Annotated in this window: 58 protein-coding genes and 1 tRNA gene (2 of these 59 cut by a window edge); 19 read left to right on the top strand and 40 right to left on the bottom strand. The window is 59.3% G+C overall.

Going from position 1 to position 54,979, the window contains the following annotated elements; translation table 11 throughout:
* A protein-coding gene (locus ACKLNA_RS21925; protein ID WP_085712060.1) for a type II secretion system F family protein crosses the window boundary here: on the top strand, window positions 1–938 show its 3' portion. The gene continues 250 nt to the left of window position 1, outside the view; the window shows 938 of its 1,188 coding nt (coding positions 251–1,188); its start codon lies off the left edge, out of view; it ends in the stop codon at window positions 936–938.
* A gap of 77 nt (window positions 939–1,015) precedes the next feature.
* On the top strand, window positions 1,016–1,603 hold the full coding sequence (locus tag ACKLNA_RS21920; RefSeq protein ID WP_408987071.1) for a hypothetical protein: 588 nt from the start codon (window positions 1,016–1,018) through the stop codon (window positions 1,601–1,603).
* Between the two features lie 125 nt (window positions 1,604–1,728).
* On the opposite strand, the gene ACKLNA_RS21915 is transcribed toward ACKLNA_RS21920, so the two are convergent.
* Window positions 1,729–2,628, bottom strand: coding sequence for a LysR family transcriptional regulator (locus tag ACKLNA_RS21915; RefSeq protein ID WP_408987070.1), 900 nt, complete (start codon window positions 2,626–2,628; stop codon window positions 1,729–1,731).
* Window positions 2,629–2,789: 161 nt separating this feature from the next.
* Between ACKLNA_RS21915 and ACKLNA_RS21910 the strand changes: the two genes are divergently transcribed.
* Both ACKLNA_RS21910 and ACKLNA_RS21905 read left to right on the top strand, forming a co-directional pair.
* Entirely contained in the window at window positions 2,790–3,806 is a 1,017-nt protein-coding gene (locus ACKLNA_RS21910) for an alpha/beta hydrolase (protein WP_408987069.1), read from the top strand.
* A gap of 63 nt (window positions 3,807–3,869) precedes the next feature.
* Window positions 3,870–5,297 (top strand): mechanosensitive ion channel domain-containing protein, encoded by a 1,428-nt coding sequence (locus ACKLNA_RS21905; RefSeq protein ID WP_408987068.1) that lies wholly within the window; start codon window positions 3,870–3,872, stop codon window positions 5,295–5,297.
* Window positions 5,298–5,355: 58 nt separating this feature from the next.
* Here the strand turns inward: ACKLNA_RS21905 and ycaC are convergent, their stop codons facing one another.
* From ycaC to ACKLNA_RS21875, 6 genes are all read right to left on the bottom strand, one after another.
* Window positions 5,356–5,982 carry an isochorismate family cysteine hydrolase YcaC gene (gene ycaC, locus ACKLNA_RS21900; RefSeq protein ID WP_408987067.1) on the bottom strand — a complete coding sequence of 209 codons (627 nt, stop codon included), beginning with the start codon at window positions 5,980–5,982 and terminating at the stop codon, window positions 5,356–5,358.
* A gap of 66 nt (window positions 5,983–6,048) precedes the next feature.
* Entirely contained in the window at window positions 6,049–7,887 is a 1,839-nt protein-coding gene (locus ACKLNA_RS21895) for an amidohydrolase (RefSeq protein WP_085747770.1), read from the bottom strand.
* Window positions 7,888–7,932: 45 nt separating this feature from the next.
* Window positions 7,933–8,559 (bottom strand): antibiotic biosynthesis monooxygenase, encoded by a 627-nt coding sequence (locus ACKLNA_RS21890; protein WP_408987066.1) that lies wholly within the window; start codon window positions 8,557–8,559, stop codon window positions 7,933–7,935.
* Entirely contained in the window at window positions 8,552–8,968 is a 417-nt protein-coding gene (locus tag ACKLNA_RS21885; protein WP_408987065.1) for a DoxX family protein, read from the bottom strand. Before ACKLNA_RS21885 ends, ACKLNA_RS21890 begins: the two co-directional genes overlap by 8 nt.
* A gap of 191 nt (window positions 8,969–9,159) precedes the next feature.
* Window positions 9,160–10,893, bottom strand: a complete 1,734-nt coding sequence (locus tag ACKLNA_RS21880) for a hypothetical protein (RefSeq protein ID WP_408987064.1) — start codon at window positions 10,891–10,893, stop codon at window positions 9,160–9,162.
* A gap of 115 nt (window positions 10,894–11,008) precedes the next feature.
* Complete coding sequence (locus ACKLNA_RS21875; RefSeq protein WP_408987063.1) at window positions 11,009–11,932, bottom strand: LysR substrate-binding domain-containing protein; 924 nt, start codon at window positions 11,930–11,932, stop codon at window positions 11,009–11,011.
* Between the two features lie 210 nt (window positions 11,933–12,142).
* Between ACKLNA_RS21875 and ACKLNA_RS21870 the strand changes: the two genes are divergently transcribed.
* A complete protein-coding gene (locus ACKLNA_RS21870) occupies window positions 12,143–12,544 on the top strand; it encodes a helix-turn-helix domain-containing protein (RefSeq protein ID WP_408987062.1) in 402 nt (133 codons plus the stop codon).
* 7 nt (window positions 12,545–12,551) lie between these two features.
* On the opposite strand, the gene ACKLNA_RS21865 is transcribed toward ACKLNA_RS21870, so the two are convergent.
* Window positions 12,552–13,121, bottom strand: a complete 570-nt coding sequence (locus ACKLNA_RS21865) for a flavodoxin family protein (protein ID WP_408987061.1) — start codon at window positions 13,119–13,121, stop codon at window positions 12,552–12,554.
* 332 nt (window positions 13,122–13,453) lie between these two features.
* On the opposite strand from ACKLNA_RS21865, the gene ACKLNA_RS21860 reads away from it, so the two are divergent.
* On the top strand, window positions 13,454–16,240 hold the full coding sequence (locus tag ACKLNA_RS21860) for an ATP-binding protein (protein ID WP_408987060.1): 2,787 nt from the start codon (window positions 13,454–13,456) through the stop codon (window positions 16,238–16,240).
* Here the strand turns inward: ACKLNA_RS21860 and ACKLNA_RS21855 are convergent.
* Together ACKLNA_RS21855 and ACKLNA_RS21850 are read right to left on the bottom strand one after the other, a co-directional pair.
* A complete protein-coding gene (locus ACKLNA_RS21855) occupies window positions 16,202–17,674 on the bottom strand; it encodes an ATP-binding protein (protein ID WP_408987059.1) in 1,473 nt (490 codons plus the stop codon). The two genes, ACKLNA_RS21860 and ACKLNA_RS21855, sit on opposite strands and share 39 nt — an antisense overlap.
* Window positions 17,675–17,764: 90 nt before the next feature.
* Window positions 17,765–18,715 (bottom strand): GlxA family transcriptional regulator, encoded by a 951-nt coding sequence (locus ACKLNA_RS21850; RefSeq protein ID WP_408987058.1) that lies wholly within the window; start codon window positions 18,713–18,715, stop codon window positions 17,765–17,767.
* 213 nt (window positions 18,716–18,928) lie between these two features.
* On the opposite strand from ACKLNA_RS21850, the gene ACKLNA_RS21845 reads away from it, so the two are divergent.
* Entirely contained in the window at window positions 18,929–19,651 is a 723-nt protein-coding gene (locus ACKLNA_RS21845) for a pirin family protein (protein ID WP_408987057.1), read from the top strand.
* 52 nt (window positions 19,652–19,703) lie between these two features.
* Here ACKLNA_RS21845 and ACKLNA_RS21840 read toward each other — a convergent pair whose 3' ends face one another.
* Complete coding sequence (locus ACKLNA_RS21840; RefSeq protein WP_408987056.1) at window positions 19,704–20,456, bottom strand: hypothetical protein; 753 nt, start codon at window positions 20,454–20,456, stop codon at window positions 19,704–19,706.
* 249 nt (window positions 20,457–20,705) lie between these two features.
* Window positions 20,706–21,581 carry a LysR family transcriptional regulator gene (locus ACKLNA_RS21835; protein WP_408987055.1) on the bottom strand — a complete coding sequence of 292 codons (876 nt, stop codon included), beginning with the start codon at window positions 21,579–21,581 and terminating at the stop codon, window positions 20,706–20,708.
* 134 nt (window positions 21,582–21,715) lie between these two features.
* On the opposite strand from ACKLNA_RS21835, the gene ACKLNA_RS21830 reads away from it, so the two are divergent.
* From ACKLNA_RS21830 to ACKLNA_RS21820, 3 genes are all read left to right on the top strand, one after another.
* A complete protein-coding gene (locus tag ACKLNA_RS21830) occupies window positions 21,716–22,714 on the top strand; it encodes an NAD(P)H-quinone oxidoreductase (RefSeq protein ID WP_408987054.1) in 999 nt (332 codons plus the stop codon).
* A gap of 112 nt (window positions 22,715–22,826) precedes the next feature.
* Window positions 22,827–23,771: an alpha/beta hydrolase gene (locus tag ACKLNA_RS21825; RefSeq protein ID WP_085712041.1), complete on the top strand. Its 945-nt coding sequence runs from the start codon at window positions 22,827–22,829 to the stop codon at window positions 23,769–23,771.
* Window positions 23,772–23,922: 151 nt separating this feature from the next.
* Window positions 23,923–24,336 carry a VOC family protein gene (locus ACKLNA_RS21820; RefSeq protein WP_408987053.1) on the top strand — a complete coding sequence of 138 codons (414 nt, stop codon included), beginning with the start codon at window positions 23,923–23,925 and terminating at the stop codon, window positions 24,334–24,336.
* Window positions 24,337–24,392: 56 nt separating this feature from the next.
* On the opposite strand, the gene ACKLNA_RS21815 is transcribed toward ACKLNA_RS21820, so the two are convergent.
* From ACKLNA_RS21815 to ACKLNA_RS21795, 5 genes are all read right to left on the bottom strand, one after another.
* On the bottom strand, window positions 24,393–24,722 hold the full coding sequence (locus ACKLNA_RS21815) for a hypothetical protein (RefSeq protein ID WP_085712039.1): 330 nt from the start codon (window positions 24,720–24,722) through the stop codon (window positions 24,393–24,395).
* A gap of 74 nt (window positions 24,723–24,796) precedes the next feature.
* Complete coding sequence (gene rtcA, locus ACKLNA_RS21810) at window positions 24,797–25,828, bottom strand: RNA 3'-terminal phosphate cyclase (RefSeq protein ID WP_408987052.1); 1,032 nt, start codon at window positions 25,826–25,828, stop codon at window positions 24,797–24,799.
* A gap of 8 nt (window positions 25,829–25,836) precedes the next feature.
* The gene (locus tag ACKLNA_RS21805; protein WP_408987051.1) at window positions 25,837–26,625 is read right to left on the bottom strand and encodes a nucleotidyltransferase domain-containing protein; all 789 of its coding nucleotides are present in this window, start codon (window positions 26,623–26,625) and stop codon (window positions 25,837–25,839) included.
* A 37-nt stretch (window positions 26,626–26,662) separates the two neighbouring features.
* Complete coding sequence (locus tag ACKLNA_RS21800; RefSeq protein ID WP_408987050.1) at window positions 26,663–27,889, bottom strand: RtcB family protein; 1,227 nt, start codon at window positions 27,887–27,889, stop codon at window positions 26,663–26,665.
* 357 nt (window positions 27,890–28,246) lie between these two features.
* The gene (locus ACKLNA_RS21795) at window positions 28,247–29,794 is read right to left on the bottom strand and encodes a vWA domain-containing protein (RefSeq protein ID WP_408987049.1); all 1,548 of its coding nucleotides are present in this window, start codon (window positions 29,792–29,794) and stop codon (window positions 28,247–28,249) included.
* Between the two features lie 205 nt (window positions 29,795–29,999).
* Between ACKLNA_RS21795 and rtcR the strand changes: the two genes are divergently transcribed.
* Both rtcR and ACKLNA_RS21785 read left to right on the top strand, forming a co-directional pair.
* Window positions 30,000–31,619: an RNA repair transcriptional activator RtcR gene (gene rtcR / locus ACKLNA_RS21790; protein ID WP_408987048.1), complete on the top strand. Its 1,620-nt coding sequence runs from the start codon at window positions 30,000–30,002 to the stop codon at window positions 31,617–31,619.
* Window positions 31,594–31,803 (top strand): hypothetical protein, encoded by a 210-nt coding sequence (locus ACKLNA_RS21785; protein ID WP_408987047.1) that lies wholly within the window; start codon window positions 31,594–31,596, stop codon window positions 31,801–31,803. Before rtcR ends, ACKLNA_RS21785 begins: the two co-directional genes overlap by 26 nt.
* A gap of 111 nt (window positions 31,804–31,914) precedes the next feature.
* Here the strand turns inward: ACKLNA_RS21785 and ACKLNA_RS21780 are convergent.
* The 9 genes from ACKLNA_RS21780 to thrS all read right to left on the bottom strand — a co-directional run bounded on the left by ACKLNA_RS21780 (window position 31,915) and on the right by thrS (window position 39,370).
* Window positions 31,915–31,991, bottom strand: a tRNA-Pro gene (locus ACKLNA_RS21780).
* 89 nt (window positions 31,992–32,080) lie between these two features.
* Window positions 32,081–32,437 (bottom strand): MerR family transcriptional regulator, encoded by a 357-nt coding sequence (locus ACKLNA_RS21775; protein ID WP_003179985.1) that lies wholly within the window; start codon window positions 32,435–32,437, stop codon window positions 32,081–32,083.
* Entirely contained in the window at window positions 32,418–32,720 is a 303-nt protein-coding gene (ihfA, locus tag ACKLNA_RS21770) for an integration host factor subunit alpha (RefSeq protein ID WP_002553164.1), read from the bottom strand. The genes ACKLNA_RS21775 and ihfA overlap by 20 nt, the downstream gene beginning before the upstream one ends.
* A 3-nt stretch (window positions 32,721–32,723) precedes the next feature.
* The gene (pheT, locus tag ACKLNA_RS21765; RefSeq protein WP_408987046.1) at window positions 32,724–35,102 is read right to left on the bottom strand and encodes a phenylalanine--tRNA ligase subunit beta; all 2,379 of its coding nucleotides are present in this window, start codon (window positions 35,100–35,102) and stop codon (window positions 32,724–32,726) included.
* A gap of 26 nt (window positions 35,103–35,128) precedes the next feature.
* Window positions 35,129–36,145, bottom strand: coding sequence for a phenylalanine--tRNA ligase subunit alpha (gene pheS, locus ACKLNA_RS21760; protein WP_085732504.1), 1,017 nt, complete (start codon window positions 36,143–36,145; stop codon window positions 35,129–35,131).
* Window positions 36,146–36,254: 109 nt separating this feature from the next.
* A complete protein-coding gene (rplT, locus tag ACKLNA_RS21755; RefSeq protein ID WP_007913489.1) occupies window positions 36,255–36,611 on the bottom strand; it encodes a 50S ribosomal protein L20 in 357 nt (118 codons plus the stop codon).
* A 30-nt stretch (window positions 36,612–36,641) separates the two neighbouring features.
* On the bottom strand, window positions 36,642–36,836 hold the full coding sequence (gene rpmI / locus ACKLNA_RS21750) for a 50S ribosomal protein L35 (protein ID WP_002553160.1): 195 nt from the start codon (window positions 36,834–36,836) through the stop codon (window positions 36,642–36,644).
* Between the two features lie 60 nt (window positions 36,837–36,896).
* On the bottom strand, window positions 36,897–37,448 hold the full coding sequence (gene infC, locus ACKLNA_RS21745) for a translation initiation factor IF-3 (protein ID WP_170929631.1): 552 nt from the start codon (window positions 37,446–37,448) through the stop codon (window positions 36,897–36,899).
* Window positions 37,448–39,370, bottom strand: coding sequence for a threonine--tRNA ligase (thrS, locus tag ACKLNA_RS21740; protein WP_039771550.1), 1,923 nt, complete (start codon window positions 39,368–39,370; stop codon window positions 37,448–37,450). The genes infC and thrS overlap by 1 nt, the downstream gene beginning before the upstream one ends.
* Window positions 39,371–39,741: 371 nt before the next feature.
* Here thrS and ACKLNA_RS21735 point away from each other — a divergent pair, with 371 nt between their 5' ends.
* Complete coding sequence (locus ACKLNA_RS21735; RefSeq protein ID WP_085712030.1) at window positions 39,742–40,041, top strand: hypothetical protein; 300 nt, start codon at window positions 39,742–39,744, stop codon at window positions 40,039–40,041.
* A 292-nt stretch (window positions 40,042–40,333) separates the two neighbouring features.
* Window positions 40,334–40,546, top strand: coding sequence for a cold-shock protein (locus tag ACKLNA_RS21730; RefSeq protein WP_003179963.1), 213 nt, complete (start codon window positions 40,334–40,336; stop codon window positions 40,544–40,546).
* 72 nt (window positions 40,547–40,618) lie between these two features.
* Here the strand turns inward: ACKLNA_RS21730 and ACKLNA_RS21725 are convergent, their stop codons facing one another.
* Complete coding sequence (locus ACKLNA_RS21725; RefSeq protein ID WP_134826099.1) at window positions 40,619–40,936, bottom strand: I78 family peptidase inhibitor; 318 nt, start codon at window positions 40,934–40,936, stop codon at window positions 40,619–40,621.
* A gap of 166 nt (window positions 40,937–41,102) precedes the next feature.
* On the bottom strand, window positions 41,103–41,408 hold the full coding sequence (locus tag ACKLNA_RS21720) for a hypothetical protein (RefSeq protein WP_408987045.1): 306 nt from the start codon (window positions 41,406–41,408) through the stop codon (window positions 41,103–41,105).
* A 132-nt stretch (window positions 41,409–41,540) separates the two neighbouring features.
* On the opposite strand from ACKLNA_RS21720, the gene ACKLNA_RS21715 reads away from it, so the two are divergent.
* A complete protein-coding gene (locus ACKLNA_RS21715; protein WP_085712027.1) occupies window positions 41,541–41,753 on the top strand; it encodes a hypothetical protein in 213 nt (70 codons plus the stop codon).
* A gap of 36 nt (window positions 41,754–41,789) precedes the next feature.
* Here the strand turns inward: ACKLNA_RS21715 and ACKLNA_RS21710 are convergent, their stop codons facing one another.
* The 8 genes from ACKLNA_RS21710 to ACKLNA_RS21675 form a co-directional block, all read right to left on the bottom strand.
* Window positions 41,790–42,818, bottom strand: coding sequence for a nucleoside hydrolase (locus ACKLNA_RS21710; RefSeq protein WP_408987044.1), 1,029 nt, complete (start codon window positions 42,816–42,818; stop codon window positions 41,790–41,792).
* 46 nt (window positions 42,819–42,864) lie between these two features.
* Window positions 42,865–43,269: a D-ribose pyranase gene (rbsD, locus tag ACKLNA_RS21705; RefSeq protein ID WP_408987043.1), complete on the bottom strand. Its 405-nt coding sequence runs from the start codon at window positions 43,267–43,269 to the stop codon at window positions 42,865–42,867.
* Window positions 43,266–44,183 (bottom strand): ribokinase, encoded by a 918-nt coding sequence (rbsK, locus tag ACKLNA_RS21700; RefSeq protein ID WP_408987042.1) that lies wholly within the window; start codon window positions 44,181–44,183, stop codon window positions 43,266–43,268. The genes rbsD and rbsK overlap by 4 nt, the downstream gene beginning before the upstream one ends.
* 24 nt (window positions 44,184–44,207) lie before the next feature.
* Complete coding sequence (locus tag ACKLNA_RS21695) at window positions 44,208–45,227, bottom strand: LacI family DNA-binding transcriptional regulator (RefSeq protein ID WP_408987041.1); 1,020 nt, start codon at window positions 45,225–45,227, stop codon at window positions 44,208–44,210.
* A 3-nt stretch (window positions 45,228–45,230) separates the two neighbouring features.
* Window positions 45,231–46,208, bottom strand: coding sequence for an ABC transporter permease (locus ACKLNA_RS21690; RefSeq protein ID WP_102621547.1), 978 nt, complete (start codon window positions 46,206–46,208; stop codon window positions 45,231–45,233).
* Window positions 46,205–47,758, bottom strand: coding sequence for a sugar ABC transporter ATP-binding protein (locus ACKLNA_RS21685; RefSeq protein WP_085732496.1), 1,554 nt, complete (start codon window positions 47,756–47,758; stop codon window positions 46,205–46,207). Before ACKLNA_RS21685 ends, ACKLNA_RS21690 begins: the two co-directional genes overlap by 4 nt.
* A 56-nt stretch (window positions 47,759–47,814) precedes the next feature.
* Complete coding sequence (locus ACKLNA_RS21680) at window positions 47,815–48,774, bottom strand: sugar ABC transporter substrate-binding protein (protein WP_085712021.1); 960 nt, start codon at window positions 48,772–48,774, stop codon at window positions 47,815–47,817.
* A 201-nt stretch (window positions 48,775–48,975) separates the two neighbouring features.
* Window positions 48,976–49,425: a hypothetical protein gene (locus ACKLNA_RS21675; RefSeq protein WP_085712020.1), complete on the bottom strand. Its 450-nt coding sequence runs from the start codon at window positions 49,423–49,425 to the stop codon at window positions 48,976–48,978.
* Window positions 49,426–49,763: 338 nt separating this feature from the next.
* Here ACKLNA_RS21675 and ACKLNA_RS21670 point away from each other — a divergent pair, with 338 nt between their 5' ends.
* The 3 genes from ACKLNA_RS21670 to ACKLNA_RS21660 all read left to right on the top strand — a co-directional run bounded on the left by ACKLNA_RS21670 (window position 49,764) and on the right by ACKLNA_RS21660 (window position 52,016).
* Complete coding sequence (locus ACKLNA_RS21670; protein ID WP_408987040.1) at window positions 49,764–50,852, top strand: asparaginase; 1,089 nt, start codon at window positions 49,764–49,766, stop codon at window positions 50,850–50,852.
* A gap of 179 nt (window positions 50,853–51,031) precedes the next feature.
* Window positions 51,032–51,322, top strand: coding sequence for a DUF1654 domain-containing protein (locus ACKLNA_RS21665; RefSeq protein WP_119427440.1), 291 nt, complete (start codon window positions 51,032–51,034; stop codon window positions 51,320–51,322).
* Window positions 51,323–51,326: 4 nt separating this feature from the next.
* A complete protein-coding gene (locus ACKLNA_RS21660; protein ID WP_085712017.1) occupies window positions 51,327–52,016 on the top strand; it encodes an endonuclease in 690 nt (229 codons plus the stop codon).
* Between the two features lie 54 nt (window positions 52,017–52,070).
* Here the strand turns inward: ACKLNA_RS21660 and ACKLNA_RS21655 are convergent, their stop codons facing one another.
* Together ACKLNA_RS21655 and ACKLNA_RS21650 are read right to left on the bottom strand one after the other, a co-directional pair.
* Window positions 52,071–52,982 carry a siderophore-interacting protein gene (locus tag ACKLNA_RS21655; RefSeq protein ID WP_408987039.1) on the bottom strand — a complete coding sequence of 304 codons (912 nt, stop codon included), beginning with the start codon at window positions 52,980–52,982 and terminating at the stop codon, window positions 52,071–52,073.
* A gap of 87 nt (window positions 52,983–53,069) precedes the next feature.
* On the bottom strand, window positions 53,070–53,438 hold the full coding sequence (locus tag ACKLNA_RS21650; protein ID WP_408987038.1) for an SPOR domain-containing protein: 369 nt from the start codon (window positions 53,436–53,438) through the stop codon (window positions 53,070–53,072).
* Window positions 53,439–53,688: 250 nt separating this feature from the next.
* Between ACKLNA_RS21650 and csrA the strand changes: the two genes are divergently transcribed.
* Window positions 53,689–53,883, top strand: a complete 195-nt coding sequence (csrA, locus tag ACKLNA_RS21645; RefSeq protein WP_003179932.1) for a carbon storage regulator CsrA — start codon at window positions 53,689–53,691, stop codon at window positions 53,881–53,883.
* Between the two features lie 214 nt (window positions 53,884–54,097).
* Here the strand turns inward: csrA and ACKLNA_RS21640 are convergent, their stop codons facing one another.
* Together ACKLNA_RS21640 and ACKLNA_RS21635 are read right to left on the bottom strand one after the other, a co-directional pair.
* The gene (locus tag ACKLNA_RS21640; protein ID WP_408987037.1) at window positions 54,098–54,553 is read right to left on the bottom strand and encodes a DUF2214 family protein; all 456 of its coding nucleotides are present in this window, start codon (window positions 54,551–54,553) and stop codon (window positions 54,098–54,100) included.
* Between the two features lie 350 nt (window positions 54,554–54,903).
* Window positions 54,904–54,979: the 3' portion of a GNAT family N-acetyltransferase gene (locus ACKLNA_RS21635; protein WP_408987036.1), read on the bottom strand. Its footprint extends 392 nt past the window's final position; only the last 76 of its 468 coding nucleotides appear in the window; the start codon falls outside the window, past its right edge — the gene reads right to left on this strand; the stop codon is at window positions 54,904–54,906.

The following is a 54,979-nucleotide window of genomic DNA, read 5'->3' as shown; positions in this document are numbered from 1 at the left end:
CGGAAAAGGAAACCGCCCCCGCTGCCCGCAAAACCCTGAGCGAACTGGTACGGCTGCTGTACGAGGGCAAGTCGTTCTCCCAGGCACTGGCCCAGTTGTCGGCGGTTTTCCCGCCGCTGTACGTGGCGCTGGTACAGTCCAGCGAGAAAACCGGCGCGGTCGGCGATGCGCTGGGGCGTTATGTCAGCTATCGCCAGCGCATGGACGAGGTGCGGCAGAAGATCGTCAGCGCCTCGATCTACCCGTTGCTGTTGCTGGTGGTCGGTGGCGGCGTGGTGCTGTTTCTGATGGGTTACGTGGTGCCGCGCTTCAGTCTGGTGTTCGAAGGGCTGGGTTCGAACCTGCCGTGGCTGTCGCAGATGCTGATGAGCAGCGGGATGTTTTTGCACGCCCATCAGGGTGAGTTTTTCGGGATTCTGGCGGCGATCATCACCGCCCTCGCCGTGTTGCAGAAACAACCGGCGTTCCGCCGTGGGCTGGACCGGCTGGTGGAAAAACTGCCGGCCGTGCACCAGCGGATTTTCATGTATGAGCTGGCGCGGTTTTACCGATCACTGGGGATTCTGCTGCAGGGCGGGATTCCGCTGGTGACCGCCATGGGCATGGTGCGCGGCCTGCTCACCGTGGCGTCCCGGGCCCGGCTCGACCAGGCCTGCGAACGGGTGCGCGAAGGACAGTCATTGTCCACCGCGCTGGAGCTCAATCGGCTGGTGACGCCCGTGTCCCTGCGCCTGCTGCGCGCCGGCGAGCAGTCCGGCAATCTCGGGCAAATGATGGAACGCAGCGCCGACTTCTACGACGAGGAAATCAGCCGCTGGATCGAGTGGTTCGTGCGGCTGTTCGAACCGCTGCTCATGACTTTCATCGGCCTGTTGATCGGCGTCATCGTGATCCTGATGTACATCCCGATCTTCGAACTCGCATCGAGTATCCACTGACCTGGGGAACGGGTCGGATCACACGCAAACAAGGCACATCCACGTTCCCAACCAAGACAACAAAGACGGAGAACGATATGCACATTCAAAAGCTCATGCTCGCAATGGCCATCGGCGCAGTCCTGTCGGCGTCTACCGTATTGATCCCGGACAACCTGTCCGGGGTGTCCAGCGTTCAGGCCAAGGAAGGTGGCAGTGGAGGTGGAGGAAGCGGTGGGGGCGGCGGCGGAGGTAGTGGCGGTGGTGGCGGTGGCAATGGAGGGGGCGGTAGTGGCGGAGGGGGCGGCGGCAACGGTGGAAGTGGCGGTGGCGGAAGCGGCAATGGCGGTGGCCATGGCGGCAGTGGTGGCAACAGTGGCAGCGGCGGCGGTGGAAACAGTGGCCACAGCGGCAGCGACCATGGTTCGGGCCACTCCGGCGACAGCGCCTCATCAGGACGCAACGGCACCCACGCCGAAGCTGGCGACGATCATGGCGTCCATCGGGCCGGAGAAATCGGCGATGACCATGGAGTCCATCGTGCCGGCGAGGTCGGTGATGACCACGGAGTCCATCGTGCAGGTGAAGTCGGTGACGATCATGGCGTACACCGCGCTGGCGAAATCGGTGATAACCGTGGCGTACATGTTGGCGGCGAGCCAGGCGATGACAAGCGCGCCAACTAAATCACCTTGAAACGCAACACCTGTGGGAGCGAGCTTGCTCGCGAAGGCGCCAGTACGCACAACCTCTTCGCTGGCAGACAGAAAGCTTTCGCGAGCAAGCTCGCTCCCACACTGTTTTTCAGCGACTACAAAATCGCTTGTGTCTTATCCAGCCGCTCACGCAAAAACTCGATCAACGCCTGCACCGGCCGCGATGCCTGGCGATGCTGCGGGTACACCGCCGACAGAACCAGCGGCTCCGGACGCAAATCATCCAGCACCGGCACCAGCCGTCCGTCCTTCAATGCCGCGCCGACAATGAATGTCGGCAGGTAAGTAATCCCCATCCCCGCCACCGCCGCATCCCGCAGCAACTCACCGTTGTTGACCCGCATCCGCCCGGTGACATTCACCAGTTGCGGCTTGCCCTGCCCTGCATTGAACCGCCACTGCACCGAACGCCCGTGACCGTAAGGCAGGCAGTCATGGCTGAGCAGATCTTCCGGTTTGACCGGTGTGCCACGCTCGGCCAGATACGCCGGACTGGCGCAGTACACCCGCTCGATGGCCGCGATGCGTCGGGCGATCAGGGTCGAGTCTTCCAGTACGCCGATGCGCAGCGCCAGGTCATAGCCTTCGCCGAGCAAGTCCACCGGCCGGTCACTCAGATCGACCTCCACCGTCACCTCGCGATAACGCTGCAGGAACAGCGGCAGCAGACAGCCCAGATGCGCCACCGCAAACGACAGCGGCGCGCTCACGCGAATCGTCCCGCGCGGCTCGGCGGTCTGCCCGGCGATGCCCTGCTCCACCTGTTCGACTTCGCTTAACAGCCGCAGCGCCGATTCGTAATAGCTCTGGCCCAGCGGTGTCACGTCCAGGCGCCGGGTCGAACGGTTGAGCAAGCGCACGCCGAGGCGCTCCTCCAGTTGCATCAATCGACGGCTGACGAACTGCTTGGACAGGCCCAACTGATCGGCCGCCGCCGTGAAGCTGCCGGAGTCCATCACCTGGCAAAAAATACGCATGTCTTCGAACGGGTTCATTGTCACTCTCTGGTTGACAGTTAAACGCTTTATAGCCGCTTTTTCACTTTCCGGCACCTCATTAATCTGTGCTCACGGTGTTGCTGAGGCCTGAAGCCCAGCGCCACAGCAGCCCGATACCAAGGCCTACAAAAACTCAAACGACTTAAAAGGAATTGCACATGAACATCAAGAAAACCCTCGCCGCTTCCCTCCTCGCCCTGTCCATCGGCAACGCCTTCGCCGCCGAAGGCACTGGCGTCGAACACAACACCCAGGCCTTCCTCGATGCCCTCGCTGCCGGCGGTGGCAAACCGCTGGAGCAATTGAGCCCGAAAGACGCCCGTGCGGTGCTGACCGGCGCCCAGGCTTCGGTGAAGGTTGATCTGTCCGGTGTTGAAGTCAGCGACAAGGCGATCAAGGTCGATGGCCAGACGATCAACCTGAAAGTGGTGCGCCCGGCCAAGGTCAAGGGCGAGTTGCCGGTGTTCATGTTCTTCCACGGTGGCGGCTGGGTACTGGGCGACTTCCCGACGCACCAACGCCTGATTCGTGATCTGGTGGTGGGTTCTGGCGCGGTCGCGGTGTACGTCGACTACACGCCGTCGCCGGAAGCGCAGTACCCGACCGCGATCAATCAGGCTTACGCCGCGACGAAGTGGGTGGCGGAACACGGCAAGGACATCGGTGTAGACGGCAAGCGTCTTGCGGTGGCCGGCAACAGCGTCGGCGGCAACATGGCAGCGGTCGTGGCGCTGATGGCCAAGGAACAGAAAACTCCGGCCCTGCGCTTCCAGTTGCTGATGTGGCCGGTGACCAATGCAGGGTTCGATAACGGCTCTTACCAGCAGTTCGCCGAGGGCCACTTCCTGACCAAGGGCATGATGCAGTGGTTCTGGGACAACTACACCACCAACCCGGCCGAGCGTGCGCAGATCCACGCCTCGCCACTCAACGCCAGCGCCGAACAGCTCAAGGGCCTGCCCGCCGCACTGGTGCAGACGGCCGAGTTCGACGTGCTGCGCGACGAAGGCGAAGGCTACGCCCGCCACCTCGACGACGCCGGTGTACCGGTGACCTCGGTGCGCTACAACGGGATGATTCACGACTTCGGCCTGCTCAACCCGCTGAACGGGATTCCAGAAGTGAAGGCCGCCGTGCGCCAGGCCGCGGCAGAACTGAAGACCCATCTGAACTGAGTGCAACCCCTCGCCACACCTTCGGGTGTGGCGTTTTCTTTTGTGCCCGCCGGAGTGCATCCCATGAGCCTTTTTTCTGCCCACCTGCTGTCCTGGAGTGCCCTGCTGCTGGTGCTCGACGCCCTGCTCTGGCATCTCGTCCCGTTCAAGCATCGCGCACAACGGGTCGGTGTGCGGCTGGTGCTGTTCCTGGCCTTCAGCGCGCTGATCATCAATGCCGGCGTCAGCCCGTTGCAGGCGCCGTTGTTCGCCGATGATCAGGTAGCGCAACTGGGGGCGACGGCGCTGGGGATTTTCTGGTGGCTGTACGCTGCGCGGGCGCTGACCGAAGTGATCGGTCTGATTCTGATGCGGCGCATCGGCCACAGCGGCCGGTTGTTGCAGGACGTGATCGGTGCGCTGGTGTTTCTGGCGGCCATCGTCGCGGCGGCCGGTTACGTGCTGGAGCTGCCGGTCAAAGGCCTGCTCGCCACCTCCGGGGTATTCGCCATCGTCGTCGGTCTGGCGCTGCAAAGCACCTTGGCCGACGTGTTCTCGGGCATCGTGCTCAACACCACCAAGCCGTATCAGGTGGACGATTTCGTGGTGATCGACGGCGTCGAAGGCAAGGTGCTCGACATCGACTGGCGCGCCACGCACCTGCTGACCAGCGCCGGGACCCTGGCCGTGGTGCCGAACTCGGTGGCAGCCAAGGCCAAGATCGTCAACCTCAGCCGCCCGAACAACCTGCACGGCGTGTCGATCAGCATCAAGGTGCCGAACCACATTCGCCCGCGCCGGGTGCTCGACGCCCTCGACCGCACCTTGCAAGGCAGCAGCAGTCTGCTGCTGTCGCCTGCGCCGAAAGCGCTGCTGAAAGAGGCCGGCGAAGAAATGACGGAATACGTGGCCAGCGGCTTCATCGCTGAACTGGGCAAGAAAGGCGAAGTGCGCAATCAACTGTTCGACCTCGCCCACCGCCATCTCGAAGCGGCCGGCATTTCGCGGCATCCGGACGGCGTGATAGAGCCTTCGACCCGCGCCCGTGCCTTGCTCGATGAAGTGAAAATCTTCCGCTCGCTGAGCCATGAAGAACGCGATCGCCTCGCTGAATCGATGGTCGCGCAGCAGTACAGCGCCGGGCAGGTGGTGCTCGGTCTGGAGGAAGTCCCCGACAGCCTGTTCGTGATCGCCACCGGCGTGGTCAGCGCCAGCGTGCCGGACGGCAATGGCTTCACCGAGGCCGGGCGCATGGGCCCGAGCGAAGTCATGGGCGAGCAGAGCATTCTGGCGGATACACCGTCGCAGGCGACGTTCACGGCGCTGACGTCTTCGATCATTTATCGCCTCGACAAGAACCTCACCCGCCAGTGCATGGAACAGCGCAGCGAAGTCGGCCAGGCGTTGAACAAATTGCAGGCGGTACGGCAGCAGAACAGTCGGCTGGCGTTGACGGCCAAGCCTGTGCCGGTTCGTAAGGGCGGGTTTCTGGGGTGGTTGCAAAAGCGTTGAGCCCTTTTCGGCAGACAAAAAAATGCCCGCTCTTCAGCGGGCATTTTTCTTCTACCAATTACTTGGCAGTGAACTTGGTGTAGCTGTGGATCAGGTTGCGATAGTTCGGCAGGCGTTCCGACAGCAGATTCGCCAGGCCTTCCATGTCGTTGCGCCAGTCAACCTGCAGCTCGCACGCCACAGCGAACCAGTTCAGCAGGTGCGCACCGGCCGCCGACATACGCGCCCAGGCAGCTTGCTGCACGGTGGTGTTGAAGGTGCCGGAAGCGTCAGTCACCACGAACACTTCAAAACCTTCAGCGATAGCCGACAGGGTCGGGAACGCCACGCACACGTCAGTCACCACACCGGCGATGATCAGTTGCTTGCGGCCGGTGGCCTTGATCGCCTTGACGAAGTCTTCGTTGTCCCAGGCATTGATCTGGCCAGGGCGGGCAATGAACGGCGCGTCCGGGAACTGCGCTTTCAGCTCAGGCACGATCGGGCCGTTCGGGCCGCTGTCGAAGCTGGTGGTGAGGATGGTTGGCAGCTTGAAGAACTTGGCGATGTCGCCCAGGGCCAGCACGTTGTTCTTGAACTCGTTCGGCGAGAAATCCTGCACCAGCGAGATCAGACCGGTCTGGTGGTCGACCAGCAGCACCACGGCGTCGTCTTTGTTCAGGCGTTTGTAAGGAACGTTGCTCATGTGAAACTCCTCGGGGATGGGTGATACGGCAAGCGCCGGCCACGAAGACCGGCGCCGTTTACGGGATCAGAAAGCGAAACAGGAACAACCGAACGCGCCCCAGAAACCGGCGAAGTCGCTGACCGGCGCATTCGACATCCGGGCTTTTTCATGGCTGTGGGTATGCACCGCGCACGGGCCGCTGCACTGGTGCACCTGGGCCTGCAATGGCGAATTCGGGCGCCAGTGGCCAGGGACCTTGACCACCGGCGACCAGTCCGGCAGTACCGGCAAGGCACGCGGGCCGAGGTCTTCGAAGTCGCCGGCGGAATAAACGATCTTGCCGCCGACCACGGTCAGTACCGACTCGATCCACTTGATCGCTTCTTCTTCGACATGGAAGAAGTCCGCGCTCAGCGCTGCCAGATCCGCCAGTTGTCCGACCTTGATCTGGCCCTTCTTGCCCTGCTCGGACGAGAACCAGGCGCTGCCGTGGGTGAACAGTTCCAGCGCGGTGGTGCGTGGCAAACCCTCTTCGTACAGCGCCAGACCGCCAACAGTGCGACCGCTGACCATCCAGTACAGCGAAGTCCAAGGGTTGTAGCTCGATACCCGCGTGGCATCGGTGCCCGCGCCGACCGGCACGCCTTCGGCGAGCATGCGTTTGATCGGTGGGGTGGCTTCGGCGGCCTGTTTGCCGTAGCGGTCGACGAAGTATTCGCCCTGGAACGCCATGCGATCCTGGATCGCAATACCGCCGCCCAGCGCTTTCACTCGCTCGATGTTCTGCGGGGTGATGGTTTCCGCGTGGTCGAAGAACCATGGCAAACCGTTGAACGGAATGTCGCGGTTGACCTTCTCGAACACGTCGAGCATGCGGCTGATCGATTCGTTATAGGTGGCGTGCAGACGGAACGGCCAGCGCTGCTCGACCAGGTGGCGCACCACCGGCTCCAGTTCCTGCTCCATGGTTTGCGGCAGGTCCGGGCGCGGTTCGAGGAAGTCTTCGAAGTCCGCCGCCGAGAACACCAGCATTTCCCCGGCGCCGTTGTGGCGCAGGAAGTCATCGCCCTGATGTAACTTGACGCTGCCGGTCCAGTTCTGGAAATCGGTCAGTTCTTCTTTGGGCTTCTGGGTGAACAGGTTGTAGGCGATGCGCACGGTCAACTGGTCGTCTTTGGCCAGTTGTTCGATCACCTGATAATCGTCCGGGTAGTTCTGGAAACCACCGCCGGCATCGATGGCGCTGGTCAAACCGAGGCGATTGAGCTCGCGCATGAACTGACGGGTCGAGTTGACCTGATATTCCAGCGGCAGCTTCGGCCCCTTGGCCAGCGTCGAGTACAGAATCATTGCGTTCGGCCGCGCCACCAGCATGCCGGTCGGATTGCCGTTGGCATCGCGCACGATTTCGCCACCCGGCGGGTTCGGCGTGTCGCGGGTGTAACCGGCAACGCGCAACGCAGCGCGGTTGAGCAACGCACGGTCATACAGGTGCAGGATGAACACCGGGGTGTCCGGCGCTGCCTGGTTGATTTCTTCGAGGGTCGGCATGCGTTTTTCGGCGAACTGGAATTCGTTCCAGCCACCCACCACGCGCACCCATTGCGGGGTCGGCGTGCGGTCGGCCTGATCCTTGAGCATGCGCAGCGCATCGGCCAGGGACGGCACACCTTCCCAGCGCAGTTCGAGGTTGTAGTTCAGGCCGCCACGGATCAGGTGCAGGTGCGAGTCGTTGAGGCCGGGAATCACGCAGCGGCCCTTGAGATCGACCACCTGGGTACCGGCACCGCGCAGGGCCATGGCCTGCGTATCGTTGCCGACGACGACAAAGCGTCCGTCCTTGATCGCCACGGCACTGGCGAGCGGTTTTTCGCGGTCTACCGTATGAAATTGGCCATTGAACAGAATCAGATCGGCGTTCATCGCAGTTCCTTCGAGATAAGTGAAACGAAGCCCATACCCGCCGGCTCAGCGCGGCGGGTTGGCATTGGATTCCAGGTGTTCATGGGACTGACTGGCCGCCAGCCATGGTGCGAACAGACGAGTCGCGGCCGGCATGCACACGTAGACCACCGACACCACGATGGTCAGCGTGATCAGGAACGTGGCGACCACATAGTTGGAGAGAAACCCGTTGAGTTTGAGCAACGGCCCCCAGATCAACGGCACCAGCAAGGTGTGTGGCAGGATCACGAAAAGTGAGACCACCGCCTGCTTCCAGCGTGGCGGCGGCGTGGCGGCGTCGACCAGCGGGGTGAACCAGAATTCGTTGGCCGCATTGACCTCGGTCTGGTCGCCGTCGGCGAGCATCGGCGCCGCTTCTTCGATCAGCTTCTGACGCTGCGGCGAATCGAGCCAGCGCTGCATCGCTTCGGTCGAGCAATAACGCAGCACGCAGGTGAACAGCGCGAGGCCGCCCTGTTTGCTGCGCATCACGTCCACGCCCAGGTGCCCTTCTTCACGCCCCGCCACGCTGACAATGTTGCGCAGCCAGGCTTCGTAGGGCTGCTCGAAACCGGCCTTGACCCGGTGCTTGACGATCAGCGTCACGGTTTCTTCGGTTCCCGGTTTTCTCAGGGACGGGGTATCAGGCATAGCGAAGCACTCCGGGCAAACGGGCATTGAGCGCCAGCCGTCCGGGCCCGGCGATCAGAACAGTGGTGAAGAGGATCAACAGCAACCAGCCGAACTGCCCTTCGGCCACACTCCATTGCGGATGCACGAGCAGCAGCGCCACCAGCAGCACAAACAGAATAGGCAAGCACGCCAATCTCACCAGTAACCCGGCGACGATCAGCAGCGGACAGAGGACTTCGGCGAAAATCGCCAGAATCAACGTGAGGTGGGCACCGAGGTGGAACGGGTCTTCAATCAGCCGCAGCTGTGCAGTGAAATCCAGCAGCTTGGGCAAGCCGTGGACGAACAGCAGAAACAACCCGCCGGAGACCCGCAGGAACAGCAGGCCGAGGTTTTGCGCCTGGTCATTGCGTTGTACAGCGCTCATGGGTCCACCCTTGATCAATCATTGCAGGCCATGGTGCAACGATTGGTCGGGGGGAAATTGGATGGGTGTGCTCTCTTTACTCTTGAACGATTGTTCCCGCTTAGATCGTTCCCACGCTCTGCGTAGGAATGCAGCCCGGGACGCTCCGCGTCCCACCCGTCCAAAGCCGAAGACCTTATTCCCTCCTCCGGTCACCGCGTATCCACGATGGTGTACCGACGCGGCTCGAAAACCGTGACTGCCGTCGAGTTCACCACTTGGTCTGTTCTCACTGAGAACATGATGCTCAACAATGTCCCGACCCCGAGCGACAGCAGATAGTCGGCCGGGAGTCTGAAGGTGTAGCCCAGATTCGTGACCCAGGCCTGATGAACCGAATTGCGATCAGGTGTCCAGATACTTCGATTGTTCTCGGCACCATTGGCCGTGAAGCCCATCAGGGTGAGTTCCAGCCGTTGAGCTCTCGCCATGTGTATCCAGCCGCCAAACGTCAGATTCGCTCCGGCCACGATGTCTCTTTTATCCAGTTCGAGGGTGCCTTTGGCCTCGTCGATCACTGGGGATATGAGCAAGTCGCTCGGGATCGGCAGCACGGATAGCGCCAAGGGCTGTAATTGCACCGCGGGTGCACCGCCGCGTATGTAGGAGGCGGTGGCTTCAACGGTTTTGCCGATGCTGAAGGCCACCAGAGAGACAGGCGCCGATATTTCTCTGGGCGTGGCACCCACAGCAACCGGCGGCGAGGTATACGAACCCGCCGCTGGCGTACCCGGCGCCGCGGTCCAGCTTACGCTGACCTGATCGGCAGGCTGGCTCGGATAATCGAGGACAAATGTCAGCGCTGCAGTCGCAGCAGCCGGATTCAAATTGGTGTTGCCGGTTGATTCCTTGATCCGTACTTCGCGGTTTTCCAGAACGTTGATCGCCCAAGTATTGGATACGCCGCCACCGGCGTATTGACCTGTAAAGACGTGGCGGCCCTGGGTCAATCCGGTAACCGGAAATTGCCATTCGCCCGCAATGGCCGGCGCCCTGCCCAGAGGCGCTTGCCCATCAAACACGCTGACCTCTTCTGTCGCGGTGCCGTGCAATGTGGCGCTGGTGAAAGGCGTGTCGCCACCTTGGGCGATCTCCCGATCGAGCGGATCAGTGATCCGTTCGATCCCTGGTGCGCTCACGGGGTCCGTCAGGACGATGTAGTTACGATGTGCAAATGCCTGGGCCTTGGATAAATCCGGACTGTTCTGCAGCCCGGCCCAGAATCTCATCGTCAGCACGCTGCCGTTTTTCAGACCTTGCAGTGGTGCAGCAGGGACCCTTTCTTCGTAATATCCCAGACTGAATCGATTGCCGACGACATTCTCCGGTGGTTGCCAATACCAGGCCTCCCAGACACTACCGTCGGCCTTCACACCTGTGAGCAGGAGCCAGAAAAACTGCTCGCGTCTGCTCAGCAGCCATGACCGGATACGCAAAGTAACCTGAGTCAGATCGCCCACATCCAGGTGAGTGCCCTCACCTTCGTCGCTTGCCTCTTTGATCACCGGCCGGGGCAGATCAAGTGGATTAATGGGCGGTATGTAAAGCGGCAAAAGTTGTGATTCCACGGGCAGTTCAGTGACACGGTAAAGCGTGTAAAAGACTCTGACGGTCTGCCCGAGATTGAAAGCCACCAGTATGTTGTCAATGTGGGTCGTAAAAGGGGGTTTAAATCCACTGATCGGTATGCGCGGCGACGTATAGGAACCGGAACCTGAAGTTCCGGCCCACGTGATAGTTATTGAGTCTCCTGGCAACCAAGGGAAGTCGATTATTACCATCAGGCTGTACCGAGCGGCTGCAGGCACCAGGACGCCGTTGATACTTTCTTTGATTTCCAGTGGCGGCAGATCGTCACGGGTGAGCGCAGGAATCCGCGTGTCCATATTCACTTCCCTCAAGGGCTGGCCGACTCGGCATTGGCCCATGAAACACGGGAAGGCGAACACGCGCCACTGTCAGAACTAACAGGGTAAACACGGTTTTAGACGAGCGGCGCCCTTACACCACTGGAATATCCAGCGACACCGACATGAACTGACTGATCCGCGAGCGCAGCCATTTCTCTGCCGGATCGTTGTCATGCACCCCGCTCCACGCCATCGACAGTTGTGCCGCATCAATCGGGAACGGTGGATCTTCAGCCCGCAACGCACAGCCTTCGACCAACGCACACGCGGCGTAATCCGGCACGGTGGCGATCATCTCGGTGCCCGCCAGCAGCGCGCGCAAGCCACTGAACTGCGGCACCCCGAGCACCACCCGGCGGCTGCGGCCGACCTTGGCCAGGTCCACATCGATGTTGCCGCTCAGATCACCCGAGAACGACACCATCGCGTGGGGCCGCTCGCAGTATTCGTCGAGGGTCAACGGACCCGGGCGGTCATCGCCGCGCAGGACCTTGCAGGGAATGTCGCGCAGTTTCTTGCGCTTGGCGTTGGCCGGCAGATCGGTGGTGTAACTCACGCCGACGGAGATTTCCCCCGACGCCAGCAATGTCGGCATCAATAGATAGTTGGCTCGGCGCACCACCACCACGATCCCCGGTGCCTCTTCCTGCAACTGGCGCAATAGCGGTGGAAACAGACCGAACTCGGCGTCATCCGACAGGCCGATGCGGAACACGTCACAACTGGTAGCCGGATCGAATTCCTTGGCCCGGCTGACCGCGCCGGAAATCACGTCCATCGCCGGTTGCAGTTCCTGAAGAATCGCCAGCGCCCGTGCCGTCGGCTCCATGCCGCGACCGTTGCGCAGCAGCAATGGATCGTCGAACAGATCGCGCAGGCGGCCCAGTGCCGCGCTCACCGCCGGTTGGCCCATGAACAGTTTTTCGGCGACGCGGGTCAGGTTCTTTTCGAACATCAGGGCTTCGAAAATCACCAGCAGGTTCATGTCGACGCGGCGCAGATCGTTTCGGTTCATGGGCGTGTTTTCCTTTTGGGCCAGGCGCAAGTGCTACGCACTTTACTTGATCGGCGACCTTTCGAAATCAGCTTTGGCGGCGGAATTAACAACGTTTAACTCGTCAGCCTTCGCCCCTCGCCAAACAATGAATCCCTCTGCGCAGCGTTGTTTTATTGACCTGAGGGAAAGCGCTGACCGTGCCTTCCCCCCTCGACACGGACATTGGCCATGGCTCACTCACAGCAAACCGTCGCCCTCGCCCCTGCCAGCGAACCCCGCAAAACCAGCACCGGCGGCCTCAGCCCGCAGCGCGAGCGGCTGGTGAAACAACTCATCCTCGAACGCCTCGGTGACAGCCTTGAAGTGACCGAACTGGCGAGCGCCTGCTCACTCTCTCGCAGTCACTTTTCCCGGGCGTTCAAGTGCAGCACCGGGTACTCGCCGCAAGACTGGATTCGCGCCCAGCGGATCGCCCGGGCCAAGCTGTTGATCCAGCACACCAACCACAGCCTCACGCAGATCAGCCTGGAATGCGGCTTCTGCGATCAGGCGCACTTCTGTCACATTTTCACCCGCAGCGAAGGGATCAATCCGTTTGCGTGGCGGTGTCAGGTCATGAAAAACCGCTGAGGCGGTTTCAGCCCCGAGCCATGCGCTGAGCCAGTCGCGCTACCCGCTCCCCCAGGTGCGCGGCGGTCAACTGGTCTTCCAGCGGAGGGGCCTGTTCGGGCGGTTGCTCGACGCAAGATTGGGACATGGCGCCGAGGGAGCTGCCGAGGCGATTCAACTGGCCGTCGAAAACACCTTGGCGTGCACGCGCCGGCAACAGATCGAGCCCGACCCAGATCATCGAATGCTGGGCGGCGAACACCGCCAGTTGCAGCAGGGTATTGAGTTTGTCGCCACACAGGCTGCCGGAGTTGGTGAAACCCGCCGCGAGTTTGTCGCGCCACGGCCGGGCAAGGTAGAACGAGGCCGTGGCCTCCATGAATTGCTTGAACGCCGCCGAAGCGCTGCCCATGTAGGTCGGCGCGCCGAAGATGATGGCGTCGGCGCGGTGCAGGTCATCCCAGCGGGTTTCCACGTCTTCCACCGCCAGCAACAGGCAGGTGCTGCCCACGTGGCGTTCCACACCCTGGGCCACAGCCTGGGCCATGACGCGGGTGTGCCCGTAGCCACTGTGATAGACCACCACTACCTTGCTCATCGCAGCGTCCTCCGGACGTATGCACTCCATTGCCTTGGAGTTTTGGCTCTGACGCGGGCGCGGACGAGTTAATCGTTGTTAATTTTTCCCGGCTGTCGGGTGAACCGGTGCAGGTTTCAGCCTTTAAATACAGTGGTAATGGCATTGGATGCCGACCGATGTCCAAACGGCAGGACTTCACGCCCGTTGCGCTGGCATCAAATCCTGAGGAATATGCTCAGATACCGCGGATTAGACAGCTTGCGTGACCCTCAAGTCTCTATCCGCCCTGCCCGTCACAGGTTCTTCACCACGACAGCGCAGGATTACAAAAACATCGCAGGAGTGAGCGGTTGAGTCTTTCCCCGAATCAGGCCATCGGTTTCGGCCCCTATCGGATCCACCCCGGCCAGCGGCTGGTGCTTGAAGGCGACCAGCCTTTGCGCCTGGGTCGGCGTGCCATGGACATTCTGCTCATCCTGCTGGCCAACGCCGGCGAGGTCGTGAGCAAGCAGCAATTGATCGCCGGGGTCTGGCCGGACAGCGTGGTAGAAGACATCAATCTGCGGGTGCACATGGCGGCGCTGCGCAAGGCCCTCGGCGACGGTCAGGCCGGGCAACGCTACATCGTCACGGTGGCGCAGCGCGGATACAGTTTCGTCGCGCCGGTCCTGCTGCAATCCATCGAGCAACGCCCCGCCGCCGCCAACCTGGGCCGACATAACCTGCCGTTGCGCCGCACGCGGATGATCGGGCGCCAGACGGTGGTCGACAGCCTGATGACGCAACTGCCGCGCCAACGCTGCATCACCTTGGTCGGCCCCGGCGGCATCGGCAAGACCACCGTAGCCCTGCGCGTCGCCGAACAGTTGATCGGCCGCTATCGCGACGGTATTCGTCTGCTGGATCTGGCACCGCTCAACGATCCGGGCTCGATCTGTTCGCACCTCGCCGCCCTGCTGGATCTGTCACTGCACGACAATGAACCGATGGCCTGTCTGATCAACAGCTTGCGCGAACGGCAGCTGCTGCTGGTGATCGACAATTGCGAGCACTTGATCGACGCCGTGGCGCTACTCGGCGAAAGCATTCTGCGCGGCGCGCCGCAGGTACACATTCTGGCCACCAGCCGCGAAAGCCTGCGTGCCGAAGGCGAATACGTGCAGCGTCTGGAATCCCTCGACTGCCCGCCGCCGATTGCGGTGCTCGATCGTGATCAGGCGATGGGGTTTTCCGCGCTGCAACTGTTCGTCGAACGGGCGATGGCCGCACACGAGCATTTCGAGCCGGACAATGCCGACCTGCCCTTGATCATCGAAATCTGTCGGCGGCTGGATGGTATTCCGCTGGCGCTGGAACTGGCCGCCGCGCAGGTGGCGAGCCTTGGTCTGGACGGTTTGCTGAGTCAGCTTCAGGGGCGCTTGCCGACCGGCAATCAGACTCATCTCGGTCGACATGAAACCCTGCGGGCCACGCTGGACTGGAGCTTCAACCTGCTCAACGGCTGCGAACAGACCGGCCTGCGCCGACTGGGTGTGTTTCGTGGTGCGTTCACGCTGGAATCTGCGGCGGCAGTCATCGTTGGCCAGCATATCGAGCCGGGCGAAGTGTTCGCCTCGATCACGCAACTGGTCGCCAAGTCGCTGCTCAACGTCGAGGTCGGCGATGAGGAGGTGTTCTATCGCCTGCTCGATACCACTCGCCGCTATGCCCTGGAAAAACTCGATCAGGCCACCGAACTCGGCGAAACCCGCGAGCGTCATGCCGAACGCTGTCTGGCGCTGATGCATCAGGCCCAGGCCGATTGGGAGAACACGCCGACCGCCGTCTGGATCGAGCGCTACGCCCGAGGCCTCGAAGATCTGCGGGCGGCGCTGGAGTGGACACTGAACGATGAAGGCTCACGTCATCTCGGCGTGCGGCTGACGGCGACGTCGGCGCCGTTGTGGCAGGAGTTGTCCCTGCTCAAGGAGTACGGCGTGCATGTGCGCCGGGCACTTGAGTTGCTGGAGTCCTCCGTAGAGTCTTGCCCACGGCTGGAAATCGCCTTGAAACTGGCCCTCGGCAGCGCCTGCTATCACACCTGGGGCGGTACACCGGAAACCATCGAAGCCTTCGTCAGCGCCCGACGGCTGGCGCAACAACACGACGACATGGCCGGCCAATTGCGCGCCGTGTCGGGACACATGGCGGTCAACCTCAGTTGCGGCCATTACCGGATGGCGCTGGAGCAAAGCGAACAATTCGAAAGCCTCGGCCTGCATGGCGATGCGCAGTTGTCCTTGAGTACCCACCGCTTGCGGGTGCTGGCGTTGCATTACGCCGGCGACCAGCATCAGGCGCGGATCCACGCCGAACAGGTGATCCAGCGCATGGCCCATAGTGGCCACCTCAACCGTTTCACCCACGGTTTCGGCGTGCAATACGATCAGAGCGTCGCCTCGTTGACCGTCCTCGCCCGAGTGTTGTGGCTGCAAGGTTTTCCCGAGCAGGCCTGGCGTACGGCGCGGCAGGCACTGGACATCGCGGTGCAGATCAACCATGGCACGTCGATCTGCTACACCCTGGCCCTCGCCTCGTGCCTGATCGCCCATTACAACGGCGACGTGCAGAACGCCCGCGCACTGCTGCAACTGTTGCTGGAACAGGCGCAGAAGCATTCGGTGCTGCTGTTTTACACATGGGCGCGGCACTATGCGCAGGTGATCGACGCCGATAGAGCCCCCGCCATCCCGCCTGCCGATAGCGGTCTGGTCAGGGAAATCATGGTCACGCTGGATCCGGGTTTCATTGATGATGCCTTGCTGGAACGGGCACAGAACGGCGCGGCCGGCTGGAGCACGGCGGAGATTTTGCGGGCACGGGCCGAGCGATTGCTGGCCGCTGAATCGCCCTGTCATCATTCGGCCGAAAGCGCCTTGCAGCAGTCCCTTCAGATTGCCCGGACGCAAGGTGCTCTGGCCTGGGAACTGCGCAGTGCGACGTCGCTGGCCCGGTTATGGCAACGCCAGTCGCGCTATGGTGAGGCGTTTGAATTGCTCACTCCGATCTACCAGCGCTTCACCGAAGGCTACGCTACCCCGGACTTGCGCAAAGTGCGTTTACTGCTCGACGAGTTGCGCGGTCAGTCTGCCGCTTGAGGCTGGCCGTGTACGGCCCAGGTAACGCGCGTGCCGACGCTCGACATCATTCAGTTCGCCACCCTGCTCCAGCCGTTCGCGGGCATAGCGGCGTGTGGTGTTGAGCATTCGAAAGCGCAGTGTTCCGCTGGATCGATCCACCGTCAGCAACGACTTGGCCGCCAGCTGTTCAATCACTGCCACCAGCATCGAAGGTGGCAGTTGCGCGCAACTGATCACGCCAATGGCGGCGTCGAGGGTGAATGCCATTTTGAACACCGACAAGCGTTGCAGCACGCGTTGTTCGTGCTCGCTCAAGCGCTGATAGCTCCAGTCCAGCGCGGCACACATCGACTGATGGCGTGGCACAGCGGTCCGGCGGCCGTGACTCAGGACTTGCAGACCATGATCCAGTTGCGCCTGCATGCCGACCAACGCCAGTGCATCGATCTGCGCCGCTGCCAGTTCGATCGCCAGCGGCAGGCCGTCGAGCCGTCGACAGATATCGCGCACGGTTTCCAGATCCTGCTCCCGCAAATGGAAACCGTGCTGACGCGCACGGGCACGACTGACAAACAGCTGCACCGCCGAATAACCCATGGCCTCGTCGACGCTGTTGAGCGCCGAGGCCTTGGGAACGGTCAGGGGCGGCATTGGCTGCAGGACTTCCAGACCGAGACGCAACGGCTCGCGGCTGGTGGCCAGGATCGACAGACGGGGCGCGGCATCGAGCAGTGTTTGCAGCAGGCTCCGGCAGGCTTCGTGCAGGTGCTCGCAGTTGTCCAGCACCAGCAACGCGTGGCGCGCTGCCAGTGTGGGAAAATCGATGTCGAGGGTTTTCAGCAGATGATCGAGAAGCGGGATGTCTTCGTCGATCAGCGACAGGTCCACCTGCCACACGCCGTCACGAAAATGTTGCAGCAGCAGTTCGGCTGCGCGCAGTGCCACGGTGCTTTTGCCGACACCGGCAGGCCCCGTCACCGTTATCAGTCGGGACAGCGGCAGTTGCCGCACCAGGCCGCCGACCAGTGAATCACGACCCGTAACAGGGGTCAGCCGTGCGGGCAGATTATGCTGTGGCACTTGCAGGCTTTCGAACACCACTTGCGCGACGCTGTCACCCTGCACCGGCGCAACGAAGCTGTACCCGCATTGCGGCACGTTGACGATGTAGCGCTGCCCGCTCTCGCCATCGCCGAGGGCCCGACGCAACGCCGCGATGTGCACCCGCAGATTGATCTCTTCGACCACCGAGTTCGGCCACACCAGCGCGATCAATTGCTCTTTGCTGACCACCCGCCCGGCCCGCTCGACCAGCACTTGCAGAATGTCCAGCGCACGACCGCCCATGCGCAGTTGCCGATCCCCGTCGAGGATCAGCCGTTGGCGCAAGTGGAACGCGTACGGTCCGAAACGCAGGACCGACGCCGAGCTCAATTCGTCGAGGCTGTTCATGTCCGTTATCTTGGCAGGCCTCGATGACGGTACAACCACCACACGGGGCCCGGCACGGACATCCGCATGCCCGTAACGGACAAAAACGCTCTAGCTGAACTGTTCGCGGTACTGGGCCGGGGTCAGCCCGAGCTTTTCGCCGAACAGAAAACGCATATGCCGCACGCTGCCGAAGCCGCTTTTGTAGGCCACGGTCTTCAACGGCAGATCGCTGGTCTCCAGCAGATTGCGCGCGCAGTCGATGCGCGCACTTTGCAGGAATTCCATGGGCGTCATGTTGACCTCCCGGGCGAACACCCGGGCGAAATGGCGAGCGCTCATGTTCGCAAGTCCTGCCATGCGTTCGATGGTGAAGCTTTCTTCAAGGTGTTCCAGAACGTGATTCTGTACCCGGGTGATGGGGGTTTCCTGGGGCGAAACCGCCGCCATCAACGGACTGAATTGCGCCTGTCCGCCCTGACGTTTCATCACCACCAGCAGCACTTTGGCCACGTCCTGAGCGAGCTTCTTGCCATGATCGCGGGCTACCACTGCCAGTGCCAGATCGATGCCGGCAGTGACACCGCCAGAGGTGATCAGGTTGCGGTCTTCGACAAAGATCTGGTCGGTGGCGACATCCGCCTTCGGAAAGCCTTTGATCAGACGCTCTGTGTAATTCCAGTGGGTAGTGACGCGGTAGCCGTCGAGCAATCCGGCGTAACCCAGCACAAAAGCCCCCGTGCAAATCGAGCCGTAGCGCTCGGCACGACCCACCGCGCCTTGCAGCCAGGCCAGCAGCGGCGGACATTTTTCGTTGTAGGCCCCGGGGCCGCCCGGCACCAGCAGCAGGTCATAGCGATCACCGGCTTCGTCGATATGCCGGTCGGTATGCACCAGCACGCCGTTGGAAGCACGCAGCGGCCCGCGTTCAGTCCCCAGGAGCGTCAGTTGATAATGGTCGTCCGGCTTCAGGTATCGGTTGGCAACCGAAAACACTTCCAGCGGCCCGGCCATATCGAGCAGTAGAAACTCGGGAAACAACACCATTGCCACGGTTTTCATGAGCAGACATCACTGAAATCAATGAACGGTTATAAGTTGCCGCATTATGGCCAAGTACAGCGCAAACGTTGAAAAAGAATGCGTGAACTGACGCACACTACTGTCAACCATGAGGGGACAGTATTTCAATTTTCACCTACTTATTGCACATCAGAGTAACCAGTAATCTTCTCCTCACTCGGACGAATCAACGTCCTGAAAGGAGATTTCATCATGCTGACCCTTCGCAAAGCTTCCGACCGTGGTCTGGCCAATCATGGCTGGTTGAAGTCGTTCCACACCTTTTCTTTCGCCAGTTACCGCGACCCGCGCGAGCAGGGTTTCTCCGACCTGCTGGTGATCAACGATGACCGCGTCGCCGCTGGCAAAGGCTTTGGCCAGCACCCGCACCGTGACATGGAGATTTTCTCCTATGTGCTCGAAGGTGCGCTGGAACACAAGGACACCCTTGGCACCGGTTCGGTCATCCGCCCCGGTGACGTGCAACTGATGAGCGCCGGCAGTGGCGTGGCCCACAGCGAGTTCAACCATTCGGCGACCAAGCCTGTGCACTTCCTGCAGATCTGGATTGTGCCGGACGTGAGCGGCGCGAAACCGCGCTATCAACAGGAGCACTTCAGCGAACAGAAAAAACGCGGTCGCCTGCAATTGATCATCTCGCCGGATGGCACCGACGGTTCACTGAAAGTACGCCAGGATGCGCGGGTGTATGCCGGGCTGTTCGATGGTCAGGAAAGCGCCACGCTCAAGCTGCCTGCAAACCGCTACGCCTATGTGCATGTTGCTCGCGGCAGCATTGAACTGAACGGCGTGCAGTTGAAGGAAGGCGACGGTGTTCGGGTTCGTGAAGAACAGGCGCTGACCCTGAGTAATGGCCAGGATGCCGAAGTACTGGTGTTTGATCTGCGGCCACAGGAGTTGCCGGAAATGCCATGAGGCAGTCCGGTTTTCATCGGGCACAAAAACGGCCTTCGTTGAAGGTCGTTTTTCATTCTGCGGACAAGGTCGTCGAAACCGCCGGTACGGGATTTCCAGCCTCCTTCACTGACTGGACCATTGCCAGGGTGGTCTGCATCGTCACAAGCACATTTGACTGATTCGCGTAGTAGGAGCCTACAAGAATGGCAACCATCCCCAGAAAATGAACGGTCGTCGCCGCCCAGTAGTTCGCCTTGATTGTCGAGACCATTCTCATTGACTCGTCCAATCGCTCCATAGCCCGATCCGAGCGGGCCGCCATGGACGCATAACGTGCATCACGCTCAAGGTGAGCCTTTTCTTGTTCCAGACGGAGTTTCTCCTGTGACTTTTCGCGCTCCTGCCAGGCCTTTCTGGATTCTTCCTCTCTTTCCAGTCGCGCTTTTTCCCTCTCCTGCCGAATCTCCTCCAGATGCCGCTCCCTGGCCAGACGCACTTCTTCCTGAGCCTCCTCTCGCTTCAGCCAATCTTCTTGCCGAACCTTCTCTTCCTTCAGCCATTCCTCTTGTCGAGCTTTCTCGTCCTTCCGCCAATCCTCTTGTCGAGCCTTCTCGTCCTTCCGCCAATCCTCTTGTCGAGCCTTCTCTCGCTCCAGCCGCACATTTTCCTGAATGCACTCCTGCTCCAGTCGTGCCCTGTCTCGCTCGGCCTGCTCGATGAGAAAACCATCGATTTTCGCGGACATCGACTCGATCCGCGCGTCGATTCTGGTCTCGATGATCTCGATTCTGGCGCTGAATTCGTCTCGCGTTATGTAGTTCATAGACTCCGCACTGCCCGTATGGCCGACCATGTCACCTGTTTGAAATTGGCTGAATTCCCTTGCAATCAACTCCGCACCTCTGACGTTTATCAATACATCCCTGATTGATCACCTCGGTACGTTTTGCCAGACCGCCCAAGGTTTGATAAACGATAGAACCCGGGCAAAAAACTCACAAGACAGCTGATTCTGGCGCGGATGTAGGCAATGTCGCCGGGTTATGTAGCCGTCCTATACGGCCCGAATGAGCTATTCATTTTCCAGCGCAAACGCCTCGACAATCTGCTCGATCACCGCCCTCACCCGCGCCGTATGGCGCAAATCCGCATGGGTCACCAGCCACACCTCGTAGGGGAGCAGGCGCGTGCGATCCGGCCAGAGCCTGACGAGGCTGTCGCGCTCTCCCATGTAAACCGGGATTTCTCCTACACCGAGACCGGCCGCAATCGAGCGTCGTATCAACAGGCTGGAGTTCAGACTTGCGACAATTCGCCCGCGATTCACCGGCTCGCCTGCCAGGGTGATCTCCTTGTTGCCTTGCAGGTACGGTTGGTACACCACCAGATCGTGGCCCTCGAATGCAGTGCCCGGCGCAGGCACGCCATGGGCATCCACATAGGCCCGGGATGCAAACAACCCCACCGGCCAGCGTGCCAGGCGTCGGGCGATCAGATCAGGGTTTTCCGGTCGGGCGTTGCGTACGGCAATGTCAGCCTCGCGCTTGGCGAGGTTGAGCATCTGCGTGGAGGCGTCCAGTTGCACACGCACGTCAGGGTGTTGCCCATGCAAGCGCGAGATGGCCGGGATCAGGAAGTCGATGGCCAGCGAATCGGTGGTGCTGACCCTCACGTTTCCGGTCAGGCGATCATCCAGGCCCTGGATCTGTCGCTCCAGCTCCAGCGCCGAATGCTCCATTTTCTCGACCGCCTTGAGGGCGGCTTCGCCCATTGCAGTCAGTGCATATCCCTCGGAAGTCCGCAGGAACAACGTGGCATTCAGCGACTTTTCCAGTGCCGCAATACGCCGTCCGACCGTGGCCTGGTCTACCCTCAATACTCGCGCGGCACCGCGTAATGTCGACTCGCGGCAGACCGCCAGAAACACCCGTGCATCATCCCAGTTCATGCTGTCCTCTCACGATGCAGAATCGCATCACCAGCAAGCAAAATCGCTGCATTTATGCAGCCAAGATAGCCGATATGCTGGACGTCATGAACCTTTCACGGGGCCAAACGCCCCAACGCACGACAGGAACCGACATGACCTTGCCCACCGAAATGACTCGAATCGAAATTACCGAACCTGGTGCTCCCGACGTCCTGCAACCTCGGCGTGTGCCGCTGCCGGTCGTCGCGCAGGGCGAGCTGCTGATCCGCGTGCACGCTGCCGGCATCAATCGGCCGGATGCCTTGCAACGCGCCGGCAAGTATCCGATGAGACCCGGCATGAACCCGATTCCCGGTCTGGAAGTGGCTGGAGAAGTCGTGGCGCTGGGTGCTGGTGTCAGCACTTTTGCCGTGGGCGACAGGGTCTGCGCGCTGACCAATGGTGGCGGTTATGCCGAATACTGCACGGTTCCGGCGGGTCAGGCCTTGCCGATCCCCGACGGAATGGATTGGGTCAAGGCCGCAGCGATCCCCGAAACCTTTTTCACGGTATGGGCCAACCTGTTCGGTCTCGGTGGCGCCAGCCGTGGCCAGCGTGTGTTGATTCACGGTGGCACCAGCGGCATCGGAACTACCGCACTGATGCTGTGCCGCGAGTTCGGCATCGAAGCCTTCGCCACCGCCGGCAGCGCCGACAAATGTGAGGCTATCCGTGAGTTGGGCGGTGAGCCGATCAACTATCGCGAACAGGATTTCGCTGCCGTGATCGCCGAGAAAACCAACGGCCAGGGCGTCAATGTCGTCCTCGACATCATGGGCGGCTCGTATCTGAACGCCAACCTCAACGCACTGGCAATGGATGGCCGCGTGGTGATGCTCGGCTTTCTCGGCGGCGCCCGTGCCAACGATGTCGATCTGCTGACCATTCTCGGCAAACGGGCCGTGGTCACCGGTTCCTTGTTGCGCGCACGCACTTCTACGGAAAAGGCTGCCATCGCCGATCAACTGCGCGAGCACGTCTGGCCGGTATTGGCCGCCGGGCGTTGCCTGCCGATCATCGACAAGATTTACCCGCTCACCGACGCGGCCCAGGCCCACGCGCACATGGAGGCAGGCGATCACATCGGCAAGATTGTGCTCAACGTGGCATGAGTCACAGCATCGTTTTGTAAAGATTGCTGGCGGGCGACGGTCGAAATTGTCACGCGGGAATCAAGGCATCTGGTAAAAAGCCTTCTTTGTCCGTGCTGTGGTGAAACCGTCCATGTTCCTTGCCTTCATGACCCGACTCCGACGCCGTCGACTGGCGTTCGCTTGCATGGCCGCCCTGATCATCGGCCTGCCGACGAGTTGCGCCGTACTGGAGCACACCGAACGCAAGCTGCTGTTTCGCATCGAACCGGGCACAGCCGGCTGGTATCACGGTTTGCCCGGCAGCGTTCAGGAACTGGATCTGAAGCCCAAAAGCTTCAAGGCCGGGCAGAACATTCATGCCTGGTGGTGGCCGGCGGAACGGGCCAATGCCCCGGCCATCCTCTACCTGCATGGCGTGCGCTGGAACCTGACCGGACAACTGTTCCGCATCGAACAGCTGCGCGCGGCGGGTTATTCGGTACTGGCCATCGACTACCGTGGCTTTGGCCAAAGTCATGGTGACTTGCCGTCAGAAAGCACCGTTTATGAAGATGCACGGGTAGCCTGGGAACGCTTCCAGCAACTTCAACCCGACCCCGGCAAACGCCTGATTTATGGTCATTCCCTCGGTGGTGCCGTCGCCATTGACCTCGCCGCCGAACTGGGCCGGGACGCCGCCAGAAACCATACGCCGCTGCCGGTACGGGGACTGGTGATCGAGTCCACCTTCACGTCATTGGCCGACGTCGCTGCGGCGGTGGCTAACACGTCCCTGCCCGTTCGTTGGTTGCTGTCGCAGAAGTTCGACTCCATCGACAAGATTGCCGACATCCATATGCCGTTGCTGGTGGTGCACGGTCTGGCCGATGCGTTTGTGCCGTCACGCTTCAGCGAGCAACTGTTCGCGGCCGCCAGCCAACCCAAGCGATTGCTGTTGGTGCCCGGCGGGACGCACAACAACAGCATGGCATTGGGCGGACAAAACTATCGCAAGGCGATAGATGCCTTGATGCAAACCAAACCTGCCGCACGCGTCGCAGGCGCAACGTTGTTGCAAGGCGCGCGCGACTCCTGAAGACAGAGACCATTGGTCATCCCGACGTAAATAATTGCCACACTGACTGGCATTCCTTCGATCCAAGGCTTTGCTGGATGGAGTCAATCCATGACGCAGCCTCGGCACACCCGGCCGCGCTGCGTTTCACTGCCTGTTCGGGAGCATCACCATGAAAATCAACCCGTACCTGATCTTCAACGGCGACTGCCGCGCCGCCTTCACGTTTTACGAACAATGCCTTCAAGGCAAGCTCGAGGCGATGATGACGTTCGGCGAAACGCCTGCCGCCGAGCACGTGCCGAAAGAGCACCACAACCTGATCATTCATACCTGCCTGAAGGTGGGTGACCAGATGATCATGGCTTCGGACACCACGCCCGACCGCCCGACCCAAGGCATGAGCGGTTGCTCTGTTTCCCTGAACGTCGACACCGTCGCCGAAGCTGAAAGAGTCTTCAATGCCCTGGCCAAGGACGGTCGGGTGGACATGCCCCTGGAGGCCACTTTCTGGGCTGCGCGTTTCGGCATGCTGGTGGATCGTTTTGGCGTATCGTGGATGGTCAATTGCGAAAGCGAGAAGTGATATTGCGATTGCACCAGACATGAAAAAGCCCGACCTCTTCAGGTCGGGCTTTTTGTTTATCGCTGAGCCAGTTCATGTCTCACGCACTGTTCGTAATAGGTCTGCTTGACGGCTGCGGGCTTGAGACGCGAGGTACTGTTATAGGTTTGTTCCGTGATGCCCATCGCGGTCATACGCATCCACGGCTGCTGAAACTTGCGCACCTGCAAGCGCTTGCGGGCGCCATAAAGGGAAATCCCCGACAGCTTCGATTGCTGCGCGCCGGCTGCGATATCCGAACCCCAGGTACAAGCAAAACGATGGCTCTTGCTCAGTTCCCTCCCCTGGGCCCCCAGCGCGAAAAGAGCCAGGGAAAGCGTTGCAACGGTGATGACAGTCGTCCGCATAGGGCCAGCCTAACCTTTTGAAAAAAGGCGAGTTTGCCGGTGCCGGAGAGATTCGGGGGCCAGCAGTTTGCCGCCTATTGGTCCCGGGGGCTGACTTCGATCCTCAATTGATCGGCGCCTTCTTCGCGACATGCGATGGAGACTGGCAAAAAGCGTTCGATCACGGCGATGTTGCTGTGCAAATGCTCGGTCATCCCGGGGGTCGTAAACGAGCCCGATCCGGCCAGCGCCATCGGCAACAACAGTTGATCGGCCAGATGCTCGGCCACTGCTGCGCCACTGCGCAGCCAAGCGTCTGCTTGATTGATCGCAACGTCCGCAACGGCCTCTGCGCGCAGTGAAGCCTGGCCAAATGCGCTGAATACTTCCGTGACGTGCTCAAACGCGTACTCCAGCAACAACACGTTACCCGGCCCGCAATCCGGATCAAGACTGATGGCATTCATCGCTGCTGGCCGCACATCCAAACGCCGGGCCACACGCTCAAGCTCACGTGTGGCGATGTCCGATGCGAGCCCTGCCGTCAGCGCAAACGCCTTTTGCGGAAGCGCCGAGCCGCGATCACACACGTGCAACGCTGACAGTTTCGACGGCTGCACCGTGGCCTCGATTTCGCCGCCACCTGCAGGAACGAATCCATGGCGCAGCAGCTTCAGATCAACCTCGGCGCCCATGCGTCGCATCAACGGCAACCAGCTGCGGGTGAGGAAATCGGTCGGTGGCGCCAACGGGTTATGGGTGCCACCGCTGATCCATACCCGACTGGCTTGCGGCGCCCGCAACAACGCGGGCAGCAACGTCTGCAACACCAGTGTGCAACTGCCGGCGGTACCGATGGCAAAGCGGTATTCGCCGCCGCGAATCGGCCCGGGCTCGAAGCTCAAAGCCTGCGAACCCAACTCTGCGCCTTGAGTCCTTGCACCGCAGACCTGTGCCGCCGCCATCACGGCGGTCAGGTGCTGGCGTAACAAACCCGGACGACTGCGTTTGGCACGAATCCGTTCGATGCGAAATGCCCTTCCCGTCACCATCGACAGGCTCAAGGCACTGCGCAACACCTGTCCACCGCCGATGGCGCCGTCCAGTTCAATCACGTCCTGTTTCATTTTCTTCCTTATGCGTACAACCCGACGGTTTCTCTGAGGTATTGATCGAGCTGACTTGAGTCCTCCCGGGTTCTGGCCAATGTCGGTACTTCGCGCTCAAGTTCAGCCGCGATGAATCGATGTAGTGCCGGGCGACGAGCACCATAGGCGCTCTCATCGGCATTGCGTTTGAGCGCCAGCAGCTCGTCAACCTCTTCGAGCAACGCCCGGTCATCGACAGTGCTCAGCAGGTCTGCGAACGTCATCGGTGGCCGGCCACGGCCTTGATCGATCCAGCGCACGGCCAGCAGCGGTCGCAATACGTAGAAGTATTTCTTGAACCTCACGCTGTCGCCCTGCAAATAGCCACGGAAGTTCTTCTTCGCCATCGACAGGTAGTGATTGCGCGCGGCCGGCGGGCTGTAGAACGCCTCGGCGAGCGCCCGAAGTTGAGAGACTGCTGCAGTTTCGCTGCGGTACACCAGCGGCGAGTCGAGCCACTCCAACAAGGTCGGATTGGACTTTCGCAACAGCCCGAGGGTTTTGCGCAGCTCCCAGCCACTCACGTCGAGTTCATCATCCAGCGGCCGCTCGATCACGTCCCGTGGTGTATCGACCTGGACGAACCACTCGGGTTTCTCCACATAAACGAAGCGCACGTCGTAATCGCTGTCGGTCGAGGCAAATCCCCAGGCCCGACTGCCCGACTCGCAGGCATACAACACCGTGACATTACGCTCGCGCTCTATGCGCGCCAGCTCTTCCAGCACCCGGGCGCGCATGGCGCTGCACAGCGGGTGACGTTCTTCGAATTTCATGTCCTTCAATCCTTGTTCCAGCGTGCCGTAGCACGCGCTATCCCTTGACGCACACCACCTGACGCAAGGTGTGCAGCACTTCCACCAGCTCGCGCTGGGCGTGCATGACTTTGTCGATGTCCTTGTAGGCCATCGGAATTTCATCGATCACCGCAGCATCCTTGCGGCATTCAACGTGCGCAGTGGCACGAATCTGATCCTCAATCGTGAAGGTATTTTTCGCTCGGGTACGACTCATGGTCCGGCCGGCACCGTGGCTGCAGGAGCAGAACGACTCCTCGTTGCCCAAGCCGCGAACAATGAAGCTCTTGGCGCCCATCGAGCCGGGAATGATCCCCAACTCACCCTTCTTCGCCGATACCGCACCTTTGCGGGTGACCAGAATGTCTTCGCCGAAATGCCGCTCTTTCTGCACGTAGTTGTGATGGCAGTTCACCGCCTCCAGCGCTACCTCGAACGGCTTGCGGATAATCTGCCGCGTGGCCTGAATCACGGCCTGCATCATCAACGCGCGGTTCTGCCTGGCGAAGTCCTGGGCCCAGCCCACCGCTTCCACGTAATCATCAAAGTGCTGGCTGCCTTCTTCGAAATACGCCAGGTCACGGTCCGGCAGGTTGGCGATGTGCTGACGCATATCCGCCTGAGCCATCTGGATGAACAGATTGCCGATGGCGTTGCCGACACCGCGCGAGCCGCTGTGCAGCATGAACCAGACCCGGTTGGCTTCATCCAGGCACACTTCGATGAAATGGTTGCCGCTGCCCAGTGTTCCCAAGTGTCCGCGGTTGTTGGTGTTGGCCAGTTTCGGGTATTTGTCGGTGATTGCCTTGAACCGTGGATGCAGCGCCGCCCACGCCTGATCGGCCTGCACCGGAATCTCGTCCCAGGCACCTTTGTCACGCCGCGACCGGGTTGAACTGCGGCCATGGGGCACCGCCTGTTCGATCGCACTGCGAAGGCCGTGCAGGTTGTCCGGCAGATCGGAAGCGGTCAGAGAAGTCCGCGCGGCAATCATGCCGCAACCGATATCGACTCCGACCGCCGCCGGAATGATCGCACCCACGGTAGGAATCACGCTGCCGATGGTCGAGCCCTTGCCCAGGTGGACATCCGGCATCACGGCGAGATGCTTGAAGATGAACGGCATCTTTGCCGTGTTCATCAGCTGCTCGCGAGCTTCGTTTTCCACCGGGACACCTTCGGTCCAGAGCTTGATCGGCTTGCCGTTGGCAACTTCCAGCAGTTGGTACGTGTGTTGTTTCATCATCTCGATTCTTTATTGTCTGGCCGATGATTCGGCGCTGTTACACAGCCTTCGGCGACAAGGTCGGGTGAAACATGCAGCGCGCTCTACCGCTGAGCTACGACCCTTCGGCCGACGGGATTCGAACCCGTGCCCACGCTGTCCTGTAGTTCCACCGGCATTCGCCGGGCAAATTCGAAAAAGGTGGCACGACAAAGGTTGATGACTGTTGCGCGTCGCCGCGCACCGGGGTTAGCCGGCCTCAGATGTACAGCCATCGGCATTCGTGCCGTCACGCGCACTGACAAGGGTTTGATGAGACGCCTTGGATGTAGTCCCACCGGCATTCAGTGCCCGTGACAAATCAATTATTCAGCTTCATTCCATACGTTCGATTGCTTCAACCCAGTGCTGCGGGCCGTATCGACCGGCGGTGAATTGCTCGATCACGTCAAACACCGCGTCACTGAAACCGCCGACATTCAGGATGTCGCCGCGATCCGCCGCCGGTGTCGCCCAACCCGGCTGCAGGTCGATGCAGATCAGGCGTGCCTGCGGGTTGATCCGCTTTATCCGCTCCCATTGCAGCATCGTTTCGCTCGCTCCTCGACGTCGCGCATCGATCCAGGACTCGTTGTCCGACACCATGATCAGCGTGTCGACCTTGGCCCTGTTGTCCGCCAGCTTCTTCAGCGGCGCCGAGCAGCAGGTTCCGCCACCGAATATGCCCGCAAGCTTTTCGGCATTGCTGATTACACTGTCCCGCGGGTTGAGCGTGATATCCACCACGTCGACCTCGAACGGCATCACTCGCGCTGCCGGCTGTTTGCGCAACACCGCTGCCGCGATCAACGCCGCCACATCGATGCAGCGAACGGCTGTGGTCGCACCCTGTCGGTAACCGGTCAGCGGGCTGCCCATCGACCCGGAGACGTCCGGGCAGACCACCACCGCGCCTTCAAGCTTCGGCACATTGGCCAACGACAACTCAAGTGCATCTTGCAGCGCCTCACGTATCGGTGCCGGAACGTCCTCACCGACCATTCGGTACGCCGTCAGCAACTGGTACGGATACACCCGCGCCTTGGCGACTGCTTCGGGATCCGCCAACCGTCCGGCCACGTACTCGGTGCAACCCCGCACTTCAAAGGCACCATGGCGCGCCAGGGTGTTGAGGTTGATGCGAAGCCCCTGCCAGCCCATGTTTTGCGCTTGAGCGGCCCATTGCTCCTTGCTCAGGGTTTCGTTGCCGAGCAATTGAAAAGGCACCTCGGGTACTCGATCACTTGCACCGCTGCGAAACGCCAGCAGATCGCGGGTCAGTTCCGGCAGCTTTTGTACGTCCACCGGTTTGCCGATCAGCCAGGCGAAGAATGCTTCGCGCCAGGCTTCGGACGGTTTGGGGTGAACCATTTTCACCACATCCGCCAACGAGGGCTGATTACCGATCGACGCTTGCAGCAGTTGCCGCTCGGTCACGCGGTTCAGCCAGTCCTGAACCAGTCGCTTGGGCTGCGAGCCGAGGGATTTGCGCCCGGTGGCACCACTGCGCAGGATCTGAACGAAATTGCGCAGCATCTTGCCACTGTCCACGATCTCTCCGAACACCTCCGGTACCAATACCGAACGCTGAGCGGTCAGCGCCGCCAGCAACAAGGCCGGCATGTCTTTCATATGGCCTTTTTGGCGGGCGTATATTGCAGCGTTGGCCACAAAGCGGCTGTCCAGTTCAGCCACCAGCTTCAACACCTGATCCAGCTGGTTTTCCGCCGTTGCGTAAAAGGTCTGGTTCAGACAACCGGTCACTGCCAATTGGGCCAGTTGATGCTTGGGCGTATAGGCATAGGCGGCCGCTCCAGAAGCATTCCAGGTGTCGCACGCCGGCAGGTTGTTCGATTGTGTGTTGAAGAGGTTGGAATTGGCCATCTTGGCGTCTCGCTGTGTTGTCCTGTTCGTTGCGAGAGATATTGCAGCCGCCGTGCCAGCTTTTAAAAAGACACCTCATAAATATTTCAACTATTTGATTTATATGTATTTTTTATTACTTGACGCATTCTCTGTACGTTAAGCACGACAAACTGATTCGCCGAACACTATCATTGGATATCGTCATTTATCTTTTGAGATAGCCATGCAAAACAAGCGCACCATTGCCATCGGCTTCATCGGAGCAACCCTCGATCGCGTGGGCAAAGGTGCCAATCGCTGGAACCACTGGCGCCCGAGCGTGGGCCTGTGCCAGCAGCCGGATGTGCTGATCCATCGACTGGAATTGATTCACGGCACAGACGCCCGGGACGTCAGCCTTGCCGAGCGGATTCGCCAAGACATTCGCCAGGTATCGCCTGAAACCGAGGTCTGCCTGCACCCGATGACGCTGAGCAACCCGTGGGATTTCGAGGAGGTCTACGGCGCGCTGCACGACTTCACCACCGAATACACCTTCGATACCGAGCGCGAGGACTATCTGGTCCACATCACCACCGGCACCCACGTTGCGCAGATCTGCTGGTTCCTGCTGACCGAGGCGCGCTATCTGCCGGCACGACTGATCCAGACCTCCCCCGCCCGCCGCAAGAGCGAAGATGAGCCGGCCACCGGCACTCACGCACTGATCGATCTGGATTTGTCGCGCTATGATCGCATTGCCACTCGCTTTACCAACAAGCGCCTGGAAGGCCTGGAGTTTCTTAAATCCGGCATCGCCACACGCAACGCCGCGTTCAACCGCTCCATCGAACAGATTGAACGCGTCGCTGTGCGCTCGAAAGCGCCAATGCTGCTGATCGGCCCGACCGGGGCCGGCAAATCCTTCCTCGCCCGGCGGATCTATGAGCTCAAGCGCGGCCGCCATCAAATGCAGGGGCGCTTCGTTGAAGTGAACTGCGCCACCCTGCGTGGCGACGGTGCGATGTCCGCGCTGTTCGGCCACGTCAAAGGCGCCTTCACCGGCGCGCAAAATGCCCGCGACGGACTGTTGCGAGCCGCCGACGGTGGCATGTTGTTTCTCGATGAAATCGGCGAACTGGGCGCAGACGAACAAGCCATGCTGCTAAAGGCCATTGAGGAGAAGCGTTTCTTCCCGCTCGGTTCGGACAAGGAAGTCGACAGCGATTTTCTGATTATCGCCGGCACCCACCGCGATCTGCGCAGCCGTGTCGCTGAAGGCTTGTTTCGGGAGGATCTCTACGCACGAATCAACCTCTGGACGTTCCACCTGCCAGGCCTGGCGGGACGGCGCGAGGACATCGAACCGAACATCGACTTCGAACTTGAACGCCACGCGCGCGAACAGGGCCAACTGGTACGCTTCAATCTCGAAGCGCGCAGGCGCTATCTGGCCTTTGCCAGCTCACGCGAAGCGGCATGGCTGGGTAATTTTCGCGAACTGTCAGCCTCGATCACACGCATGGCAACACTGGCCGACAGTGGACGAATCGATGAAGCGCAGGTGCAGGAAGAAATTGATCGACTTCGTTATGCCTGGGGACTGAAGCAACCGGGAGGAATGACGGACGATTTGCCGGGAGACGCCGAAGGCATGGACCTGTTTGACCGACTGCAATTGAAGGCCGTACTGGCAGTGTGTAGAGAGTCAGATAGCTTGTCGGATGCCGGCAGACGCTTGTTCGGCGTATCGCGCCAGGCGAAGGCACAACCCAATGATGCGGACCGATTGAGAAAGTATCTGGGACGGTTTGGAATTGAATGGAGCCAGGTGACCGATGCCAAAGAATCAGCCGCAAAGTAAAACGGCAGCAACCGCTGCCGAGATAGAGCGCTCGATCCAGACCCTGAACAACATGGCGGAACGTCTTTGGGGCGATGGACGCGAGTCCGAAGCCAAGGCACTTCTTGACGCCCTGGATGCACTAAATCGAGCGCTCGACAGGATCAGGATTGGACAAAGCCGCAGGGCTGCGACGCTCCATTAAGATCACAGACCGGCCGACAGCACAAACCAGCCAAAGTTGAATGCCCCTGAAAAAATCACCGCGCATGAAAAAGCCCAACTCGTTAAAGTTGGGCTAAGTCATTGAATTATATGGTCGGGACGGAGTGATTCGAACACTCGACCCCTAGCACCCCATGCTAGTGCGCTACCGGACTGCGCTACGCCCCGACTAGGTTTGAAACTCGTTCTCCATCTCGAAGAACGCTCAAGAATATATCGCAAGCTTTTGAAAACTGGAAGTATTTAAAAGCAGGAAATTATTTCTTGAGAACCACCAGAACATCTTCGAGCTCGGCGATCATCTGGCGGATCATTTGCTTGTATTGGGTTGTATCGTCTTTGGCTTCATCACCGGACAGGCGCAGGCGCGCACCGCCGATGGTGAACCCTTGATCGTAAAGGAGCGCGCGGATCTGCCGGATCATCAGCACGTCCTGGCGCTGATAATACCGGCGGTTTCCGCGGCGTTTGACGGGGTTGAGCTGAGGAAACTCCTGCTCCCAGTAGCGCAGCACGTGCGGCTTTACCGCACACAGCTCGCTGACTTCACCAATGGTGAAGTAGCGTTTGCCCGGGATGACGGGTAGTTCGTCGTTATGACTTGGTTCCAGCATAAGCCTCAACTCGGGCCTTCAACTTCTGCCCTGGACGAAAGGTGACCACACGGCGAGCCGTGATCGGGATTTCTTCCCCCGTTTTCGGGTTGCGGCCAGGCCGCTGGCGTTTGTCCCGAAGGTCGAAATTGCCGAAACCCGACAATTTAACCTGCTCGTTGTCTTCAAGAGCGTGCCTGATTTCCTCGAAAAACAGTTCGACCAATTCCTTGGCTTCCCGCTTGTTCAGGCCCAGCTCTTCATACAGACGTTCCGCCATCTCAGCTTTCGTCAAAGCCCCCATACGTCACTTCCTTAACGTGGCGTTCAACCTTTGTTCGAGCGAGGTGAGGATATTTTGCGTCGTCGAATTCACCTCATCGTCATTAAGAGTGCGCGATGGATGCTGCCAGGTCAAGCCGACTGCAAGGCTTTTTCTATCAGGATCAATACCTTTACCCTGATACACGTCAAATAGCCTGAGGTCTGTCAGCCATTCGCCTGCATTTTCACGGATTACGTCCAGTACAGCCGAGGCTGCAACGTCTTTGTGCGCAATCAGTGCCAGGTCACGACGCACTTCAGGAAAGCGCGACAACTCGTGGAATTTCGGCATTTTACCCAACGCTACTTCAGCCAGAACCAGCTCGAAGACGAAGACCGGACGGTCGAGCCCCAAGGATTTCGACAGTTCAGGGTGAATCGCGCCGATAAAGCCGACTTCACGCCCTTCACGCTCGATGCGCGCGGTTTGACCCGGGTGCAGCGCCGGGTGTTTGCCCGGAGTGAAAGTGAACGAATCCAGCGCACCGGCAAAACCCAGCACCGCTTCCACGTCAGCCTTGACGTCGAAGAAGTCCACGGTATCGCGACCTTGCGCCCAGCCTTCCGGCAGACGGCTACCGCAGACGACACCGGCCAGCATCGGCTCTTGCTTCAGGCCTTCCAACTGACCGACGAAGCGCAGACCGCTCTCGAACAGACGGACGCGATCCTGCTGACGATTCAGGTTGTGCTGCAGCGCCTTGACCAGACCCGGCCACAGCGAAGAACGCATGGCGGCCATGTCATTGGAGATCGGGTTCGCCAGCAGCAGCGGCTCGACACCCGGATTGAACAGTTCGAATTGCTTTGGATCGATGAAGCTATAGGTGATCGCTTCCTGATAACCACGAGCGACCAACAGACGACGCAGCTCCGGCAGATCGCTGCGCGCTTCAGCCTTGGCTTGCGGCGCCAGACGAGCTTGCGGGTAACGGACCGGCAGGCGGTTGTAACCATACAGACGTGCCAACTCTTCGATCAGGTCGACTTCCAGGCTGATATCGAAGCGATGGCTCGGTACTTCTACGCGCCATTGTCCTGCGCCGTCGGCGGAAACCTTCAGACCCAAAGCGTTGAGCAGACGCTCGACTTCGGCAGAATCCATTTCCATACCCAGCATCTGGGTGATGCGCTGAGCACGCAGAGTGATCGGCGCGATCGACGGCAAGTGCTGCTCGCTGACGGTTTCGATGATCGGGCCGGCTTCGCCACCGGTGATTTCCAGCAGCAGGCCAGTGGCGCGCTCCATGGCTTCACGGGCCAGTTGCCAGTCCACGCCACGCTCGTAGCGGTGCGAAGCGTCGGTATGCAGACCGTAGGAACGAGCCTTGCCCGCCACCGCGATCTGGTCGAAGAACGCACTTTCAAGGAATACGTCGCGAGTGGTCGCGGACACGCCGCTGTTCTCGCCCCCCATCACGCCGGCAATCGCCAGAGCGCGGGCGTGGTCGGCGATCACCAGCGTATCGCTACGCAGGCTGACTTCCTGACCGTCGAGCAGAACGAGCTTCTCGCCCTCCTCCGCCATGCGCACACGGATGCCGCCATTGATTTCCGCGAGGTCGAAAGCGTGCAGCGGCTGACCCAGTTCGAGCATCACGTAGTTGGTGATGTCGACGGCGGCGTCGATGCTGCGCACTTCGGCACGACGCAGACGCTCTACCATCCACAGCGGCGTAGGCTTGGACAGGTCAACGTTGCGGATGACACGACCCAGGTAACGCGGGCAAGCAGCAGGCGCCAGCACTTCAACCGAGCGCACTTCGTCGTGCACCGCCGGAACAGTCATCACCACCGGACGAGTGACCGGAGCGTCGTACAACGCACCCACTTCACGAGCCAGACCGGCCAGGGACAGGCAGTCACCGCGGTTCGGGGTCAGGTCGACCTCGATGCTGGCGTCTTCCAGATCCAGATAAACGCGGAAATCTTCGCCCACCGGCGCATCGGCCGGCAGCTCCATCAGACCGTCATTGCCTTCACCGACCTGCAGCTCGGATTGCGAGCACAGCATGCCGTTGGACTCGACGCCACGCAGCTTGGCCTTCTTGATCTTGAAGTCGCCCGGCAGCTCGGCACCGATCATGGCGAACGGAATCTTCAGGCCCGGACGCACGTTTGGCGCACCGCACACGACCTGGAAGGTTTCCGCACCATTGCTCACCTGGCACACACGCAACTTGTCGGCGTCAGGGTGTTGTTCGGTACTCAGAACCTCACCCACCACTACACCACTGAATGCACCGGCGGCCGGCGTAACGCTATCGACCTCAAGACCGGCCATCGACAGGCGGGCAACCAGCTCGTCGCGATTTACCTGCGGGCTGACCCAGCCACGCAGCCATTGTTCACTGAATTTCATCCTGCTCTCCTAAGAATTCGTTACGACTAGCGAAATTGCGCGAGGAACCGCAAGTCGTTGTCGAAGAACAGACGCAAGTCGTTCACGCCGTAACGCAGCATGGCCAGACGCTCGACGCCCATGCCGAAGGCAAAGCCCGAGAACTCTTCCGGGTCGATCCCGGACATGCGCAGCACATTCGGGTGAACCATGCCGCAGCCCATCACTTCCAGCCAGCCGGTCTGCTTGCAGACGCGGCAGCCTTTGCCGCTGCACATCACACATTCCATGTCGACTTCAGCGGATGGCTCGGTGAACGGGAAGTAGGAAGGACGGAAACGTACCGCCAGTTCTTTTTCGAAGAACACCCGCAGGAACTCTTCGATAGTCCCTTTCAGGTCGGCGAAATTAATATCGCGATCGACCAGCAGGCCTTCGACCTGGTGGAACATCGGCGAGTGAGTGATATCGGAGTCGCTGCGATACACACGGCCTGGGCAGACGATGCGGATCGGCGGCTGCTGCGATTCCATGGTGCGGACCTGTACCGGTGAGGTATGGGTGCGCAACAGCATGTTCGCATTGAAATAGAAGGTGTCGTGCATCGACCGGGCCGGGTGATGGCCTGGGATGTTGAGCGCCTCGAAGTTGTGATAATCGTCTTCAACCTCAGGGCCTTCGGCAATGCCGTAGCCGATGTGGGTGAAGAACTGTTCGATACGTTCCAGAGTCCGGGTTACCGGATGCAGACCACCGGAGGTCTGACCACGACCCGGCAGGGTTACGTCAATGGATTCGGCGGACAGTTTGGCAGCCAGTTCGGCCTCTTCAAACAGAGCCATGCGCGCATTGAGAACGCCTGTGACACGTTCCTTGGCAACGTTGATCAGGGCGCCGACCTGCGGACGCTCCTCTGCTGGCAAATTCCCCAGGGTCTTCATCACCTGAGTCAATTCACCCTTTTTGCCAAGGTATTGAACCCGGATTTGCTCCAGGGCATTGATATCTTCAGCGCTTTGCACAGCCTCTAGTGCTTGAGAGACCAGCGCATCCAGGTTTTCCATGTACAGACTCCAGATACAAAATAGGGGAAGAGCTTGAAGGCTCTTCCCCTATTTATGACGTTTACCACCTGCCCCCACAGAGGTGAGGACGGGTGACTGTCGGGGGTACTTAAGCCAAGGTGGCTTTAGCTTTCTCGACAATCGCGGCAAACACCGCTTTTTCGTTCACTGCCAGATCAGCCAGAACCTTACGGTCGATCTCGATGGACGCTTTTTTCAGGCCAGCGATGAAACGGCTGTAAGACAGACCGTTAACACGAGCACCAGCGTTGATACGAGCGATCCACAGAGCGCGGAACTGACGTTTTTTCTGACGACGGTCACGGTAGGCGTATTGGCCTGCCTTGATTACCGCTTGCTTGGCAACACGGAATACGCGCGAGCGAGCGCCGTAGTAGCCTTTAGCAAGTTTCAGAATTTTTTTGTGACGTTTACGGGCAATGACGCCACGCTTTACACGAGCCATGAGTTACTTCCTCTATTCTTGATCCAAAAATTAACGAAGGCGCAGCATGCGCTCGACTTTTGCCACGTCAGACGGATGCAGCAAGCTGCTACCGCGCAGTTGACGCTTACGCTTGGTCGACATTTTGGTCAGGATGTGGCTCTTGAAAGCGTGCTTGTGCTTGATACCGTTAGCAGTTTTCAGAAACCGCTTAGCAGCACCACTTTTGGTTTTCATCTTTGGCATGTTCGGATACTCCGCATTCAGTTGATAAACATAATCAGAAGGCCTGCCGTGCCCTGTTGATTACTTCTTCTTTTTCGGGGCGATGACCATGATCAGCTGGCGTCCTTCCATCTTAGGATGCTGTTCGACCGAACCGTACTCAAGCAGGTCTTGCTCAACCCGCTTGAGGAGTTCCATCCCCAGCTCCTGGTGGGCCATCTCACGGCCGCGGAATCGCAAGGATACCTTGGCCCTGTCCCCGTCACTCAGGAAACGTACCAGGTTGCGCAGTTTTACCTGGTAATCCCCTTCCTCCGTCCCTGGACGAAACTTGATTTCTTTTACCTGAATCTGCTTCTGGTTCTTCTTCGCCGCAGCAATCTGCTTCTTCTTTTCGAAGATCGACTTGCCGTAGTCCATCACACGGCAAACCGGTGGGACTGCGTCTGCAGAGATTTCTACCAGATCAAGCTTTGCTTCTTCAGCGATACGAAGCGCTTCATCAATCGAGACGATGCCAATCTGCTCGCCGTCAGCGCCAATTAACCGAACCTCGCGTGCCGAGATATTCTCGTTGATCGGGGCTTTCGGTGCAGTTCGTTTATCTTGTCTCATTTCACGCTTAATAATAATTACTCCGAATCTGGGCGACCACGCCGGGAAACCGCTTGCGCGAGAAACTCAGCGAACTGGGCGACGGGCATCGAGCCCAGGTCAGCACCTTCACGAGTACGCACAGCGACAGTCTGCATCTCGACTTCCTTATCCCCAATAACCAAGAGATATGGAACCTTGAGCAAAGTATGCTCGCGGATTTTAAAGCCGATCTTTTCATTTCTCAAGTCAGACTTGGCACGAAACCCGCTTTCGTTGAGAGTTTTTTCGACCTGAGCAACAAAATCTGCCTGTTTATCAGTGATATTCATGATCACTGCCTGGGTTGGCGCCAGCCACGCAGGGAATGCACCTTCGTAGTGCTCGATCAGAATCCCGACGAAACGCTCGAACGAACCGAGGATCGCACGGTGCAACATGACCGGATGCTTGCGGCTGTTGTCTTCGGAGACGTATTCGGCACCGAGACGCACTGGCAGGTTGAAATCGAGCTGCAAAGTACCACATTGCCACACGCGACCGAGGCAATCTTTCAGCGAGAATTCAATCTTCGGACCATAGAAAGCGCCCTCACCCGGCTGCAGGTCGTACGGAAGGCCCGCGCTATCAAGGGCCGCGGCCAAGGCTGCTTCGGCGCGATCCCACAGCTCGTCGGAACCAACGCGCTTTTCCGGACGAGTGGACAGTTTCATTTCGACGTCGGTGAAGCCGAAGTCGCGGTAAACATCCATGGTCAACTTGATGAACGCAGCGGATTCGGCCTGCATCTGCTCTTCGGTGCAGAAAATGTGGGCGTCGTCCTGAGTGAATGCACGCACGCGCATGATGCCGTGCAGCGCACCCGACGGCTCGTTACGGTGGCAGGCACCGAACTCGGCCAGACGCATCGGCAGTTCGCGGTAGCTCTTCAGGCCCTGATTGAACACTTGCACGTGGCAAGGGCAGTTCATCGGCTTGATCGCGTAGTCGCGGCTTTCCGACTCGGTGGTGAACATGTTGTCGGCGTAGTTGGCCCAGTGCCCGGACTTTTCCCACAGGCTACGGTCAACGACTTGCGGCGTCTTGATCTCGAGATAGCCGTTGTCACGCTGCACCTTGCGCATGTACTGCTCGAGTACCTGGTACAGAGTCCAGCCATTCGGATGCCAGAACACCATGCCCGGCGCTTCTTCCTGGGTGTGGAACAGGCCCAGACGCTTGCCGATCTTGCGGTGATCGCGCTTTTCAGCTTCTTCGATTCGCTGGATGTACGCTGCCAACTGCTTCTTGTCAGCCCATGCGGTGCCGTAAACGCGCTGCAATTGCTCGTTCTTGGCATCACCGCGCCAGTAGGCACCGGACAGCTTGGTCAACTTGAAGGATTTCAGGAAGCGAGTGTTCGGCACGTGCGGACCGCGGCACATGTCGACATATTCTTCGTGATAGTACAGGCCCATGGCCTGCTCGTTCGGCATGTCCTCGACCAGGCGCAGTTTGTAGTCTTCGCCACGGGCCTTGAACACTTCGATCACTTCGGCGCGCGGAGTGACTTTCTTGATGACGTCGTATTCGGTATCGATCAGCTGTTGCATGCGCTGTTCGATGGCGGCCATGTCGTCCGGAGTGAAAGGACGCTCGAAGGCGATGTCGTAATAGAAGCCTTCGTCAATGACCGGACCGATGACCATTTTGGCCGTCGGGTACAACTGCTTGACCGCGTGGCCAACCAGGTGGGCGCAAGAGTGGCGAATGATTTCCAGCCCCTCTTCATCCTTTGGCGTGATGATTTGCAGCGTTGCGTCGCTGTCGATGATGTCGCTGGCGTCGACCAGCTTGCCGTTCACCTTGCCGGCCAGGGTGGCCTTGGCCAGGCCTGCACCGATGGATGCTGCGACCTCGGCTACGGAAACCGGGTGATCGAATGAACGTTGACTGCCGTCGGGAAGAGTAATAGTTGGCATGGCGCCTCCTCTCCTAGTGGTGACCCCTACCAAAGGTCACGTGGGTTGGGATGAGCCAGTACAAGATCCGATCCAGGCCATTCAATGACGAACGCCTGCCTTACAGCGGCAGGAGCCTTGCGGCCAACCGGAAAACCGAACCAGAGTGACTGGGATTCAAATCAGAGTATTCGCACGTCGCCGCTGCCGGGACTGAAGGTCATCCGGAGCCTGCGAACGCCCGAGTCGGCCATGCTAGCACAGATGAACGGTCACACACGCACTCTGGTTTTACCGGCAGGCAAATCGTCAGTTTTATGCCAGAGTGATGAACTTGATCGGCCACTCAGCCATCAGATAACAAGACATCGACCCACAAGGAGCATCTTCGCATGCGTCTGAACACCTTATTTGCCGCAGTTGTCCCTTTAGTTCTGCTGTTGCCGCTGAGCGCGCAGGCTGCCTGGCCGAAAGGCGTCAAAGAGCAATACATGAACGACTGCACAAAAGCGGCCAGCCAAAGCGTCAACCCGACCGTAGCCAAACAACACTGCACCTGTGGCGCTGATGTCCTGGAGAAGAAATTCACCACACAGGAAATCTCTCAGCTGATGGACAAGAACACCCCGCCGAGCGGTGAGCTGGGTCAGCGCGCACTGAAGGAAATCTCGGTTTGCCGAGTGCAGAAATAATCCCTGAAAAACGGATTTACGGGCATTCGGCGAGCAAAAAACGGCCAGAATGCCCCCGAATCCGATATTTTATGCAGGTTTTATAGCTTTTTTTACACCCCGCCCAATTGGCTGAAAGCCTCTGAAACCGGGGGTTACAGACATTCAAACTGTCGAAGCGTCTGCAATATGAAAGCAAACAGCACGTCCGGGGGGCTACCAAAGCGAACATTTCGACTATGATACCCCGGTGTGCCCAGTTGGCCTGAGCAGCACAGTACTACTGAAAATATATGTTTCTTGGAGATACACCATGTCTAATCGCCAAACCGGCACCGTTAAATGGTTCAACGATGAAAAAGGCTTCGGCTTCATCACTCCTCAAGGTGGCGGTGACGACCTGTTCGTACACTTCAAAGCTATCGAATCCGACGGTTTCAAAAGCCTGAAAGAAGGCCAGACCGTTTCCTTCGTGGCTGAGAAAGGCCAAAAGGGTATGCAAGCTGCACAAGTTCGCCCAGAGTAATTTCCCGGCGCACTAAAAAAACCCCGTCCATGTGACGGGGTTTTTTATGCGCGTGACAAAAGTCTGTACAACTCAGCCACAGCTGGCCCGAGTAACCACCAGATTGTTGTCGGTATTGAGGTTCAGTCGATCAGACCGGTACTCAAGGGTGATCATGTCGTCAGGCTTGAGGAACCGGGCATTCTGCGCGCCGGCCTTTTTGCGCGCCTGCTCCAGCAATTCCGGCGAAGCCTTTTTGCCGACGGCGAACTCTGCAGCGGTTGCCTCGCAACGACTGTGACCGGTTTCGGTCGCCACAGGATCCTTCTGCGACTCGCTGGACGTGGTAGTGCAGCCAGCCAGCATGGCAACTGCCATCAGAGTACCCAGTGACGCGAGCTTCCAAGGCATGAAGCCTCCTTTTTTCAATAGTTGAGCGAACATTGTGCGACCGCCAATACAGCGTTTGGTTTCATGACCTGCGCCACTCCCCTGCCCCACGATCAGAAAAACGGCGAGTTTGCCTCAGCAACGCCTGATACTTCTTCACACAATCGTCACTGAATATGACCAGTGCTCAGTAGACATCGATATAGTCAAAGGGCGGATTCGGCCAGTTGTCCTTGAGCGCATTGAAGATCTGCATTACCCAGACCTCGTCGCTGGCCGCAACGTTGCCCACATAACCCGAACCCTTGGCCCAGGTCTCCAGGCGAAACGACAAGCCTTCGATAGCCTGGCCACCCGTGACCCCCGAAGAGATATACGCAATGCCGCCCTTGGTCACGCGCAACTGGGTGTGCTCATCGTCACTGGCCGAAGCCAGCATCAGACGCACGGCGTCCAGCGTCAGGCCGCCGGGGGAATTCAAATCGATTTGCACTACTCAGGCCCTTGGTTAACTCGAAGACGACCAAGTGTCGCATAGCCCTGCGCTCATGCCTAAGTCGCAGTGCCAAACATCGGACAAAGTGGTTAACTCAAGATTCCAGCCCCGTAACCTTCCGAGCCCATCATGACGACCGTAAGCATCTCAGCCGACATCAAGGCCCACTGGCCACAAGGCCATAGTTCTTACAGTCCGGGCAGCCCGGAGGAACTGGCATTGATCAGCATCGACCTGCTGGTCAAGACGCTGGGAACACAAGCCGCGCAATCATTTATTGCCCAGCTGTTCGAGAAGTATCCGGATGACTTCAAAGGCACATCGGACATCGAGAAAGAATAAAAAAGGCCCGCAGGCTGGCACCTGCGGGCCTGTTGCTTACTTCAGACGCTTCAGGCGTTCGGTCAACAGATCGAAGAAGCCCTGAGCATCACCGTTTTCCACCCAGAAGGCATTTTTCGGGGCTTTCAGGCCGTCATACCAGTCGACGATGGTCTGCCCGAAGGTCGGACCTTCACGGCTATCAACCACCACGTTCACCGAACGGCCGGTGAACAGTTCTGGTTTGAGCAGGTAAGCCACGACCGTGGCGTCATGCACCGGACCACCCGGAATGCCGTAGTGCTCCATATCGCCCTTGATGTACTCGTTGAGGATGTCGCCGACAATCTTGCTCGCATTGTTGTTCAGCGCCGCGATCTGCTTCAGGCGTGCATCGCTGGTGAGAATCTTGTGGGTTACATCCAGCGGCAGGTAAGTCAGTTTCACGCCGCTCTTGAGCACGACTTCAGCCGCTTGCGGATCGGCGTACAGGTTGAATTCGGCCACTGGTGTGATGTTGCCGCCGTTGAAGTGCGCGCCACCCATGATGACCACTTCCTTGATGCCCTGAACGATCTCCGGCTCCTGGATCAGCGCCAGTGCCAGGTTGGTTTGCGGCCCAAGCATGGCAATGGTGATGCTGTGCGGCTTGGCTTTTTTCAGAGTGTCGATCAGATAGTTGACCGCATTGCCTTCAGCCAGGCCTTTTTTCGGCTCATGCACGGTGACACCCGACAGGCCTTCCTTGCCATGGATGTTCTCGGCGTAGATCGGAGTGCGCATCAACGGTTTTGGCGCGCCGGCGTAGACCGGTACCTCTTCACGCCCGGCCCACTCGCGGGCCAGTCGCGCATTGCGTGATGTCTTGTCGAGACGCACGTTGCCAGCCACGGTGGTCAGCGCGCGAATGCTCAGTTCCTCCGGCGATGCCAGAGCAAACAACAGGGCCACCACATCATCGGCACCCGGATCGGTATCGATGATCAGATCGATCTTTTCCGCCGCCTGGGCGCCGGTCGCGGTTATCACGGACAAAAGCAGCAGGCTCCGGATCAGTTGGTGAATTTTTTGAGCATAGCGGTGCATGGCGCATTCCTTGTGCATTTGAAATCAGAAAAGGGACTGAGCCCCGTTAAAACGTTACCCCGGCCACCAGCACGATGTTGCAGTACGGCTGACATTCGCCTGTACGAACAATCGCTCGCGCCTGTCGGCTGAGAGCCTTGAATTGCTCATGACTGAGCAGATCGCGTCGCCCCAGTGCACCTTCCTCATTCAATGCATCCAGCGAAGCCAGCGCAGTGGGTTGCTTGTCGAAGATTTCCTGGGCGAGCACATGACTTTCCACCTGCATTTCGCTGAGCACGATCTTCAGGGTGCTGACAAAATCCGGAACACCGTGGGTCAGCGCGAGGTCGATCAACTCGACACCCGGTGGCACAGGCAAGCCGGCATCACCGATCACGACGATGTCGCCATGACCAAGAGAGGCAATCAGCCGAGACAGCGCGATGTTGAGCAATGGAGTCTTTTTCATGCGGATTTGAACGCCTGTACGTCGGATGATGTGGGAATGGACGGCTGGGCACCCGCACGAGTAACAGACAGCGCCGCGGCTATCTGACCAAAACGAATGGCCTCGACTTCGGTTTTGCCGGCGGCCAGCGCTGCCGCGAAACCGCCGACGAAGGTATCCCCGGCAGCCGTGGTATCGACCGCTTTCACTTTGGGCGCAGGGAAATGCTGGTAACCCGAGCCGTTGGCGAACAATGCACCCTGAGCACCCAGCGTGACGATCACGTTGCCAGCGCCCATGGAAATCAGTCGTGCAGCCGCTTTTTCAGCGCTTTCCAGCGAGTCCACCGGCAAACCGCTGAGGGCTGCGGCTTCGCTTTCATTGGGAATCAGGTAGTCGATGGAAGCAAACCAGTCCGCAGGCAATGGACGGCTGGCCGGGGCCGGATTCAGGATGACCGTCTTGCCCAGTTCACGACCGCGTTTGAGCGCATGGCCGACAGTGGCATCGGGAATTTCCAACTGACAAATGATCACATCCGCCGCCTGCAATACCGCGTCGAACCGGTCGATCACCGCAGGCGTCATCGAACCGTTGGCTCCGGCAACGATGACGATAGCGTTCTGACTGTTGTCATCGACCACAATCAGCGCTACGCCACTGGAGTCCTCGACCACGCTGACCGCCTGACAATCGATCTGCTCTGCCAGCAATGCCTCGCGCAATTGCACGCCATAGTCATCATTGCCGACACAACCGACCATCGACACTTGCGCGCCCAACCGGGCGGCGGCCACCGCCTGATTGGCACCCTTGCCACCGGATACGGTGGCAAACGAATGACCGATCAGTGTCTCGCCCCCCCGGGGCAAACGAGGTGCCCGGGTGACCAGGTCCATGTTCAGACTGCCTATTACCACTACATTTGCAGGCATACATCACTACTCATCAATTCGGTTTCAGCGATATTCGGTAAACACGCCAGCCAGCGGCGCAGTCGACTCTCGCAAGACAATACTCGGGGTCACGATCCGCTGATCCGTATCCAGATCCGGGGTAGCAATTCTTCGCAGCAACACTTCCGCCGCCATCTCGCCCAACTGCAGGATCGACTGCCCCACAGTGGTCAGCGCCGGGTACACGTAACGGCTCATCTGGATATCGTCGAAACCGATCACCGACAACTGCGCAGGTACGCGCACATTGCGCTCGGCGGCGGCGCGCAGCACACCGATGCCGATCATGTCGTTGCCGGCAAAGATTGCACTGGGGGGATTTCCCTCCAGCAAAACCGCAGCCGCGTTGTAACCGCCAGTACTGGTGAAATCGCTTTCCAGCATCCGCGATGGCGGTACTTCAATACCTGCCTCTTTCAAGGCGCGGCAAAATCCTGCCTGACGCATTTGCGCAACACTGGTGCTCGCCGGACCGCCAATCGTGGCGATATCGCGATGGCCGAGTTCGATCAGGTGCCTCGTTGCCAGATAGGCGCCATATTCATGGTCGATGCGCACAAGATCGGCATCCACACCTTCCAGCCCCCGGTCAACGATCACCATCGGCGTCTTGACTCCGGCCAGACCTTGCACCAGACCACTGTCACCGCCAGCGGAGGCGACGATCAAGCCATCGATGCGTTTCTCCAGCAGCACCCGAAGGTAGCTGCGCTGCTTTTCCGGATTGTCGTCGGAGTTGCAGAGGATTACGCAGTAGCCATTGCGCTCACAGTAATCCTCGATCCCCCGGGCCAGTTCGGCAAAGTACGGGTTAAGACTGTTGGGCACCAGCAAGCCGATGGTGGCAGTGGTCTTGGCCTTCAGCGATCGGGCAACGGCACTCGGCACGTAGTCGAGGCTCTTGATTGCCGCCTCGACTTTCAGCCGCACTTCCTGGCTCACCGGCCGGGTGTTGTTCACAACATGGGAGACGGTCGTGTAGGAAATTCCCGCAAGCGCCGCCACATCCTTGATTGTCGCCATGTCTCAGCCCCGCCGGCTTGCGCGTTGGCTGCGATACGTATCGAGCACTACCGCGATGACGATCACTGCGCCGGTGATGATGCGCTTGGTCGGCTCCGTTGCGCCGATCTGCGCCAGACCGGCCGCCAGGACGGAGATGATCAAGACCCCGAAGAATGTACTGATGACCGAACCACGACCGCCCATCAGGCTGGTGCCGCCGATAACCACCGCAGCGATCACTTGCAGCTCAAGGCCTGAACCGGCATTCGGGTCGGCCGCTTCCAGGCGGGAAATCTGGAACAGCGCCGCAATACCGGCCAGCAGCCCCATCAGACTGAACACAAGAATCTTATAGGGCTTGGGATTGATTCCCGCCAGCCGCACTGCTTCCTCGTTGGTACCGATGCCGATCAGGTAGCGACCGAACACGGTCCGGGTCAACACAGCCTGAGCAACGAAGATCACCAGCAAGGCGATAATGAACGACGGCGAAATACCAAAAGCGATCGGGTTCGACAGCCAGGCGAACGAGTCACCAATGTAGGCTGTGCGCGAACCCGTCATTTGATAGGCCAGGCCCCTGGCCATTTCCAGCACACCAAGCGAAACGATGAACGACGGAATTCGCCACGCAACCGTGATCGAGCCAGTCACCGTACCGGCCAGTGCCGCCACTGCCATGCCAAGCAGCGCAGCCGGCAGGACACTCCAGCCCCAGCCCAGGATCGCCACGCTGACGGTCGACGCCGCAAGCGCCAGCACCGAGCCCACCGACAGGTCGATCCCGCCAATGATCAGCACGAAGGTCATGCCGACCGCCAACACCATCAGGTCGGGGATCTGGTTGGCCAGGGTGCTGAAAGTGTTGTACGACAGGAAGTGGCTGCTCATGACCGAGAACAGCGCAACCATCGCCAGCAGGGCACCGGCCAGGCCCAGGTAAGTGCCCAGACCGTAGAAGTTGCCACTACGTTTACCGGCAGAAGATGCAGTTTTCATGGGAGATCCCTAGGCGCTGCTTCGTTGAGCAACGCATCACGTTTTTGGTAGCCGGCGAACGCGGCGGCAAGCAAGTCATCCTGGGTCCAGCTGTCACGCTCGAACGTGTCGATCAGACGCCCCGCCGACAGCACCCCGATGCGGTCGCAGATCAGCATCAGCTCGCGCAGGTCGCTGGAGACCACCACCAGCGCCTTGCCCTGCCGGGTCAGCTCACCGAGCAGGTTATAAATGTCGAACTTGGCACCGACGTCGATACCACGAGTGGGCTCATCGAACAGCAACACCGAACAGTCGCGCTCCAGCCAGCGGCCGATCACCACCTTCTGCTGGTTGCCGCCGGACAATTCGGACACCAGCTGAGTCGGGCTCGAACTGCGGATGCGCATGGCATCGATCTGCCGCTTGGCCAGGGAGATTTCATCACCATTGTTGACGAAACCACCGCTGGAGATCTCCGGCATATTGCCCAGAGCAATGTTGGCGCTGATCGACTGGCTCAGCAGCAGGCCCTCACCCTTTCGGTCTTCAGTGATCAGGGCGATGCCATTGCGCACAGCATCGACCGGCGAGCGGATACTCACCACTTGCGCCGGCGAACCGAGGGCAACGCTGCCGCTGTCGGCGAGATCGGCGCCGAAGATCAGGCGCAGCAGTTCCGTGCGCCCTGCCCCGATCAACCCGGAAATGCCAAAAATCTCACCGGCACGCACTTCAAAGGACACATCCCGCACTTTGTCGGAACGAGTGAGGCCTTTCACCGTCAACGCAGGAGCTCCGATATTTCGCGGGCCCATGTCCATGTGTTCGCCCAGCTCGCGGCCGACCATCAGGGTGACGAGTTGCTCGCTGTTGTAGTTGGCCATCGGTTCGACGCAAACAAGATTGCCGTCACGCAGCACGGCAATGCGCTGTGCGACTCGGGCCAGCTCTTCGAGACGGTGGGAGATATAAATGATCGCAACGCCGCGCGCCTGCAGCCGGGTGATCTGCTCGAAGAGCATTTCGACTTCGCGAGCGGTGAGCATCGCGGTCGGCTCGTCGAGAATCAACACATGGCAATCGCCGATCAGGTTACGCGCGATCTCGACCATTTGCTGGTGACCGATACCCAGCTCGCCAACCAGCGTGTCGGGATCGATGGCATCCAGTCCGACCTGGGCCATGGCTTCGATGGCAGCCTTGCGCAGCTGTTTGCGACTGATCCAGCCACCGTTGCTTGGCAGGTTGTCGAGAAACAGGTTTTCCGCCACCGAAAGGGTCGGCAACAGATTGAGTTCTTGCATGACCATGCGCACGCCAAGCTCTTCGGCCTGGGTACGGCTGCCAGGGCGGTACTCCTTGCCCTGGAACTGCATCTGCCCGGTGGTCGGGGTCACCAGACCACCGATAATTTTCGACAGGGTACTTTTACCGGCACCATTCTCGCCGGTCAGTGCCAGCACTTCACCGCGCATCAGCGTCAAGTCGATGCCGGTGAGCACCGGCTGCGCATAGGTCTTACCGATACCGCTGACCGAGAGGACAGCGTTCGGGGCGGAAACTGACATAAAAAACTCTCCATGCGCTCGCCCGGACGGACGAGCGCCGTTGTGTCGCCGAAGGACTACTTCTTGGTGACCAGCTCGACCGGGGTTTCGATGACGCCGTTGGCGCCACTGTCGACTTTTTCGCCCTTGATGATTTTCAGCGCGGTCTCGATACCGAACACGGCCTGTTTGGCTGCGAACTGATCAGCCGTTGCGAGTACGCGGCCATCCTGCAGCATCGGCTTGATCGCATTGATGTTGTCGTAACCGACAACCTGTACCTGCCCGGCCTTGCCGGCCGCACGCACAGCGGAAACAGCGCCGACCGCCATGCTGTCGTTACCGGCCAGCAACGCCTTGACGTCCGGGTATTCGCTGAGAATCGAAGCGGCTACCTTGTTGCCCTTGTCGATTTCCCAATCGCCGGACTGCAGGGAAACCACTTTGATCTGCGCGGCTTCCATCGCATCCTTGAAGCCAGCGGTACGCTGCTGGGCGTTGGTCGTTGTGGAAACGCCTTCGATAATGCCGACTTCGTCACCGGCCTTCAGTTGCTTGGCCAGGTACTCGCCCACCAGACGTGCGCCCTTGCGGTTGTCCGGGCCTACGAAAGGTACGGAGATATTCTTGCTTTTGATGACGGCGGGATCGAGCTGGTTGTCGATGTTGATCACAGTGATGCCGGCGTCGACGGCTTTTTTGATCACCGGCACCATGGCCTTGGAGTCAGAAGGCGCAATGACCAGTGCATTGACCTTCGCCAGAATCATCTGCTCGACGATGCGGGTCTGGCCTGCTGTGTCGGTTTCGTCCTTGATCCCGTTGGAAATCAAGTCGAAATCGGCGGAATGTTCTTTCTGGTAAGCCTTGGCGCCGTCTTCCATGGTGAGGAAGAATTCGTTGGCCAAAGACTTCATGACCAGCGCGACCTTGGGTTTTTCGGGGGACTCGGCGAAAGCCGAAGAGACAGGCAGTGCGGCGGATGCGGCAGCCAGCATGGCGACAGCGAGAAGACGTCCAGCGAATGGCAGCTTCATGGGTTCACTCCGATCTTATGATTATTGTGAGCAACGCTTGCGCTGGCGTAAGCTTCGTCGGCATTTTCCAGACAACAGGGTCTCGGGAAAGCCGCGCAAACGTTTGCGTAGACCGAACTATGCGAATCCTGCCCACATTTGTCAACAATCAGAAATCGGTATTGATTGTAGGGCGAATCCGCAGGTTCGCCCCTTGAGTGCTCAAGCCGTAGTGTTGACCACGTTACCGGCGGAAGAACCCTTCGACATTTCCTTGACCAACGCGGCCGAGACTTCCAGCAGCGCGCCGCTGGTTTCGGCGATCTCGCCCTGAACGGCCATCACCGCCTGCGACTTCGCTTCCGGAGTCGGATAGCTCGCTGCTTGTGCCGCAGCCAGTCGTTGCTGCTGCTCCTGCAATTGCTTCTGTAATTCCTGCATCCGCTTCAGCAGCATCTTGACGGTGACACTCAGGTTATCGCCACCCCCTTCAGTCTTGCTGTCTTCTTGCGCGGGACCGCCGGTCCTGACCTGATTGCTCTCTGGTTTTTCTGCGCCCAGCGCTTCGGTAGAAGCGTCCGCTTGCGCATCACTCATCGCATTGATCGTAGCTGCGGTTTTGCCGCCGATGGTGACGGCACCGGGGTTGGAAAAACCGATCGTCAGTGACATGTGAACTCCCTCAATTCCAGTTTCCTTCAACACCCATCGGCCTGCGGGAAGCTTTCTTTAGCAGAGAATCCAAAACCTGCAATTTGATTCGTTCGACAACAGCAGTAGTCCCTTTCGGAGAGCCGAACACGAAAGAGGCCACCGTTCGGAATACCGGATAGGCGATTTTCGCCAATCAAAAAATTATTGATATAAATCATAAGGTTAAACATTTCCCTAGAGCAAAGTACGGCTGGTACAGATCCTGCTCCCTACCTGCACCCCTGGCATTCAGATCAGCCCGGGGCGCATCTAGATGAACCTGCATCAGCACCGTCTCACTACTAGAGAGAAAAATAATGAAATCTGCTTTCAAGACATTGGTTCCGGGCGCTTTGGCCCTAATGCTGCTACTACCTTCCGCCCTTCAGGCAAAAGAAGTCGAAACCCAGGCCAAACTGGCCAACGTGGTGGTGCTCGCTACGGGCGGCACCATTGCCGGCGCCGGCGCCAGTGCGGCCAACAGCGCTACCTATCAGGCCGCCAAGGTCGGTATCGAGCAATTGATCGCCGGCATTCCCGAGCTGAGCAAACTGGCGAATGTACGTGGCGAGCAAGTCATGCAGATCGCGTCGGAAAGCATCACCAATGAAAACCTGCTGCAACTGGGTCGCCGCGTCTCCGAGCTGGCCGACAGCAAAGACGTCGATGGCATCGTCATCACCCACGGCACCGACACCCTGGAAGAAACCGCTTACTTCCTGAACCTGGTGGAAAAAACCGACAAGCCGATCATCGTTGTCGGCTCGATGCGCCCAGGTACTGCCATGTCGGCGGACGGCATGCTCAACCTGTACAACGCCGTCGCCGTCGCCAGCAGCAAAGAGGCCCACGGCAAAGGTGTGCTGGTGACCATGAATGATGAAATCCAGTCCGGCCGCGATGTCAGCAAAATGATCAACATCAAGACCGAAGCGTTCAAGAGCCCATGGGGCCCGCTGGGCATGGTGGTCGAAGGCAAATCCTACTGGTTCCGCTTGCCAGCCAAGCGCCACACCATGGATTCGGAATTTGATATCAAGAACATCAAGAGCCTTCCTGACGTAGAAATCGCCTATTCCTACAGTAATGTCGGCGACACCGCCTACAAGGCCCTGGCCCAATCCGGCGCCAAAGCCATCATTCACGCCGGTACCGGCAATGGTTCGGTGTCTTCCCGTGTCGTCCCGGCCCTGCAAGCCCTGCGCAAGGATGGCGTCCAGATCATTCGCTCCTCCCACGTCAATGCCGGTGGCTTCGTTCTGCGCAACGCCGAACAGCCTGACGACAAGTACGACTGGGTCGTGGCTCATGACCTGAACCCGCAAAAGGCTCGCATCCTGGCGATGGTCGCCCTGACCAAAACCAACGACAGCAAAGAGCTGCAACGGATGTTCTGGGAGTACTGATTCATCCTCGCCCGGCCAGATCTCGGCCGGGCACCCGTCTCACCACTCGCCGTCCTGGCGGGTGGTGCAATTACCTACACCGCCCCTGCTTCTTTCCTGCACAAAAAATTCGGATGAGCCACATCAAAACCGGAAAACCGCTGTCAGAGGATTTTCTTGATTTTTAAGCAGTTGCGAAAATGCCTACAGTTAAATACTGTATGCACGTACAGCTTAATAAGGATAACCTCGTGGCCACTTCCTCTGATGCTCCCGATGCCTACGAACGCATGGGCATGCGTGTTCAAAAGATCATCAACTCCCCCACCGCACAAAAAGCCAAAGCCGCTCTGATCTTCCGTCTTCCGGATGAACCGATCGATGAATGGGAGCGCCTGCTGGAAGAGATCGACGAGAACGACAACGTCACCCTCGCCTATCGAGACGATGGTGGCGTGCAGATTTTCTGGGTTGTACCGAAGGAAGATTGACTCAATGATTGTCCGTTTTTTTGCTTTGCTTTTACTGTTCATTTCCCTGGGTGCCCAGGCTGGCGCGCCCCGCACATTCACCGAGGCCAAGAAGGTCGCCTGGAAGCTGTACGCCCCACAGTCCACCGAGTTTTATTGCGGGTGCAAATACACAGGCAACAAGGTCGACCTCGCCGCTTGCGGTTATGTACCGCGTAAAAATGCCAAGCGCGCCGCCCGCATTGAGTGGGAACACATTGTCCCGGCCTGGGAGTTCGGTCATCAGCGCCAGTGCTGGCAGGAAGGCGGACGCAAGAATTGCACGCGTTATGACCCGAGCTACCAGAAAGCCGAAGCCGACCTGCACAACCTGGTACCGAGCATCGGCGAGGTCAACGGTGATCGCAGCAACTTCAGCTATGGCTGGCTACCGGTCGAAAAGGGTCAATATGGCTCCTGCCTGACCCAGGTCGACTTCAAGGCGAAGAAGGTCATGCCCCGCCCTTCCATTCGCGGCATGATCGCCCGCACCTATTTCTACATGAGCAAGCAATACGGCTTGCGCCTGTCGAAGCAGGATCGCCAACTGTATGAAGCGTGGGACAAGACGTACCCGGTACAAGACTGGGAGCGTCAGCGCAATCAGAGCGTGGCTTGCGTGATGGGGCGCGGCAATGAATTTGTCGGGCCGGTGAACATGAAAGCCTGCGGCTGATCGACCGCGCAAAAGAACAGGCCTCGCGCATCAAGCTCGAGGCCTTTTTTGTGGTCAGCTGCCGGGCTTGTTGTAACGCCAGTAGCCCATCAGACTGAGTGATTCGCGAGGAATGCCGCGCTCTTTGATCAGGTATCTGCGCAAATTCATGACCGCAGCCGACTCACCGGCGATCCAGCCATAAAAACCGTCAGTAGCGGTTTCGGTGATTTCCCAGAGGATCTCCTGATCGATATCGACGTCAGCCAGTTCTACCGCTTGATTGATCGTCGATGCGTCGACAGGTAGCGCAGCCTTTCGCACTGCCTCCACCATCAAGGTCCCGGCAACCGCCGCTCCCGCTTGCTCTCGAATCAACCACTGTACCGACAGGCCGGGCCAGTCCGGGACTGCGAGCATGTCCTGCGCACTGTCGACCTCAAAGAACGCGTGGATCCGGGGTGGCTCTACCAGTGCGGCCAGCTCATCGAGTATCCCCATCGCGGCGGGCAATGCCGTTGAGTCGGCGACCAACAAGAGTTGCTGCAGTGTTTGCGGCGGCTTCCATTCAAAGCCACCCGCGTCCTCGGCCGAAAACCGGCTATCGGGCGCCAGAATCTGCATCGACTCGCCCGGCTGCGCTCGAAGAGCCCAGCGAGAAGCCGGCCCGGTTTCGCCATGCAGTACAAAATCGATGTCGACCTCTCCCCGATCGGCACGCAAGTGGCGAATGGTGTAGGTACGCATCGCCGGGCGCCGATCCGCCAGCATTGAGCGGAAACGAGCGTACCAACCCTCACCCTGAGACAGCCGGGCTGGCGAACCGTCCGCGGCCGGAAAAAACAGTTTGACGCGCTGATCAGGCGCCCAGGTTGCCATATCGGAAACAGCCGGGCTGGCAAAGGTAATCCGCATGAGGTGCGGACTGAGCTGATGCTTATGACGTAAAACAACGTCGAACAACTTGTAGGGACTGGCGGAGGCCATGCGGAGCTCCTTCTGAGAATCTTCGGTGACGCCTTTAAAAACGAATCACGCCGGATACCCTTTAGTCAGCTCCGCTGAAAGGAATGTTTACTTTGCTGCGGTGCGCTCGACCACCAGCGTCTCGATGTTCTGTTTTTTCGCCTTGACCAGTGCCGCATTCACATCGGCCTGTTTCGCTTCGGCTTCGGCTTTGGAGTTGAATGGCCCCAGCAGGATCCGGGTCTTTCCGCTGGCATCCTTGATGACATTGGCGATAAACGCATGCTCGATCAACCAGCCGCTCAGATCACTGACGGCTTGAGGTGTTTCGCCACGCACCTCCAGATCCCACTGCGGTCCGGACACGGCTGCCGGCGTTGCCACCGCTACCGATTTTGATTTTTGCGCATCCACGCTCTTGCCTTCACCACATCCCGCCAATGCCAGTGCTGCGACCAACCAGACCAATTTGCGCACAACGCTTCCCTCTGAATTCTCGAAAGGGGAATCTTAACATTCGTGAATACTTTCAGAGCCCAGCAAAATGGGCACAAAACTACGAGATTGATGATTGCCGCACCTGTATAGTTACGCGCTGGGAATTAATGCCACATCTGCGCGTCAGAAAGAGGCACCCAAACCGTGAGACTTCGCACTAATCTATACGTACCACCGACCTCTGCACTGTCTGAATCAGGTGCCCTACAAAGCAATCAAGGAGAAGACCATGCTGATACTCACCCGCAAAGTCGGTGAAAGCATAAACATTGGTGATGACATTACGATCACCATCCTCGGCGTAAGCGGCCAACAGGTCCGCATCGGCATCAACGCTCCAAAGAACGTTGCCGTACACCGCGAAGAGATTTACCAGCGCATCCAGGCTGGCCTGACCGCACCGGACAAGCCACAAACCCCCTGAGCCCTTTCGCAGTCAGTAGCCAGTCTGTTCACCCTCGCGTAATGACTGGCTAAAGATCCGAGCGCCGTATTGCCATCCCCCACCTCATTGGTGACGGCGCAGGCTATTTTCCTCCTGCTGCAACTCCCTCCCCCTTCCTCGCCACCGATACTAACCATCATTTCAATGGCTGGCTGTCGGACGTTTCCGAATCAAAGCCGGGAATTGCGCCTGCCTAGCCGAACGCCACCCCACGCGCCATCCCGGTGGCCGCTATCACCATCAGAACCAGCAACAACGCCTCAACATGACTGATTCGTGCAAACATCTTTGCTCGCCCTGTCTGGAGAGGATTTCCCCGCACCAGACCAATACGCCACTTGATCAATGTAATCATCGGCGCAAGCTCCAGCAGCAGAATCAGCACAAACAGCGTCATCTTCAAATGGAACAGCGGCTGATGCAGATAGTAATCGGTGCCCTTTTCGTAACCGCCAAAAGCTCGCATGCCACCCGTGACCAGCAGCACCAGCGCAGATACACCCCATAGATTGTCAGCGAGCAAAACCCGCCGAACCTCATCCGCTCCGGCCGCCAGGCGTCCGAAAGCCGTTCCGCGTGTCAGCACGGCCCAGAAACCCAGGGCGAAGGCCAGCAAGTGAACCGCAGCTAGAAACCAATGAACCAGCATTGATGAACTCCCCTCAGACTGAGATGACAATCGGCCAGACAGTAGTAGTCGAAAAAATATGGACTTGCCCGATGCCCACCTGAAAGGCAGCGCTGGCTGAGAACGTCGACGGGGCGAATGCGTGAGGAGAGGTAAATCGCAGGCAAAAAAAATCCCAAGCAGCTGATGGAAGCTTGGGATTTAAAAATGCATAAACCGTGGTGGTGAACGCGGGGCGAATATTACTGATTTCCTCAGTATGTAACAACGTATTTTTGATAACCGGCCAGTTAAAAAAAAATGTAACCCCTTAAATATCCACACTTTTTCAATGGACGCCAAGGCTTTCGGCGACGAACGGCGGCACGCGCTTAACTCAAGAACTTCACGAAAACGAGCTCAGGATCGCCCGGATCCAGATTCTCCACCATTCCGCTGTGTTGATAA

The organism is Pseudomonas sp. UV AK001, from assembly GCF_046097675.1.
Classification (GTDB): domain Bacteria; phylum Pseudomonadota; class Gammaproteobacteria; order Pseudomonadales; family Pseudomonadaceae; genus Aquipseudomonas; species Aquipseudomonas kribbensis.
Note: the sequence above shows the minus strand (reverse complement) of the source record. Positions and strands in the feature narration are given on the sequence as shown.

Coding starts and splice junctions, on each gene's coding strand:
- ACKLNA_RS21920 (WP_408987071.1), top strand. CDS start 1,016: ATGCACATTCAAAAGCTCATGCTCGCAATGGCCATCGGCGCAGTCCTG.
- ACKLNA_RS21915 (WP_408987070.1), bottom strand. CDS start 2,628: ATGAACCCGTTCGAAGACATGCGTATTTTTTGCCAGGTGATGGACTCC.
- ACKLNA_RS21910 (WP_408987069.1), top strand. CDS start 2,790: ATGAACATCAAGAAAACCCTCGCCGCTTCCCTCCTCGCCCTGTCCATC.
- ACKLNA_RS21905 (WP_408987068.1), top strand. CDS start 3,870: ATGAGCCTTTTTTCTGCCCACCTGCTGTCCTGGAGTGCCCTGCTGCTG.
- ycaC (WP_408987067.1), bottom strand. CDS start 5,982: ATGAGCAACGTTCCTTACAAACGCCTGAACAAAGACGACGCCGTGGTG.
- ACKLNA_RS21895 (WP_085747770.1), bottom strand. CDS start 7,887: ATGAACGCCGATCTGATTCTGTTCAATGGCCAATTTCATACGGTAGAC.
- ACKLNA_RS21890 (WP_408987066.1), bottom strand. CDS start 8,559: ATGCCTGATACCCCGTCCCTGAGAAAACCGGGAACCGAAGAAACCGTG.
- ACKLNA_RS21885 (WP_408987065.1), bottom strand. CDS start 8,968: ATGAGCGCTGTACAACGCAATGACCAGGCGCAAAACCTCGGCCTGCTG.
- ACKLNA_RS21880 (WP_408987064.1), bottom strand. CDS start 10,893: ATGGACACGCGGATTCCTGCGCTCACCCGTGACGATCTGCCGCCACTG.
- ACKLNA_RS21875 (WP_408987063.1), bottom strand. CDS start 11,932: ATGAACCGAAACGATCTGCGCCGCGTCGACATGAACCTGCTGGTGATT.
- ACKLNA_RS21870 (WP_408987062.1), top strand. CDS start 12,143: ATGGCTCACTCACAGCAAACCGTCGCCCTCGCCCCTGCCAGCGAACCC.
- ACKLNA_RS21865 (WP_408987061.1), bottom strand. CDS start 13,121: ATGAGCAAGGTAGTGGTGGTCTATCACAGTGGCTACGGGCACACCCGC.
- ACKLNA_RS21855 (WP_408987059.1), bottom strand. CDS start 17,674: ATGAACAGCCTCGACGAATTGAGCTCGGCGTCGGTCCTGCGTTTCGGA.
- ACKLNA_RS21850 (WP_408987058.1), bottom strand. CDS start 18,715: ATGAAAACCGTGGCAATGGTGTTGTTTCCCGAGTTTCTACTGCTCGAT.
- ACKLNA_RS21845 (WP_408987057.1), top strand. CDS start 18,929: ATGCTGACCCTTCGCAAAGCTTCCGACCGTGGTCTGGCCAATCATGGC.
- ACKLNA_RS21840 (WP_408987056.1), bottom strand. CDS start 20,456: ATGAACTACATAACGCGAGACGAATTCAGCGCCAGAATCGAGATCATC.
- ACKLNA_RS21835 (WP_408987055.1), bottom strand. CDS start 21,581: ATGAACTGGGATGATGCACGGGTGTTTCTGGCGGTCTGCCGCGAGTCG.
- ACKLNA_RS21830 (WP_408987054.1), top strand. CDS start 21,716: ATGACCTTGCCCACCGAAATGACTCGAATCGAAATTACCGAACCTGGT.
- ACKLNA_RS21825 (WP_085712041.1), top strand. CDS start 22,827: ATGTTCCTTGCCTTCATGACCCGACTCCGACGCCGTCGACTGGCGTTC.
- ACKLNA_RS21820 (WP_408987053.1), top strand. CDS start 23,923: ATGAAAATCAACCCGTACCTGATCTTCAACGGCGACTGCCGCGCCGCC.
- ACKLNA_RS21815 (WP_085712039.1), bottom strand. CDS start 24,722: ATGCGGACGACTGTCATCACCGTTGCAACGCTTTCCCTGGCTCTTTTC.
- rtcA (WP_408987052.1), bottom strand. CDS start 25,828: ATGAAACAGGACGTGATTGAACTGGACGGCGCCATCGGCGGTGGACAG.
- ACKLNA_RS21805 (WP_408987051.1), bottom strand. CDS start 26,625: ATGAAATTCGAAGAACGTCACCCGCTGTGCAGCGCCATGCGCGCCCGG.
- ACKLNA_RS21800 (WP_408987050.1), bottom strand. CDS start 27,889: ATGAAACAACACACGTACCAACTGCTGGAAGTTGCCAACGGCAAGCCG.
- ACKLNA_RS21795 (WP_408987049.1), bottom strand. CDS start 29,794: ATGGCCAATTCCAACCTCTTCAACACACAATCGAACAACCTGCCGGCG.
- rtcR (WP_408987048.1), top strand. CDS start 30,000: ATGCAAAACAAGCGCACCATTGCCATCGGCTTCATCGGAGCAACCCTC.
- ACKLNA_RS21785 (WP_408987047.1), top strand. CDS start 31,594: ATGCCAAAGAATCAGCCGCAAAGTAAAACGGCAGCAACCGCTGCCGAG.
- ACKLNA_RS21775 (WP_003179985.1), bottom strand. CDS start 32,437: ATGCTGGAACCAAGTCATAACGACGAACTACCCGTCATCCCGGGCAAA.
- ihfA (WP_002553164.1), bottom strand. CDS start 32,720: ATGGGGGCTTTGACGAAAGCTGAGATGGCGGAACGTCTGTATGAAGAG.
- pheT (WP_408987046.1), bottom strand. CDS start 35,102: ATGAAATTCAGTGAACAATGGCTGCGTGGCTGGGTCAGCCCGCAGGTA.
- pheS (WP_085732504.1), bottom strand. CDS start 36,145: ATGGAAAACCTGGATGCGCTGGTCTCTCAAGCACTAGAGGCTGTGCAA.
- rplT (WP_007913489.1), bottom strand. CDS start 36,611: ATGGCTCGTGTAAAGCGTGGCGTCATTGCCCGTAAACGTCACAAAAAA.
- rpmI (WP_002553160.1), bottom strand. CDS start 36,836: ATGCCAAAGATGAAAACCAAAAGTGGTGCTGCTAAGCGGTTTCTGAAA.
- thrS (WP_039771550.1), bottom strand. CDS start 39,370: ATGCCAACTATTACTCTTCCCGACGGCAGTCAACGTTCATTCGATCAC.
- ACKLNA_RS21735 (WP_085712030.1), top strand. CDS start 39,742: ATGCGTCTGAACACCTTATTTGCCGCAGTTGTCCCTTTAGTTCTGCTG.
- ACKLNA_RS21730 (WP_003179963.1), top strand. CDS start 40,334: ATGTCTAATCGCCAAACCGGCACCGTTAAATGGTTCAACGATGAAAAA.
- ACKLNA_RS21725 (WP_134826099.1), bottom strand. CDS start 40,936: ATGCCTTGGAAGCTCGCGTCACTGGGTACTCTGATGGCAGTTGCCATG.
- ACKLNA_RS21715 (WP_085712027.1), top strand. CDS start 41,541: ATGACGACCGTAAGCATCTCAGCCGACATCAAGGCCCACTGGCCACAA.
- ACKLNA_RS21710 (WP_408987044.1), bottom strand. CDS start 42,818: ATGCACCGCTATGCTCAAAAAATTCACCAACTGATCCGGAGCCTGCTG.
- rbsD (WP_408987043.1), bottom strand. CDS start 43,269: ATGAAAAAGACTCCATTGCTCAACATCGCGCTGTCTCGGCTGATTGCC.
- rbsK (WP_408987042.1), bottom strand. CDS start 44,183: ATGCCTGCAAATGTAGTGGTAATAGGCAGTCTGAACATGGACCTGGTC.
- ACKLNA_RS21695 (WP_408987041.1), bottom strand. CDS start 45,227: ATGGCGACAATCAAGGATGTGGCGGCGCTTGCGGGAATTTCCTACACG.
- ACKLNA_RS21690 (WP_102621547.1), bottom strand. CDS start 46,208: ATGAAAACTGCATCTTCTGCCGGTAAACGTAGTGGCAACTTCTACGGT.
- ACKLNA_RS21685 (WP_085732496.1), bottom strand. CDS start 47,758: ATGTCAGTTTCCGCCCCGAACGCTGTCCTCTCGGTCAGCGGTATCGGT.
- ACKLNA_RS21680 (WP_085712021.1), bottom strand. CDS start 48,774: ATGAAGCTGCCATTCGCTGGACGTCTTCTCGCTGTCGCCATGCTGGCT.
- ACKLNA_RS21675 (WP_085712020.1), bottom strand. CDS start 49,425: ATGTCACTGACGATCGGTTTTTCCAACCCCGGTGCCGTCACCATCGGC.
- ACKLNA_RS21670 (WP_408987040.1), top strand. CDS start 49,764: ATGAAATCTGCTTTCAAGACATTGGTTCCGGGCGCTTTGGCCCTAATG.
- ACKLNA_RS21665 (WP_119427440.1), top strand. CDS start 51,032: ATGCCTACAGTTAAATACTGTATGCACGTACAGCTTAATAAGGATAAC.
- ACKLNA_RS21660 (WP_085712017.1), top strand. CDS start 51,327: ATGATTGTCCGTTTTTTTGCTTTGCTTTTACTGTTCATTTCCCTGGGT.
- ACKLNA_RS21655 (WP_408987039.1), bottom strand. CDS start 52,982: ATGGCCTCCGCCAGTCCCTACAAGTTGTTCGACGTTGTTTTACGTCAT.
- csrA (WP_003179932.1), top strand. CDS start 53,689: ATGCTGATACTCACCCGCAAAGTCGGTGAAAGCATAAACATTGGTGAT.
- ACKLNA_RS21640 (WP_408987037.1), bottom strand. CDS start 54,553: ATGCTGGTTCATTGGTTTCTAGCTGCGGTTCACTTGCTGGCCTTCGCC.